The sequence below is a fragment of the Flavobacterium sp. EDS genome, assembly GCF_020991525.1.
Classification (GTDB): domain Bacteria; phylum Bacteroidota; class Bacteroidia; order Flavobacteriales; family Flavobacteriaceae; genus Flavobacterium.
Genome location: NZ_JAJMOZ010000002.1, coordinates 403,700 through 461,370, shown reverse-complemented (window position 1 = coordinate 461,370; position 57,671 = coordinate 403,700). Strand labels below are relative to the sequence as shown.

Sequence of the window (57,671 nt, the reverse complement as noted above, 5' to 3'; positions counted from 1 at the left end):
ACATTAGAATTATTTAATAAAACAAAAAAGGAATTCATGATACTGCATTTAAACCATCAACAGTAAGATAACATCATGAATCTGCAGACTAGGAGTATATAAAAACAGGCGAAGCAGAAAACATCTATGTTCTTTTTTTACCAAATCCTTTCACAATATCTAATGTAAGCAGTACACTTAAAAACATAAAAGACTCTAGAAGACAAACAACAAAACCACTCCACATTAAAATCAATTTATTTTCATACAGATAAAATTCATCAAAACACTTTAACAGTATTAAAATGTTATTATATTTACCACTCAAAGTGCTTTATTATTTTTTTAATGAAATTTTCTTTTGCGATTATTATTTGGCTTTTTAGTTTATTCCTTACTAACAACAAAAGTTATACTTAAACCAAGAAAGAAAACAACCCAATAATAAAACTACAAAGAAACGAATAGAAACCCCTCCTCTTTCTATTATTAAGAAATACATCTATTGAGAAAACATGATCTTCTACCTTTAAAATTACACAAGAAGAAATCATCGAAATACAAATAAACAAGAGAGAATAATCAACAAACCTGAAAACCTTCTCAAATAACGATACATCATCTGTATCGTAAAACTATTTTAGAACAATCAATTAACATTCAATCCTCTCTAATAAGTTATTATTTCGAACAATATGCAAATAGGAAAACAAAAAAAAGAAACAAACAAATTGAAATCGTCTTTTAAAAATATTATCTATTTTAAAAATAGTACGCTGTCAAACGACAATTAATCAAGGTTTAACAAATGTTAACAAAATAGATTTTCAAAAACCATAAATAATCGTATTTTTACGGTTCAAAATTCAGAAAATAAATGGGCAAAATCATTGCGATTGCTAATCAAAAAGGAGGCGTTGGAAAGACTACAACATCTGTAAATCTTGCAGCCTCATTAGGTGTTTTAGAAAAAAAAGTATTACTAATAGATGCTGACCCTCAAGCCAATGCTACATCGGGACTTGGTATTGACGTAGAAGTTGTTGAGATTGGAACCTATCAAATACTGGAACACAGTCACACGCCAAAAGAAGCTATTGTTCAATGTACAGCTCCAAATGTAGATGTGATTCCAGCTCACATTGACCTTGTTGCTATCGAAATCGAATTGGTCGATAAAGAAAACAGAGAATACATGCTAAAAAAAGCATTAGAAAGTGTTAAAGATGAGTACGATTATATCATTATTGATTGCGCACCTTCATTAGGACTTTTAACTCTTAATGCTTTAACAGCGGCTGACTCTGTAGTTATTCCAATTCAATGCGAATATTTTGCACTTGAAGGTTTAGGAAAATTACTAAACACTATTAAAAGCATCCAAAAAATTCACAACCCTGACTTGGATATTGAAGGATTGTTACTAACCATGTACGATTCGAGATTACGATTATCAAATCAAGTTGTTGAAGAGGTTCAAAAGCACTTTAACGATATGGTTTTTGATACCGTTATCCAACGAAATGTAAAATTAAGTGAAGCTCCTAGTTTTGGCGAAAGCATTATAAACTATGACGCTACAAGTAAAGGAGCGGTTAACTATATCAACTTGGCTCAAGAAATTATAAAGAAAAACAGTAAATAGTTTTTATGACAAAAGCGATTAAAAAACAAGCCTTAGGAAGAGGATTGTCTGCATTATTAAAAGATCCGGAAAACGATATAAAATCCGTAGATGATAAAAATGCTGATAAGGTTGTTGGAAATATCATAGAGCTTGAAATTAGTGCTATCGAAATAAATCCGTTTCAACCACGAAGCAATTTTAATGAAGAATCGTTACGCGAGCTAGCCACTTCTATCAAAGAACTTGGTGTGATTCAACCTATAACTGTTCGAAAATTAGACTTTAACAAATACCAATTAATTTCTGGAGAACGTCGTTTACGTGCTTCAACATTAGTTGGCTTAAATACTGTACCTGCATACATCCGAATTGCAAATGACAACGAATCATTAGTGATGGCATTGGTTGAAAACATTCAACGTCATGACTTAGATCCGATAGAAATTGCACTTTCTTACCAACGCTTAATTGATGAAATACAGTTAACTCAAGAACAAATGAGTGACCGTGTTGGTAAAAAACGTTCTACAATTGCAAACTACTTACGTCTTTTAAAACTTGATCCGATTATCCAAACTGGTATTCGTGATGGTTTTATTAGTATGGGACATGGTCGTGCAATTATAAACATTGAAGATTTAGATGTTCAAACTGACATTTATCAAAAAATAGTTAGCCGTAATTTATCTGTACGCGAAACAGAAGCATTGGTAAAAAATTATCACGAAAGTTTAAAACCAAAACCTGCAGGAAAACCAAACAATTCTTCATTTGATATTGAAGAAGATCAAAAAAGTACATTTACAAATTATTTTGGCGCAAAAGTTGACATCAAAGTAGCAGGAAACGGAAAAGGAAAAATTACAATTCCATTCCACTCAGAACAAGACTTTGCTAGAATCATTAAATTAATAAATAGCAGTGAATAGAATAATTTTCATAGGTCTATTATTTTTCTTATTAGGAACCACAACTGTTTTTGCTCAGTCAAAAAAAGAAGATGCTACCTTGGTAGCAAAAGACACTCTTAAATCGAATGACATAGATCCACTTACTCCTGCAAAGGCGGCGTTTTACTCTGCTATTTTGCCAGGTTTAGGACAAGCATACAATAAAAAATATTGGAAAATCCCCCTTGTCTATGGAGCCATCGGAACAAGTTTATATTTCTATCTTGATAACAACAAAAAATACCATCAATATAGAGATGCTTACAAACGAAGATTGGAAGGCTACAATGATGACGACTATAAATATTTAGACGACAGCAGACTTATTGCAGGTCAAAAATTCTATCAACGTAATCGAGATCTATCTGCCCTAGTAACTTTGGGCTTTTATGTTTTAAATATAATAGATGCAAATGTTGACGCAGCATTGATTCAATTTAATGTTAACGAAAGACTATCATTACGCCCAGAAATTTACCCCGACGATGTAACATTAAGACCAAACGTTGGACTAACTTTTAATTACCACTTTTAAAATACTGCACATATAAACAGCATTTTTAAAACATAACACACAATCACAAATGAAAATTGCGCTTTTAGGATACGGAAAAATGGGGCAAGTAATCGAAAGAATTGCTTTAGAAAGAGGTCACGAAATTGTCTTGAAAAAAGATGAATTCAATACTTACGAAGGACTTGAAAATGCCAATGTAGCCATCGATTTTAGCGTTCCAACAGCTGCAGTTCCAAACATCTCCAATTGTTTTAACAACAATGTTCCTGTAGTTTCCGGAACAACGGGTTGGTTAGAACATTATGATGAAATGGTTGCTCTTTGCAATGAAAAAAAAGGAGGATTCATTTCTAGTTCAAATTTTAGCTTAGGCGTAAATATCTTCTTTGAACTTAATGAGCATTTAGCCAGAATCATGTCTAAATTTGACAGCTACAAAGTAGAAATGGAAGAAATCCATCATACTCAAAAATTAGACGCTCCAAGTGGGACCGCTATTTCATTAGCCAAAGGCGTAATCGAAAATAGCCCTTATACCAACTGGACTCTAGACGAGGCAAAACCTACAGAAATTCATATCGAAGCCAAAAGAATTGGCACTGTTCCTGGTACGCATACCGTAACATACAATTCAGGTATTGACAGTATAGAAATTAAACATACAGCACATAATCGAGAAGGCTTTGCTCTTGGAGCAGTAATGGCTGCAGAATGGCTTGCAGGAAAACAAGGTATCTTTACAATGAAAGATGTCTTGGAATTTTAAATAAAATAACATTAGAAATATAAAAATTCGTTTAGCGAAAACCTATATTTTAAACTTTAAAACAAATTAGTATGACACTATATTTATGGTTTGTATTCTTCTTAGCAGTGCAAGTTATTCACTTTATAGGGACTTGGAAATTATATGAAGCTGCAGGAAGAAAAAGTTGGGAAGCAGCGATTCCTATATATAATGCTATCATACTAATGAAAATCATTGGTCGACCAACTTGGTGGACAATATTGCTTTTTATCCCAATCATTAACTTGATCATGTTTCCTGTTATATGGATTGAAACTTTAAGATCTTTTGGAAAGAAATCTACTTTAGACACCGTTTTAGGTCTTGTAACTTTTGGTTTTTACATCTATTACGTGAATTACACTCAAAAATTAGTTCATAATCCAAATAGAAGTCTAGTTCCAGAAAGCAAAGCTGCCGATACAGTTAGCTCACTCCTTTTTGCTATAATTGTCGCTACTTTAGTTCATACTTATATTGTACAACCATATACAATCCCAACTTCTTCATTAGAAAAATCATTACTTATTGGTGACTTTTTATTTGTAAGCAAGTTAAACTATGGCCCTAGAGTTCCTATGACTACCGTTGCTTTGCCAATGGTTCATGACTCTATACCAATGACTAAACAAAAATCATATCTAAAATGGCCACAATTACCTTATTTTAGACTTCCTGCTTTTGAGCAAATAAAAAGGTCCGATATTGTTGTTTTTAACTGGCCAATGGATACCGTTTATAAGTTTTTTGATACTTCTGGAAGAAGAGCAGATAAACCAATTGATAAAAAATCAAATTATGTAAAAAGATGTGTTGGTATTCCTGGCGATAGCTTAGCAATAAAAGATGGAATCGTCTACATTAACGGAAAAGTATTGGTTTTACCAGAAAGAGCTAAACCACAATACTCTTATGCAGTAGCCCTAGACGGAAAAACCCCTATCGATTTTGAATCTTTAATAAGAGAATTAGATATCACTGACGGCGCAGGCTTTAAAGATGATGTAAAAAGAGACACGCTTTATTTTAGAGCTTTAACTGAAGCTAGCGCAGAAAGATTAAGAAACATTCCTGGAATTACTAATGTAAAAAGAGAAATTTCAAAAGGCGTTGACCCTGGAATTTTTCCACAATTAGACAATTGGAATGCAGATAATTTTGGTCCGATATACATTCCTCAAAAAGGAAAAACGGTTGCATTGACAACCAAATCATTGCCTTTTTACAAAGCAATTATAAAAGAATATGAAGGAAACAATTTAGAAGTAAAAGGTTCTGAAATATTTATTAATGGTAAAATTGCAACAACATATACTTTTAAGCAAGATTATTACTGGATGATGGGAGACAACCGTCATAACTCAGAAGATAGCCGTTATTGGGGTTACGTTCCAGAAAATCACATTGTAGGAAAACCAGTTTTTATTTGGATGAGTTGGGATACTAATGGAAAAGGAATAAACAAAGTTCGTTGGGACAGAGTTTTCACTACTGTAAACGGTGAAGGACAACCACAGTCGTACTTTAAATATTTCTTATTTGCCCTAGCCGCTTTTTTCATTGGAGAATATTTCTGGAAAAAAAGAAAAGAGAAAAAAAACCTATAACATCTAGGTCTTAAAAAATAATCTTGACTTAAAAAAAAATCAACATGACACTTTATACATGGTTTGTATACTTCTTAATTATCCAAGTAATTCATTTTTTAGGAACATGGAAATTATATGAGGCCGCTGGAAGAAAAAGCTGGGAAGCTGCAATTCCTGTATACAACTCTATTGTATTGATGAAAATTATAGGGCGACCTACTTGGTGGACGTTGTTACTTTTTATTCCGATTATCAACCTGATTATGTTTCCTATAGTTTGGATTGAAACGCTACGAACTTTTGGTAAAAAAACAACCTTAGATACTATTTTAGGCCTTGTTACTTTCGGGTTTTATATCTATTATGTAAACTATACACAAAAACTAGATTACAATGCTAATAGAAATCTAAAAGTCGAAAATAAAACTGCAGACACATTTAGCTCACTCCTTTTTGCTATAATAGTTGCAACTTTAGTTCATACGTATATTATTCAACCATTTACTATACCAAGTTCATCATTAGAAAAATCATTACTTGTTGGAGACTTTCTATTTGTAAGTAAAATAAATTACGGAGCAAGAGTACCAATGACAACAGTAGCACTACCAATGGTACACGATACGATTCCTTTCTTCAAAAAGAAATCCTATCTATTCAGCGATGATATCACGAAAAAGGAAACTTCACTTTTAAACAAGTTTCAATTACCTTACTTAAGACTCCCTGGTTTTCAAGAAATAAAACGCAATGATATTGTTGTATTTAATCAACCAGCAGATACTCTTTTGGACATGAATAATTTTTCACCTGATAGAAATTATTACAAACCGATTGACAAAAAAACTAACTTGGTGAAAAGATGCGTTGGAGTTCCTGGAGATACTCTGGAAATAAGGAATGGTCTTGTTTTTATTAATGGAAAGGAAATGAAATCGACAGAAAGAGTCAAGCTACAATTCTCTTACAATGTCAAATTTAAAGTTAAATTCTCGTCATACGAAGAGGTAGCTAATCTTTTAAGACAATATGATATTACTGATGATCTAGGTTACGATTCTAAAATGGATACTTATTACGTACAAGCGACTCCAGAAGCCGTTGCCATAGCAAAAAATAATCCATATATAGAAAGTCTTGAATTAAGAAAAGAAAACAAAGGCGAAAGGGATTCTAAGATATTCCCACACAATAAAAACTATAATTGGAATAATGATTTTTTTGGTCCAATTTATATTCCTCAAAAAGGAAAAACAATCGAAATCAATTTAAATATTTTACCTCTTTACAAACGTCTAATTACAGAATACGAAGGTAATAATCTAGTCGTTAAAGGAAATCAAATTTTAATTAATGGCAAACCTACAACCACTTATACATTTAAGCAAAATTACTATTGGATGATGGGTGATAATAGAGACAACTCTATCGATGCCAGATATTGGGGTTTTGTGCCCTTTGATCATGTTATAGGGAAACCAGTGTTTATATGGATGAGCTGGGATACTCATGGTAAAGGACTTAATAAAGTTCGTTGGGATAGAGTTTTTACTACTGTAGATGGCGAAGGACAACCACAATCTTACTTTAAACATTTCTTATTCCTTTTGGCAGCCTACTTTGTTGGTGAGTACTTCTGGAGAAAAAGAAAAGAGAAAAAAGCATAATCCATTTATTCGTTGAACTGGTTAATTGTTTACCTGTATTTCTAGACAATTAAATGATTAACCAATCAAACAAAAAAACACATGAATTCACTATTACTTCCAACCTATTTCCCTTCAATTAGTCATTGTGCTGTTATGGCACAATCTGAAAGCATTACATTTGAAATAGAAGATAATTTCCAAAAACAAACCAATAGAAACCGCACTTATATCTATAGTCCAAACGGAATACAGCTACTAAACATACCTGTAAAACATTCTAAAAATGCACATCAAAAGACCAAAGAGATTCAAATAGAAAATGAATTTGATTGGCAAAAACAGCATTTTAAATCATTGGAAGCCGCTTATAGAAGTTCGCCGTTTTTTGAATTTTTTGAAGATGACATCCGTCCTATTTTCGAAAAAAAACATCAATTTTTAATAGATTTAAATTTTGAGACTTTGGATATTATTTCTAAATGCTTACGCATGAAATTAGAGTACACTAAGACCTCAGAATACTTTCACGATACAGATAGTGCTGTTTTAGATTTTAGAGCCTTAGCAAACGGAAAAAAAGACAATAACACCTTCGAAACCTATACTCAGGTCTTTGATGATAAACACGGTTTTATAAACAATCTGAGTGTATTAGACCTAATCTTTAACGAAGGAAAGTATGCAATGGAATATTTAAAGAATCAGAAAATATAGTTTTCTGTATTATTCCATAGAAAGTGTTGCCAAAACTGGAAAATGATCTGAGTTTTCAAAATCTGAAAAACTTTCAAATTTCTTTACTTTCATTTTATTATCGGCAAAAATGTAATCGATTCTCGCAGGATAATAACGAAACTTATATGTAGCTCCAAATCCTTCTCCAGCTTCTTCAAAACTATCTTTTAGTTTACCCTTAATATTACGATATACGTAAGAAAAAGGACTATTATTCATATCCCCACATATAATAAGAGGATAGGCACATTCTTTTTTATTCTCTCTAAATATTTCTGCCTGTTCTTGTTGTTGCTTAAATGCCTTACTAATTCTAGAAAGAATAAGCTGTGATTTTTCTTGATTCATCACATCAATGTTATCAGAAATCTCATTAACATCTGGTGAAATTTTTATTGACTGCAAATGCATATTATAAACCCTAATAATATCCTTACCACGTTTTATATCAGCATAGATTACATTGTTATTCGAATTAGGAAAAACAATATTACCTTGATATAATATAGGAAACTTAGAAAAAATAGCTTGACCAGTTTTAATCTTATTTCCTTCCATAAAGATATACCTATGTGGATATGCTTTTAGATCAATATGTGCAGAATTTGAAAATTCCTGAATGCATAAAATATCTGGATTTTTCTCATCTATAAAAGCTTTTATATCCAAAGAAACATCTTCTCTATCAATCCATTTAAAAACATTAAACAGTCGTACATTATAGCTCATGACTGTAAAATCCTTTTCGCTCTCAACATATTCTTTGGCAGAAAATTTATAGAATTTATTTATAAAAGTAATCCCCATTAAAAGAACCAATCCTGATAGAATCATTCGTTTTTTAAACTGGATAGCCCAATAAAAAAAGAACAATGCATTAAAAACAAAGAACAACGGCATAAACAAAGTCAATACTGACAAAAGAGGAAAAATCTTGGGAGCTAAAAAAGGTAAAATATATGCGCTAAATGTCAATACAGTAAGTACTATATTCAAAAAGAACATTATTTTATTAAACCATGAAAGATTTTTCATTCCCTTTTTAATTAGTAATTTTTATTTCCCTGCCTTAAATAAAAATTCTTTTTCTTCTTTTGTTAAACAATCATAACCTGACTGACTAATTTTATCTAAGATCTCATCAATTTGTTGTTGCGTTTTATCTTTAGTAATAATCTTAGAAGTAGTTCTTTGAGTAGGTACGTTATTATAATTTTTATGTACTTTCTTAAAAGGTGTTGATGGTGATTTCTTAAACAGATTAGTAAAAAAATCTAAAACACGAGTTACAATCTTACTAGGATCATACCCACTTTGCAATAATTTAATAAAAGCGAATCCAAATATTGCTCCTGCAAGATGAGAAATATGTCCTCCCATATTACCTAATCGAAACTGCATTAGATCTAATACCAATATAACAAGAGTGATATGCCACAATTTTACATTACCAATAAGTAACAAACGCACAGTCATTAATGGCTGATAAGTTGTTGTAGCAACTAAAATTGCCATAATAGCACCCGAAGCTCCAACTACAGAAGAACTAAGGTCTAGAAAATAAAAGCTAAGCGCAAATACAACACCTGCAAAGATTGCACTTAAGACATACAATCCCAAATATTGTTTTTCAGTAAAAAAAGTCAAGAACAAAGAACTTGCAAAATTCAATACCAACATATTAAACAACAAATGCAAAAATCCATCATGAAAAAAAGCATACGTAAGAAATGTCCAAGGCTTGAATAAAAAATCTGATGGATCAGATGATAGCGCCAACCAACTCGGAAAAGCAAATTGCCCTATTGAAAACTGGTAAAAAAACACCAATGAAATAAGAAAACAGGCAATATTCCAATAGATTACTCGCTGAGCGATGCCTCCTAATTTGTATTGTAACTTTAAATCATCTAAAATATTCATATGTGTTTTGTGTTTAAAATTTAAGTAATAAAGCTAAAAAATTAATTCCAACGATTATTATTAAACTGTGTCTTTTTCCAATACCACATCATTAAATATCCTACAAGTGCACCTCCAACGTGTGCAAAATGAGCTATTCCTGTACCTCCGCTTCCGAACAATGAATTTCCTTGAAAACCTAAAAACAAATCTACTGCGATAATTCCCGGAACAAAATATTTAGCTTTAATAGGCACTGGAATAAACATAAGTGCTAACTCTGCATTAGGAAACATAAACGCAAAAGCAACCAAAAGTCCATAAATTGCACCCGAAGCCCCAACCATTGGAGTTTGGTTAATTATAGAGGCATCGAATAAACTTTTAAAATTAACTTCATTTAATAAATTAATTTTCCCAGCTTTCTCTAAAATTGGTCTGATTCCGTCCATAAATAAATCACCACGATAACTTGTCCCATCTGTGAAATTCACGTTTAATATTTGATGTATTGCATTATCTGACAGCCCTAAAGTAGATGCCGCTTCCAAAGTATTCTGTATTTGAAGATAATTAAATCCTAATTGCAACAAAGCAGCTCCTAATCCACATGAAATATAAAAGAATAAAAATTTTTTACCACCCCAAAAATGCTCTAACGCAGATCCGAAAGAAACTAATGCAAACATGTTAAATGCAATATGCATAAATCCTCCGTGCATAAACATGTGCGTAATTGGTTGCCAAATTTTAAACTGATAATTCTCAGGAAAATACAGCGAAAAATATTCATAAGAAACCGGCACTAATTGTGAACCAAGGAAAAAGATAATATTAATTATCAATAATTGTTTTACTAATGGAGTCATATTCATCATAAGGCAAACTTTTTATCTATATCTTCCACACGCATGGTGATGAAAGTTGGTTTTTGAAATGGAGAAATATTTGGATCTTTGCAAGCAAAGAGTCCGTTTACTAAATTATCTTGTTCTTTTTCGGTTAAGTATGAACCCGTTTTTACTGCCATACTTTTTGCCATCGATTTGGCAATGGTATCATTTTGAGAAAAGCTACTTTCAGGAATACCCTCTTGCAAATCACTCAACAATTGTTCTATAACCAATGACACTTCACTCTCAGTACTATTAACAGGTATTCCTGAAATAACAATATGATCTTCAGAAGAAGATTCAAAAACAAAACCGGTATTTACAAGTGATAATTGCAATTCCTTGATAATTTCTAAATCTGTAGATGAATAAAACAAATTGAGAGGAAATAACAATTGCTGACTAGAAGCTTGATTAACAGTCATATTATGCAAAAACTGTTCGTATAAAATACGCTGATGAGCCCGTTGTTGGTCTACAATCACCATTCCTGATTTTATAGGCGAAACAATATATTTTTTATGAATTTGATAAGTCTTATGAACTGTTTGCTCAATTTCATTATCATTAAACAAAGATGAAGTTACTTCTTCATTTTCAAAAGACATCATCCCAACTTCCTCGGCATCTTGCTCTAAACCAACATATAAACTTTCCCAACTAGCAGTTGGTTCTGGCTTTTTATAGCTAGAATACGAATTAGAACCAGAACTACCTGAACTAGATCCGCTACTAAAGCTAGACCCAGCATTCGAATAATGTTTATTTGTTTTGTCATCTGTAAAAGGATTATAAGTACCATCAACTTGAATTGTTGGCGTTTCTCCTTCTAAATCTTTATAATGATAAGGTGTATCTAAATTAGCATCACGATCAAAATCCAAAACTGGAGCTACATTAAATTGCCCTAAACTGTGTTTAATTGACGCTCTTAAAATAGCATATAAAGCCTGTTCATCATCAAACTTAATTTCAGTTTTTGTTGGATGGATATTAATATCAATAGTATTAGGAGGCACTGACAAATATAAAAAATAACTGGGCTGGGCACCATCTTTTAAAATCCCATCATAAGCAGCCATAACTGCATGATGTAGATAACTACTTTTAATAAATCGATCATTCACAAAGAAAAACTGCTCTCCCCTACTTTTTTTAGCAAATTCTGGCTTACTTACAAACCCTTTTATGGCTACGATTTCAGTTTCTTCATTTACAGGAACTAATTTTTCATTTGTCTTACCTGCAAAAATACCTACAACACGCTGTCTAAAACTTGAAGGAGGTAAATTAAACATTTCACTCCCGTTGTGGTAAAAAGTAAAATGAATATTAGCATGTGCCAAAGCTACACGCTGAAACTCATCCATAACATGACGAAATTCAACCGTATCCGACTTTAAAAAGTTTCTTCGGGCAGGAATATTGAAAAACAAATTTTTAACCGCAAATGAAGTTCCTACTGGCAAAACAGCTACTTCTTGCGAAACAAATTTACTCCCTTCAATAACAATATGTGTTCCTAGCTCTTCCTGATCTTGTTTCGTTTTCATTTCCATATGAGCAATCGCCGCAATAGAAGCCAACGCTTCTCCACGGAATCCTTTGGTATGTAATGAAAATAAATCTTCAGCCTGGCGTATTTTAGAAGTTGCATGTCGTTCAAAACACAAACGCGCATCGGTAACACTCATCCCAGAACCATTATCAATGACTTGTACCAATGACTTTCCTGCATCTTTGATGATTAATTTAATATCTGTTGCTTTAGCATCGACTGCGTTTTCTAAAAGCTCTTTCACCACCGAAGCAGGTCTTTGAACCACTTCTCCAGCAGCAATTTGATTGGCAACATGATCAGGTAGTAATTGTATAATACTCGACATTAAGAAAAAATAGATTAAAGGTTAAGGTTTAAAGTTTCAAAACCAAGAAGCACAAATTTAATGAATTTTAGCTGGTTTTTTTGGCTTAAAGACTCATAAAAAAAACAAAAACTACAATCTCCTAAAAAACAGAAACATTGTACTTATCACTTAAAGCAATTACAGACAAATCAAAAGATTTTGGCAATATCATCTAGCGTATAAACTTTATATTCAATCCTCATTCTTTTAGCATTTTCTTCGACTGTAGTAGTAAAACCAGCTTTCTTTCTTCGCTCATTGACCTTTTCTGGATTTTGTATTGGAGAAATATAAGTAAAGAACTCTTCTTTTCCTGTTTGCTTATTCGCTATTAATTTTCCTTGTGCTTGCGTTCCATAAATTTGTTCTTTACCTTGTTGTGTCAAATAACGATCTTGCATCATAGCAAAACGCGTAAACGGAATTTCGCCTTTAGTAGCAGCCTCTTCAATTAACGGTAAATAATTTGAAATTTTCTTACTATGCTGAATAACATACCAAGCAGACTCATTTGTTGGTTCTCCAACCAAACTTTTCCCAGGATAACCATACCTTGAGATTATCTTTTCTACTTTAATAATATTAATAGAATCTTGAACATTAATCATTGACCATACCCTACTTCTAAAAGAACCATCATCAGTATAACCTGTTTCCTTTAAAATTTCACTTTTTCGAGCATCAGTGGTTTCAGAATCAAGATATTCCCTGAAAAATTGATCCGATTTATAAATACTATCTAACTCGGCTTTTAGATTTTGATTAATTGTATTCTGAGATTGAACTTGTCCAAAAAGAGAAATAAAAAGAATAGCAAGCAAATATTTTTTCATAGAAATAGCAAATTAAAAACTCAACTAAATATATTAAATTTCCAGCTACCCTTAAAGCAACAACTATCACAAAAAAAGCATAAAAAAACCTATACTGTTTTTATACAGTATAGGCCTCAATATTCTTACAAATGTTTTTTTTTTATTTTTCTAGTTCCAATGGCTTGTCTTCTATTTGAAGTGCCCCAGCTGACAACAACTGTTGGTCTTGAAACTGATTTAAAGATGCTTGCTGACGGATGTATGCCATTTTTATAGCTGCAATAGCTGCTTCGGTACCTTTGTTACCGTGAATACCACCACTTCTATCAATAGATTGTTGAATATTATTATCTGTTAATACACAAAAAATAACAGGAATATCTGTTTGAACATTCAAATCTTTAATTCCCTGCGTTACACCTTCACATACAAAATCAAAATGCTTTGTTTGTCCCTGAATTACACATCCAATAACAATAACTGCATCAACATTTTGAGTTTGCAACATTTTTTTTGCTCCATATATCAACTCAAAACTCCCAGGAACATTCCATCGGATAATTTGTTGAGCAGGAACTTGATTTTCAAGGAATGCCTCAAAAGCGCCATTATAAAGACCTTCTGTTATACTGTCATTCCACTCAGAAACAACAATCCCAAATCGAAAATTTTTCGCATTTGGGACTGTGTTTTTATCGTAATCTGATAAATTTTTATTTTCGGTAGCCATCTTTACTATTTAAGATTTTAGAATTTCAATTTAAGACTGCTAAAATACAAATCTTAAATCTAAATTTCTAACTCTATAAATTATTTATTGTGCTAAACCAATCAAAACATCTACAGAAGCAGCTTCTGGAGTTGCCTCATAGCTCTCTTTAATTTCTGTAAAATATTTAAGAGCATCTGATTTCTGACCTAAAGCCAAAGCCGTTTTTCCAGCCTTAAGCAAGAAACGTGGCGTAGTGAAATCATTTTTATTTGATTCAGCAGCTTTTACATAATAATCTAAAGCTTCTTTTGGTTGGTTTTTTTGAGAATAAGCATCACCTATTGCACCTTTTGCCAAAGCACCTAAAATTAAATCTTTAGACTTAAATTTACCTAAATAAGAGATAGCTTCATCATATTTACCTGTATTTAAGTATGCAATACCTGCATAATAATTTGCTAAATTTCCAGCATCTGTTCCTGAGTATTCATCTGCAATTTTCAAAAATCCAAATTTACCTTCTGAACCATTCAATGCTAATTTGTACAATGAATCACTAGCTACACCATTAGTTGCTTTTTCAAAATTTTGTTGAGCAACAAACATTTCATTAGCTGCCTCTTCTTGTTTAGGAGAAGCAATGAATTTTTGGTAAGCCAAATAACCAATAGTTCCTACAGCAATTGCAGCAACTAATCCAATAATAATTTTTTGGTTTCTAGCAACCCAGTCTTCAGTCTTAGAAGCAGTTTCATCTAATTTAGAAAAAACTTCAGCAGTTTTACTGTTTTTCCCATCAAGAATTACTTGTTGTTCTTCATTAACAACTTCATCTTTAACTTCTTTTTCTTTTGGTGCTTTATATCCTCTTTTATTGTAAGTAGCCATTTAAAATTAATTTAGTGAACGGCAAAAATAAAATTTTTATTGAAACTTACATGAAAAAAATCAATTTTAAATTAATTTAAAAAAAATATCCCTCAAAATAGTACTTTTTCTTGTAGTAAAATCAAAATAATTCACACACAAGCCCCAAAAAACGGTTTATATCGATATTTTTCGATAATTTGCACACGCTTAAAAATTGTTACATTAAAACAACAACAAACTTTATTTCAGCAGCTTAAAATGTATTTAAAAAAAATTTCTTTATTCAACTATAAAAATTTCTCTGAAGCCAGTTTCGAATTTGACAAAAAGATAAATTGTTTCGTTGGAAAAAACGGCATTGGAAAAACTAATGTACTCGATGCTATTTACCACCTAGCCTACGGAAAAAGCTATTTTAATCCTTTGGCAGTGCAGAATATCAAGCACGGAGAAGAGTTTTTTGTTATAGATGCTGAGATAGAAAAAAATGAACGAAATGAACAAATCGTCTGCAGTTTAAAAAAAGGACAAAAAAAAATCCTAAAAAGAAACGGCAAAGCCTATGATAAATTTTCTGATCACATCGGCTTCATACCTTTAGTAATAATTTCGCCAGCCGACAGAGATTTAATCGTTGAAGGAAGCGAAACGCGACGTAAATTCATGGATACTGTGATTTCACAATTAGACCCACATTATCTACAACAGCTTATCCAATATCAAAAAGTAATTAGTCAACGTAATGCATTGCTTAAATATTTTGCACTAAATCATGTTTTTGATAACGTTACCTTGTCTATATATAATGAGCAATTGGACAGCTATGGAAAATCTATTTTTGAAAAAAGGAAACAATTCATAGAAGCATTTATTCCAATTTTCAACGCACATCATCATGCAATAACAGGTTCTGAAGAAACAGTTCAATTAGTCTACGAAAGTCACTTGTTCGAAAAAGACTTACTCACTCTGTTACAAGAAAACATAAATAAAGACCGTGCTTTACATTATACAAGTGTCGGAATTCACAAAGACGATTTGTCATTTGAAATCGACAATCACCCAATTAAAAAATTCGGCTCACAAGGGCAGCAAAAATCATTTTTAATTGCTCTAAAATTGGCACAATTTGAATTCTTAAAAAAACAAAGTGGTGTAAAACCAATTTTACTTTTTGACGATGTCTTTGATAAATTAGATGAAAGTCGGGTAGCCAAAATTATCGAAATGGTAAACGATGACACTTTCGGACAACTTTTTATCTCAGACACCCATCCAGATCGAACTGAAGCTATTGTAAAATCTACACATCAGAGCTACAAAATATTTAATTTATGATTTTGCGTAGCTTTCTAAATTAAAAAAAACACTTAAATTAGCCTACATAATAAATTTAAAGACTATGAAATTTCCACAAACACTACTTATCATAATTGCCTTTGTATTTGCATCCTGCAACGGACAATCCTCTAAAAGCATCCAAGTTATTGAACCAACTGCTTTTGCTGAAAAATTAAGCACGAACCAAAATCCTCAAATTTTAGACGTAAGAACTCCTGAGGAATTTGCATCAGAACATATTGAGAGTGCAGTAAATGTAAACTGGAACGACAAAGACTTTGCTACAAAAGCAGCAACCTTTGATAAATCTAAACCAGTTTTTATATATTGCTTAAGTGGCGGAAGAAGTAAAAAAGCATCTCAAAAGCTACAAGAATTAGGCTTTACAAACATATACGAACTTGATGGCGGAATTATGAAATGGAACGCTGAAGGACGTTCTAATTCAAATCCAAATGCTAAAACAGTAGGAATGTCAAGCCAAGACTATGCTGCTTTATTAAACACAGACAAAAAGGTCTTGATTGATTTTTATGCTGAATGGTGTGGTCCTTGCAAGCAAATGACTCCATACCTTACTAAAATGCAAAAAGAACTAGCCGATAAAGTAGTTATCATTCGTATAGACGTTGACCAAAATAAAACTTTGGTAAAAGACATGAAAATCGACCAGCTTCCTACTCTACTATTATACGAGAATAAAGAAGTAAAATGGAAAAACACAGGATTTATCAGTGAAGATGAATTAAAAAAACAACTATAATAAAACTAAAAATATGCTTACTAAAGAAAGTTTACAATTTTTAGATGATTTAAAAGTCAATAATAACAGAGATTGGTTTTTGGAAAACAAAAAACGTTATGAAATCTTCAAAAAAGATTACCATCAACTAGTTTCCGATTTTTTGGACGCAATGAAACCTATGGACGCTTCATTGGAGCTATTAGAAGTAAAAAATTGCACATTCAGAATTAACCGAGATATTCGTTTCTCTAAAGATAAATCACCATACAAAGCACACCTAGGTGTTTGGCTCTCGACTGGAGTAAAAGGACAAAATCGTGCTGGATACTATGTTCACATCGAAAAAGGCGCTAGTTTTATAGCTGGTGGCTTATACTCCCCAGAAGCCGAAGACTTAAAAAAAGTACGCAAAGAAATCGCTTTCTTTCATGATGACTTAGAAGCAATTATTGCCGATAAGAAATTCAGCAAAGAATTCGAAAACTTAGATGTAACCGAAACCAATTCGCTAAAAAACCCACCGCGCGGATACGAAAAAGAGCATCCTGCAATTGACTTTTTAAAATTAAAAAGTTTTACTGCTACTCAAAAATACGATATCAAAGAAGTAACTCAAAAAGATTTTGTTACCAAAATGAGTCAAAAACTTATTGCATTAAAACCATTAAATGAATTCATCAATCGCGCTTTAACAACTGACGAATTTTAAAAAATAAGATCCATTTTTTGCCACAGATTAAAAAACCTTCTTAACTGTGGCAGAAAAAAGACAAATCACTGAATGAAAAAAAGAAAAATACTTTTTCTTGGCGAATCCTATCGAGCCGATGCCATTACATGGATGAGAGGCTTAAAAGAATTCGGTAATTTTGAAATTTGTACTTGGGAACTTAAAACCTCGAATAACACCAAATCCAACCGTCTCAAACGAATACTAGAATACATTTTTGCTCCATTCGCAATTAAAAAAATAATCCGATTAGAAAAACCAGACATGGTTATTGCCGAAAGAACGACCAGTTATGGTTTTCTTGCTGCAATATCAGGCGTCAATACTATTGTAATTGCACAACAAGGCCGAACCGATTTATGGCCTGAAGATTCAATATTACTACCCCTTAAAAAAATCATTCAGAAACACGCATGTAAAAAAGCACATTTAATACACGCTTGGGGTCCTGTAATGACAATCTCGATGAAAGCCATTGGTGTTGATATGAATAAGGTTTTAGTTATACCAAAAGGAATTGATTTATCTCTTTTTGAAGCTTCAGTCAACAATTCTACTAAAATAGAAGCAATTATCACTCGCTCCTTACAACCTGAATACAGACATGATTGCATTTTAAAAGCATTTGCCATTTTAGATAAAAAAGGCATTGATTTCAACTTAACAATTGTTGGCAACGGAAGCAGATTAGAACATCTAAAAAAACTAGCTACAAAATTAAACATTCAAAATAAAGTAATTTTTACTGGTCGAATTGCAAATACAGTACTACCTCAATTATTAAAACAAGCCAATTTTTATATTAGCATGCCTAGCACTGAAGGCGTTTCGGCCTCATTATTTGAAGCAATGGCCTGCAATTGCTACCCAGTTGTTTCAGATATTCCCGGAAACCAAAGCTGGATACAACATCGTGACAACGGACAATTGATACCAATTGATGATTACAACAAACTTGCTGATGCGCTTATCTGGTCATTTAAAAATCCTGATTTAAGAAACAAAGCAATAACACAAAATCAGAAATTTGTAGAAGAGAATGCAAACTACAAAATCAACATGAGAATTATTGCAGATAAATATCATGAATTACTGGATTTACGAAGCTAAATAAAACTAAGCGTAAAGAATGCAAAGTTTCACGCTAATTGGTTTATTTCGAAATAACTTTCCAAACTCTACGCTCTCTGTGGTAAAATCTCACAATTACATCAACCTCATTCTTTTTAATCTTTTAAGACTGAAGAAACTACTATATTTATTACAAAAATCGAGTCAGATAAATTATAATCCTTACTTTTGAACTCTCGATTAATTCTACAAAAAAGTTTCGCATTTATGGAAATTCTATCTCAATTTTCTTTAAAAAATCATAATACATTTGGCATTGAAGCTAAAGCAAAACAGTTTATTGCTGTACATTCAATTGATGAATTGAAAAAAGTATTGGAAGAAAACAAAAATCAGCCAAAATTTATTTTAGGAGGCGGAAGCAATATGCTTTTAACCAAAGATATCGATGCATTGGTAATTCATATTGATTTAAAAGGAAAAAAGATAGTTGATGAAAATGATGATTTTGTTTGGGTCGAAAGTCAGGCTGGAGAGACTTGGCACAATTTTGTTCTCTGGACAATCGAACAAGATTTTGGAGGACTAGAAAACATGTCGCTTATTCCTGGTAACGTAGGAACCACTCCTGTTCAAAACATTGGCGCTTACGGAACTGAAATAAAAGATACTTTTGTTTCTTGCCAAGCTATGAATATCGAAACTCAGGAAATAAGAACTTTTACTCATGCCGAATGTAATTTTGGATATCGCGAGAGTATTTTTAAACATGAAGTAAAAGACCAATATATCATTACATCTGTAACTTACAAACTAACAAAGCGCAATCATAAAATTAATACCTCTTATGGGGACATAACTGCCGAGTTAGCAAAAAACAACATTACAAACCCGAGTTTAAAAGATGTCAGCAATGCTGTAATTGCGATAAGACAAAGTAAATTACCAGACCCAAAAGAATTAGGAAATAGCGGTAGCTTCTTTAAGAACCCGATATTATTAAAATCAGATTTCGAAAAGATCCATCAAAAATTTCCAGAAATGAAATACTATGATATTTCAGAAACTGAAGTAAAAGTTCCTGCAGGCTGGCTTATCGAACAAGCTGGATTTAAAGGAAAACGTTTTGGAGACGCTGGGATTCATAAAAATCAAGCTTTAGTACTCGTTAATTACGGAAATGCAACTGGGCAAGAAATTCTAGCTATTTCGAAAGACATCCAAAAAACAGTATTTGAAAAATTTGGAATACACATAGAAGCAGAAGTTAATGTGATTTAAATTAAAAAAATATAAGATGCACACACCAAGTATTTTCAAAAACGAAGACCCTGAAGCAATTAGATCTTTCCTAAAAGAAAATAGTTTCGGAATACTAATCAATCAGACAAACGGAAAATTGTGGGCAACACATATTCCGATAGAGATAGAAACAAGAGAAAATGGAAAGGAAGTATTATGTGGTCATATTTCTAAATTAAACCCACAAGGCGAAGGATTTGTTCAAAATGATCAAGTTTTAGCTGTTTTTTCAGGAGCACATAGCTATATCTCCTCGTCATGGTATGACCATGAAAATGTACCAACTTGGAACTATAGCGCTGTACATATATACGGTCGAATAAAAATTTTAGACCACGAAGCAGCAATTGAATCGTTAAAAAAATTAGTAGACAAATATGAAGTTGGTTCTGAAAAACCGATTCGCATAGAAGATTTATCTGAAAAAACAATGCGCCAAGCACATGGAATAATTGCTTTTGAAATTGAAATAGATGAAATTCAGGCAACTAAAAAAATATCTCAAAATCGAGACGATGTCAACTACAAAAACATAATCACAGCCTTAGAAAAAACAGAAAACCCTCAGTCTATTGCGGTTGCAAAAGAAATGTCAAAATGCCGAAAGTAATTACACTTTAAGGGTTGAAAATCGAGAATTGATAATTACATTTGCACTCGCAAGATTCAAAATCAAAAGACATTAAAATCAGATGCTTACAATTATTTTATACTTTTTTATTGCTATCGTTGTAATACAGCTTTCTTATTATTTGGGTGTATTTAGTAAATTTTCATTTGCTAAAACACAGAATATCACTACAAAGAGAATTCCTATTTCAGTTATTGTCTGCGCAAAAAACGAAGCAGAGAATGCCGTTAAATACATTCCGTTATTAATTGAACAAGATTACCCAGATTTCGAAATTGTACTAATAGATGATGCTTCAAGCGATGAAACATTAGAAATTTTTGAACTTTTCGAAAGTCAATACCCAAATCTTATCCGCTTAGTTAAAGTAAAAAACAACGAAGCTTTTTGGGGAAATAAAAAATACGCCTTAACATTAGGAATAAAAGCTGCTAAAAAAGAATATTTATTATTTACTGATGCCGATTGTTATCCTACTTCTAAAAATTGGATTACCGCTATGAGCTCTCAATTTACAATGAACAAGACCATAGTCTTAGGATATGGCGCTTATGACAAAATTGAGAAATCATTCTTAAATAAGATTATTCGTTTTGAAACTTTACTAACGGCAATCCAGTATTTTTCATGGGCAAAAGTAGGACGTCCATACATGGGAGTTGGTCGTAATTTAGCCTATAAAAAAGAAGAGTTTTTTAATGTAAATGGTTTTATCAGTCATATCCAAGTTCGCTCAGGAGATGATGACTTATTTATTAATCAAGCTGCTAATGGTAACAATACAACCATTGCTTACTCTCCAGAGAGCTTCACATATTCAAAACCAAAAGAAAAATATAAAGATTGGTTTATTCAAAAAAGAAGACATGTAGCTACTGCCGATTATTATAAAACTTTTGACAAAATACAATTGGGAATTTTTTATTTCTCTCAATTGCTATTCTTTGTATTAGCTATTATTTTATTGTCTTTCCAATTTCAATGGATTATTGTTTTAAGCTTATTTTTAGCGCGTTACATCGCAGTATGGCTAGTTGTAGGGTTTTCTGCTGGAAAATTAAAAGAAAATGATTTGAAGATTTGGTTTCCTATTGTAGAAATTGTACTTATATTCACTCAAATTAATATCTTTATAACTAATATTTTTTCAAAACCAGTACATTGGAAATAAATTCTAAAATAGAGAAAGCAAAAAATGGAGACCAAATCGCCTTCACTTTTTTGTTGGACCATTATTGGAATGAAGTGTATAGCTTCATGCTAAAACGTACCGAAAACGAAACCATTGCCGAAGATATTACTATCGAAACCTTCTCTAAAGCTTTTGATAAAATAAAAACTTATAATCCCGAATTTCAATTCAATACTTGGCTCATTGCAATTGCAAAGAATGTCCATATTGATTTATTACGTAAAAAGAAAGCCAATCTTTTTATAGAAATTACCGATCAAGAAAACCAACAAGCTTATAATATTGCCGACACTACTCCGTCGGTAGAGGATGAATTAATTACTGAACAAAATTTATCCCGATTATTACATTGCATCAAAGAATTAAAACCACATTACCAGGAAGTAATTCAGCTACGCTATTTTCAAGAAATGAGTTATCAAGAAATTGCACTCAAAATCAACGAACCTTTAAGCAATGTAAAAATAAAATTACTTCGTGCTAAAAAATTATTAGCAGAAGTAATTAAAAACAAAAGATAATTTACTATCTTTAATCAAAGGATAAAATATCCACACACTTATTCTTAAATAAACAAAAATCCCGCACACTAAAGTTCTTATTATTAACGTTAATTAGGTAAACTATTTTTGCTTATGATCTAAACTGCTACTTAACCTTTAAAACCATGAATTATGTCAACATCAAGCATCTACGAAAACAAATGGATTGACCTTGTATTCGAAAACAGAAACAAAGAGTATGGCGCGTATCAGTTACGACATGAGAGTTCTAGAAACTCCATTAAGGCTCTTTTCATGGGATTATTACTCATTACGGCTATTGCATCTACTGCAATGTTAATTAGTAAGCTGAATCACACTGACGTCTCTCCAGTTTTACCCGAGACTCCAGCAATAGAGCTAAAGCTAACTAACATTCCGTATGTGGTGACTGAGAAATCAGCAACAATGCCTGCAGTAAAATCGCAACCTACAGAAACCGTTATTGAAAAAAGCCAACTTGTTAACCCTACAATTGTAGAAGCAAGTCAAGCTACTCCTGAAATTGCTAAAAACACAGAGAATGCTGTGGTAGTAACACCAACTGAAGGAGGTACTGGAATATCAACTAATGTTTTAACAACTGGAGGAAACGGTAGTGGAACTGAAACTGTAAAAACGCCTGGTAATGGCAACGAACTTGTAACAACTGGCTCTCTAGACAAGCTACCAGAATTTCCGGGAGGAATAAATAAATTCTACACCTATGTAGGAAATAATTTTAATCGCCCAGAATTAGACAGTGAAAGAACAGTTCGTATATATGTATCTTTTGTAATCGAAAGAGACGGAAGCATGACTGACATTCTCGTAAAAAATGATCCAGGATATGGATTAGGAAAAGAAGCTGTTAGAGTTTTAAAATCTTTAAGAACAAAGTGGAGCCCAGGAATGGTAGACTCTAAACCTGTTCGTACCGCATATAATCTGCCAATTACAATAAAGGCAGAATAAGTTTAAAAAAGCAGAACTTAGGTTCTGCTTTTTTATGTTTTAATGTTTCAAAAAAAATAATTCTTACTCAATAATCCACAGCAAGTCTTTTATAAAAAAATGTATCTTTACTGAGTAAAATCACTTTTGAATCATCAAAGCAAACAATAAATTATGGGAATATTTTCAGCAATACTAGGTAATGCAGGATCAGTAAGTCAGGAAGATTTAGCTAAAAATTACGGTTTACTTTTAACCGACAATGAAGAAATCGAATTGGGTTTTAAACTTATCCGTGATACTTTTATTTTTACTACTAAACGATTAATTCTGGTTGACAAACAAGGATTAACTGGTAGCAAAACCGAATACAAGTCAATTTCATACAAAAGCATCACACGCTTTAGTGTAGAAACAGCAGGAACTTTTGACCTTGATGCCGAACTAAAAATATGGGTTTCTAGCGAATTAAATCCAAGTATCATAAAACAATTTAACAAATCAGTTAATGTTTATGAGGTTCAAAAAATATTAGCACACCACGTTTTAAAATAAAAAAAAGCAGAACCTAGGTTCTGCTTTTTTATGCTCTAAAAATAAATCTAATTATTTTTTAGTCGTTTTCTTAACTGGCTTTTTAGTAGTTGTTTTCTTTGCAACTGGTATTGTATTCACTATTTTTTGCTGCACATACGGCTTGTACAACCCGTCTTTTTCAGCTCTTTTTTTAGCATCTTCAGCTCTTTGTTTAGGATCTGGATGAGAACTCATCATTTTATCCAAGAAAGATCCTTCGGCACCTTCACTCATCTTTGCAAGAATCCTAAATGCAGATTCTTCAGCATTAACATTATAACCATTCTTTTTCAAGAAGTCGTATGAAAACAAATCTGCTTCTGACTCTTGTGTTCTACTATGTTTACTATCAATCATAGCACTTCCAATTTTCCCTAATTGGGTCTCAGTAAGCGCTGCAATTTTTCCTGATTGTGAAGACACAGCATCGATTAAAGCCTCTTTTTTATAAGCTGCTTTCATTCCATCTCTTGAATCATGATTCGCTACGTGACCAATCTCATGCCCAATAACCGCAAGCAATTCATTATCATCCATAATATCCATTAAACCTGAATACACACGAACACTACCATCTGCAGTTGCAAAAGCATTTACTTCCTTAAGCATATAAACCTTATAATTTAAAGTATATCCATTACCCGCGGTATGTTTTCCAAACAATCTATTTAACCGTATTGCATACCCATCCGTAGCAGGTGCGATTTGATTTTTGGCATCCATTTCTGCAACTGCTGCTTTTGATAACGCTGCAGCATCGGCATCACTAAATGTAAATCCTGCAACTCCTTTTTGAACAGCTCCTAGGGCTTTTTCCCCTAAATTTATTTGTGCATTAGCTTTTGTAAATCCAAAAGTTGCAAGTAATACAATCAATGCTATTGATTTTCTTTTCATCCTTTTAATGTTAAATTAACCATAACAAATATAATACAACTTTAAAATACTCATCTAATAAGAAACCAATTAATTTTAGAAGAAAAAAACATATAATTTCATAAGTAACAAGATTGTTTATTCCAGTTATCCTAAAAAAACTCGATTGATCTTAATTTCCTGATTCCTCCTAAAAACAAAATAAAACATGGTTTTTGCTATCATTTTACAAATTAAAGCATAAACAAATCTACAAATAAACAACATTCCGTATCTTTGTACTTTGAATATTGAATATGGAAAGCGTTATAGATAATAATTTACCTGTCGGAAAACCAAAATGGCTGAAGGTAAAACTCCCGATTGGACAAAAATATACCGAACTACGTGGTTTGGTAGACAAATATAGTTTAAATACAATTTGCACTTCTGGTAGTTGCCCTAATATGGGTGAATGCTGGGGAGAAGGAACTGCAACTTTTATGATTTTAGGTAACGTTTGTACACGTTCTTGTGGTTTTTGTGGTGTAAAAACCGGAAGACCTGAGACTGTAGATTGGGACGAACCAGAAAAAGTAGCACGCTCTATTAAAATCATGAACATCAAACACGCAGTTATTACAAGTGTAGATAGAGATGATTTAAAAGATGGTGGTTCGATTATTTGGATTGAAACTGTTAAGGCGATACGCCGTATGAATCCGAATACGACTTTAGAGACATTAATTCCTGATTTTCAAGGAATAGAAAGAAATCTTGATCGAATTGTAGAAGCTAACCCTGAAGTTGTTTCACATAACGTAGAAACTGTTCGTCGATTAACTCGTGAAGTACGCATACAAGCCAAATACGACCGTAGCCTAGAAGTATTACGCTACTTAAAAGAAAAAGGAATCAATAGAACCAAGTCAGGAATTATGCTTGGCCTTGGGGAAACCGAAGAAGAAGTATTTCAGACCATGACTGATTTGCGTAATGCAAACGTAGATGTGGTAACAATTGGACAATATTTACAACCAAGTAAAAAGCATTTACCAGTAAAAGAATTTATCACTCCAGATCAATTTGCTAAATACGAAAAATTTGGACTAGAATTAGGATTTCGCCATGTAGAAAGTGGCCCATTAGTTCGTTCTTCTTATAAAGCTCAAAAACATATTCTTTAATTTCTAAATGTTGAATATTTCCTTTTAAATGAATAAAAAAACACGAATTGCTATTAACGGTTTCGGAAGAATTGGTCGAAACTTATTTCGATTACTTTTTAATCATCCCGAAATTGAAGTTGTTGCTATAAACGATATTGCTGATACTAAAACTATGGCGCACCTAATCAAATACGACAGTATTCATGGTGTATTACCCTATGTAGTGAGCAGTGACGAAAATGGAATAATCGTTGATGGAAGGCATTTTTTATTTTTCCACGAAAAGAACATCTCAAACTTAAGCTGGAAAGAATACGACATCGATTATGTCATAGAATCAACTGGAAAATATAAAACGCATGAAGAAATTAATGCGCATATTATTGCCGGAGCTAAAAAAGTAATTCTATCTGCTCCTTCTGAAGTAGACACTATTAAAACGGTAGTTTTAGGTGTAAACGAAGAAATATTAGATGGAACTGAAACAATAATATCAAATGCGAGTTGCACAACAAATAATGCAGCTCCTATGATAAAGATAATCGATGATCTTTGTGGTATCGAGCAAGCCTACATTACTACGATACATTCGTACACAACAGATCAGAGTCTGCACGATCAACCCCATAAAGATTTGCGCAGAGCTAGAGGTGCGAGCCAATCAATTGTTCCTACAACAACGGGCGCAGCTAAAGCATTAACAAAGATTTTCCCTAAATTGCAAAATAAAATTGGCGGTTGCGGTATTCGTGTTCCTGTTCCTGATGGATCATTAACCGATATTACATTTAATGTAAATCGTGCCGTTTCTATTGAAGAAATTAACGAAGCATTTAAGAATGCTGCTAAAACTAGTTTAAAAGGAATTTTAGATTATACCGAAGATCCTATTGTATCTGTTGATATTATCGGAAACCAAAATTCCTGTTTATTTGATGCGCAACTCACTTCTGTAATCGACAAAATGGTTAAAGTTGTAGGCTGGTATGACAATGAAATTGGCTATTCGTCAAGATTAATCGATTTAATATTGCTGACAAAAAAAAAATAAACAAATTATAAAAAGTATTACAACACATGAAATATCTTTTTATTATAATCAGTTTTTTCAGTTCACTTTTGTATTCTCAATTAATGAAGAATACGGATAGTGCAGTATACTATAACCAACTGGCTAATTCTAATCTCAAAGACAACAAATACAGTCAGGCGATTGCTCTTACCGAAAAATCTATTCTATTTTGTGAAACAAATCACAAAATAGAAAACCAAGCCAACCAGACCTTTAAGCTAGGCAAGATTTATTATAACCAGAAAAAATATAATGAAGCTTTAACTAACTTTAACAAAAGCCTTACTTTACTTAAAGACACCTCAACAGTAACCAAAGCACTTGCCCTTCATTATATCGGCATAACAAATACCGAAAAAGGCAACCATAATCTTGCTCAAGATTATTTTAAAAGGTCAGAATCTATTTTTAAACAACTAAACATTGTTGATTCGAGTCAAACACTAAATCTTCAAAAAGGGATTGCCTTAAAAGCCAACAAAGAATACGACTTGGCTATAGCAACATTTAAAAAAATAATCGAAGAACCGGATAGTAAGTCCATGTTAAGAACTAAAACTGATGCTTACTATCAACTTGGACTTATTCAAAAAGATCTAAAACAAAATAAAGCTGCCATATATTATCTGGATAAAGCACTAGAACTCACCTCAAAAAGCAATGACCTTAACCAAAAATCAATAATTTTATTAGCGTTAAGTCAGTTTTACAAAACACATCAAGACTACGATAGAGCTTACTCTTATTTAAATGAGCACTACCAAATTAAAAACTACATCTATAAATTAAAAAATTCAAAAGTTGACTTTGATGATTTTAAAAAATTCAAGGATAAAGAGATCATAAACACTGCAATTAAAAAAGAAAAAAAAGATCTTGAAGATAAAAAGGCATACAAATATTCAAAACTAATAAGTATTCTTGCTATTGCTTTAATTTCTATTTTATCACTTTTGAGTTTGTCTCTTTATAAAAACAATATTATTCGAAATCAGAATAACATCATTTTAAGAGAAAAAAACAATGAACTAATTATTGCAAAGAACAAAGCCGAAAAAGCATCAAAAGCAAGATCTGAATTTTTATCGACCGTTAGTCACGAACTACGAACGCCTCTTAATGCAATTAATGGAATTACTCATTTATTAATAGAAGATAATCCGAAAAAATCACAAAAAAAATACCTCGAATCATTAAAATTTTCAGGCAATTATTTAACTACATTCATCAATGAAATACTTGAAATAAACAAAATCGACTCTAACAAACTCGAGACAGAATCAATAAGTTTCAATCTAAAAGAATTACTAATAAACATACAAAGTTCATTAAAGGAATTAGCTACTGCTAATAAAAATTTTTTTAATCTAGACATTGACGAGAGTATTCCTGACAATCTAATTGGCGATCCAACTAAATTGTCTCAGATCATAATGAACCTAATTAATAACGCCTTAAAATTCACTGAAAACGGACGTGTAAATGTTATTGTAAAACTACATTCATTAAAAGACGAAGAAGCAACTGTTTATTTTGAAATAGTTGATACTGGAATAGGTATTCCTGAAGACAAACTACAAACAGTTTTTGAAAGTTTTTCACAAGGCTCAATAGAAGTCAATCGAAAATATGGAGGAACTGGCTTAGGACTTACAATTGTAAAAAAATTAACCAAAATGCTAGGTGGGGAAATCAACCTTAAAAGTGAAGTTGGCAAAGGCTCTACATTTACGTTTAAATTAAAATTCCAAATAGATAAAGAACCATTAGCAATTAAAGAAGAAACCAAATTGTATAACGACTACGAACTAAAAGGTAAAAATATTCTATTAATTGAAGATAATAGAATTAACCAAATGATTACTCGAAAAATGCTTGAAAATAAAGGCATTTCTTGTGAGGTAATCGACAATGGAGAGGAAGCTATAGAATTATTGAAAATCAAACGATTTGATATGATTTTAATGGATGTTCATTTACCAGGAATAAATGGAACTACTGCCACTAAGCACATACGCGAATTTGACAAAATAACACCAATCATTGCCTTAACAGCTATTTCACTCGATGAGAACAGGGAAATGTTATTGTCTTTCGGAATGAATGACGTAATAACAAAACCCTTTGTTCCTGATGAATTTTATACTATTATTGCTAGATGCTTTACTGCAAATATCAATTAATATTCTAAAATCAAGTTTTTTATCAAAGCCCTTACTTTAGGTTCCGCCATTTTTGCTGCCTCAAGAACTTCATCGTGTGAGATTGTATCTATGCTTTCTTCGTTCCCCATATCAGTAATTACTGAGATACCAAAAGTTTCTACATCCATATGGCGAGCAACGATAACTTCTGGTACGGTAGACATTCCTACACAGTCTGCCCCAAGAATCTTTACCATCTTATATTCAGCCAAAGTTTCAAAAGTTGGCCCTTGTAAACCAAAATATATTCCATCATGAATTTCTATATTCAATCTTGATGCAATTTCTTTGGCTTTAATAATCATTTTTCTAGAATAAGGCTCACTCATATTTACAAATCGAGGCCCAAAACGTTCATCATTTTTACCACGCAAAGGATGCTCTGGCGTAAAATTGATGTGATCTTTAATAATAACAATCGAACCTACTTTGTAAGCTGCATTTACTCCACCCGAAGCATTAGAAACCATTAATTTATTAACTCCTAAAAACTTCATTACACGAACAGGAAAAGTAACTTCTTCCATTGAGTATCCTTCATAAAAATGAAAACGACCTTGCATTGCAACCACTTTTTTATCTCCAATAGTTCCAAAAACCAAGGCTCCCTTGTGTCCTTGAACTGTTGATACTGGAAAATTAGGAATCTCATTATATGGTAATGTAAATTCTATTTCGATATCATTTGTAAAACCACCTAAACCTGAACCTAAAATCACACCATATTCTGGAGTAAATTGTGTTTTCGACTTTATATAACTAACTGTTTCTTGAACTTTTTCCCACATAATTTAAAATTGTTGTATCAAAATTATTTTGATAATTAATAAAAGTGCTTTTTATTGGCAAATAATACAATTGCGGCGCAATATTAGTGTCTTTTAAGCGAACATAATCCTTTTCGGTTGTAATAATTTTATGCGCTTTTGCTTTATTTGCAATCGTTGCAATATCTGTCTCTGTAAAATGATGATGATCAGGGAATGTAAGACATTCATCATTATCAGATTTTAAAAACTTAAAAAATGGTGTTGGCTTTGCAATTCCTGCCAAAAGTAACTTTTGACTGTTTTTAATATCTTCAACGGCTATTTTTTCTTTTTGAGAATAAATACAATCATCATAATCAATATAAGTAAAATAAAGTTGTTGTGAAGCTTTTAACTTTAATTTTCTACGGATATTTTCTTGTTCTGATTCCTCAAGATTAGCAGGACATTTGGTAACAATAACAATATTAGCTCGTTTAGCTCCGCTCCTGCTCTCTCTCAAATTACCTGTCGGTAACATCCAATCATCTGCATACAAATCGCCATATGAAGTTAGCAAAATATAAAATCCTGCTTTTACTTTTCGATGTTGAAACGCATCATCAAGCAAAATAATTTCTGGCTTTTTTGATTGTGAAAGTAATTGCTGAATTCCATTTGTTCGATTTGCATCTACAGCAACCTGAATATTCTTAAACTTTTGAAAAAACTGAAAAGGTTCATCTCCTAAAATAACAGCATTAGAATTCTCATCGGCAAGAACAAAACCTTCAGATTGTCGCTTATAACCACGACTGAGAGTTGCAACCTTATATTTATCTGATAATAATCGAATTAAATATTCAATTTGAGGTGTTTTCCCTGTTCCTCCTACGCTTAGATTTCCAACTGCAATAATTGGTATATCAAATGAAGTTGATTTTAAAACTCCTTTGTCAAAAAGAAAATTCCGAATAGAAGTAATGATTCCGTATAAAACAGCAAATGGAAAAAGTATTTTTCGAAGTAAATTCATAATACGAAAGTAATTTTTTTATTTCAAAGTTGATTTGTTTATTCGTTAATTTGTTGTTCAGAAATTGGATTGGGTTATTTCATAATTACAAAATTGTAACAATCTGATCATCTAAAAAATCTAAAAATGAAAATACAAGAAATACTTTCTGTACTTGAAGAAATGGCTCCTTTGGGATATGCCGAAGATTTTGACAATGTTGGTTTGTTAGTAGGAAATGCTTCTACAGAAGCTACAGGAGTTTTGGTTTGTCATGATGCTCTCGAAAATGTAATAGACGAAGCAATTAACAAAAACTGCAATCTTGTAGTTTGCTTTCATCCTATTTTATTTTCTGGCATCAAAAAGATAACTGGTAAAAACTATGTAGAACGTGCTATTCTTAAAGCAATTAAAAATGACGTTGCTATTTATGCTGTACATACGGCATTGGATAATCATTCACAAGGTGTAAACAAAATATTCTGTGATGCTTTAGGTTTGACAAATACGAAAGTCCTGATTCCGAAACAGCAATACATTCAGAAATTAATAACCTATACTGTTCCTGATAATTCTGAAAAAGTTCGCAATGCTTTGTTTGAAGCTGGGGCTGGTAAAATTGGCAATTACGATAATTGTAGTTTTAATACGGAAGGTTTTTTCACTTTTAAAGGAAACGAAAATAGCAATCCTGTTATTGGCGAAAAGGAAAAATTACACACTGGAAACGAAATAAAAATTGAAGTTGTTTTTGAAAAACATTTACAATCAAAGGTTTTAAAAGCTCTTTTCAACACTCATATTTATGAAGAAGTAGCTTATGAAATTTACGATTTGCAAAACGCTCATCAAAACATAGGTTTGGGTATGATTGGAGAATTTGAAACTCCGATGAGTGAAACTGACTTTTTGCCTTTTGTAAAAGAAAAAATGATAGCTGATGGCATTAGACATTCTGCTTATATTGGAAAGAAAATTCATAAAGTTGCTGTCCTTGGTGGATCTGGGAGCTTCGCTATAAAAAATGCAATTCAGGCTGGAGCTGATGCTTTTTTGACAGCTGATTTAAAATACCATCAGTTTTACGAAGCCGAAAATCGATTACTATTAGCCGATATTGGACATTTTGAAAGCGAACGCTATACAAAAAATTATATTGTTGATTATCTTCGGAAAAAAATCCTTAATTTTGCAATCATTTTATCAGAAGAAAATACAAATCCAGTTAAGTACTTATAGAATATGGCGAATACGAAAGAATTAAGTGTTGAGGACAAGTTAAGAGCAATTTACGATTTACAGCTAATTGACTCTAGAATTGACGAAATCAGAAACGTAAGAGGAGAACTTCCATTAGAGGTGGAAGATCTAGAAGATGAAGTTGCAGGTTTAGGCACACGTTCAGAAAAATTGAAAAGCGAACTAGAAATAGTTGAAGAGCAAATCAAGACTAGAAAAAATGCTATTGATGATCATAAAGAATCTATCAAAAAGTATACAAAACAACAAGAATCTGTTCGCAACAATAGAGAATTTAACTCTTTGACTAAAGAAGTTGAGTTTCAAGAATTAGAAATTCAATTGGCTGAAAAGCAAATCAAAGAAATGAAAGTTTCTATTGAGCATAAAAAAGAAGTTATCTCTGGTTTAAAAGAAAAACTTGAGTCTAAAAGCTCACATCTAAAGCATAAAAAATCTGAATTAGATGCGATTATGGCTGAAACTCAAAAAGAAGAAATCTTCTTATCTGAAAAATCAGCTGAGTACGAAGGTTTAATCGAAGAGCGTTTATTAGCTGCATACAAACGTATCAGAACTAGTGTTCGTAACGGTTTAGCAGTAGTATCTATTGAAAGAGGTGCATCTGCAGGATCTTTCTTTACTATTCCACCACAAACTCAAGTTGAGATTGCATCTAGAAAAAAAATCATCACTGATGAGCATTCTGGAAGAATCTTAGTTGACAGTACATTAGCAGAGGAAGAAAGAGAAAAAATGGAACAATTATTTTCTAAATTCTAAATAATCTAAAGCCTCGAAGTTCGAGGCTTTTTTTATATCAAAAATTACAACTTTGAGATTTAAAGAAGGAATTCGTTTCATAACACTAAAATCCGTTGGGAAGTATATCAACTTTTTAAGTTATGTTCGTCCCAAAAAAGCTGCACAAATTTCGTATGCTCTATTTAGTCAACCTAGAGAAGGCAGATTAAGAAAAGACAGCTTACCACAAATATTACAAAACACTAAAACAGAAACGTTCCATCATAACGAGCATCATTTTCAAACTTACACTTGGGAAGGAAATGAAACTAAAATTTTACTCGTTCATGGCTGGGAAAGTAATGCTGCACGTTGGCAAAAAACACTACCTCACTTACAAAAATCCGGAAGTACTATTATTGCTATCGATGCTCCTGCTCACGGGCAAAGTAGCGGTAAAGAATTCAACGTACCTCTTTATGCTGAATTCATTAACAAAGCAGTACAAAAATACCAACCTACAATTATAATTGGTCATTCTATAGGAGGAGCAGCTTGTGTCTATCATCAGCACTTATTTCCTGAAAGCAGTATTCAGAAAATGGTTATTCTAGGAGCTCCATCCGATTTACAAACCCTGATCAATAATTATATCGCTATGTTAAGTTTAAACAAAAAAATGATTCCTCTATTAGAAAATCGTTTCATCACTCGTTTCAACTTTAAGCTAGATGATTTCTCTGGAAAAAAATTCGCATCAAATTTTACTATAAAAGGACTGATCGCACATGATACTGCTGATAATGTTGTCGCTTTTGAAGAAGGAGAGAAAATAGCCAGCACATGGAAAAATAGCCAATTTATAGCTACAAATGGCTTAGGTCACGGCATGCATGACGATGAGTTGTATCAGAAAGTTGTTGATTTTTTGTTTCCTGAAGATTAGAGAAAAGGTTCTAAAAAAAAGCATGTTGCTTTTTTTTAAAAATTGACTAAAAATCTAAGAAGTCTAAACAACTATTTTAAATTGTTTGTATAATTCTTTTTCTCCTTTTCCTGTAATAATTATTGCTCTGGAATTCTCAGTTTTTCTTAACCAATCATTAGCTATCATTTTATTTAATAACGACGTGACCAGGGATCCTGCCATGTGATTTTTTCTTTCACTCCAATCAAGACAAGTCTTCAAGAATAACCGTCTTTGTTTCCTGACTTCATCTACATTTATTCCGAAGTCCGAAAACCATTTTATTCCTTCTTCACTAATTTCAAAATCGTTGTTAGTCTCGATAATTATATTCTGCTCTAATAAACTATTTGTTAAAGCCACACCTATTTTCCCCGCTAAATGGTCATAACAAGTTCTGCAATATTTTATTGGCGGAAGTTTTTCGGTATTCTTTTTTTGAGGAATTTTTTGTGGAGGAATAAGATTTGCCATTGCTTCGATAGCATAAGCAATTTCTTTACTTGAAAATCTATAATATTTATGACGCCCCTGTTTTTCTACACAAAGTAAATCGGCATCTAATAACTTCCCCAGATGCATGCTTATATTTTGTGGCGATGTATTCCCTACAATTGCCAATTCCGTAGCTGTAAATGCTTTTCCATCAAGCAATGCCCACATAATCGATGCTCGTGTTGGGTCACCTATTAATGTTGCGATTTTTACAAATTGTTCTTCCATTTTATGCAATCATAGTTAAATACAGACTGAAGTATAAATACGTAAAGTTAAATAACTTTGTTAAAAATCATAACCTATGTCACCCACTTTATTCTCTCAATCAGATATCAAAGATCCTTATTATGTATATAAAACAATGCTTGAAAAGCATTCTATATTTTGGGATGATGCAAACCAAATTTGGATGATTTATTCTCATGAATATTGCACCAAAATTCTAAATAGTCCCAAAGTAAATATCCCTGCTATTAATCCTAATAACGAACAAGAACTTAATGAATATACTCTAAAAATCATCAATCATTTATCCCGATTATCAAACGGAATTCAGCATGTAATAGCAAAAGAAACTGCAATGCTTTTATTTGCTAACATGAAATCAATTGACATTAATCAAATCATAGCCGAATTACTAGATAGCAGATTAACCGAAAACAAAATAGATTGGGTTGACTCTGTTTGCAAAAAACTTCCTGTTTTGGTTATTTTAAAAAGCTTTGGTTTTGATCAAGATGATTGTAAATTCATTTCTAAAAAAATAGAACATCTTGTAAAAATAATGCACCCTAATAAATCTGCTAAACAAATTCAGGCTATTAATGAAATCTCCGAAAGCAGTTATTCAATAATAAAAAAACAGCTGTCGAATCTCAGTTTTTATCAGCCTTTACTAGATAAAATATCTGAATCACATCAGATTACTTTAGAAGAAACGACAACAATATCTGTGAGCAATTTGATCGGATTATTGATTCAAAGTTATGATGCTGGCAGGGGAATTTTGAGTAATTCTTTATTACAAATCATTAATAACCCAAATCTAATTTCTAAGAACAATATTGACAAAACCCTGATACAAAAATTGGTTATCGAAACTCTACGATTTGATCCACCAATCCATAATACAAGAAGAGTTGCAATTACAGATATTATATTAGATAAAACAGTAATTAAAAAAAATGAAATTCTATTATTGGTACTCGCTTCGGCAAATCGTGATCCTAAAAAATTCGATGATGCACTGAGCTTTAATATCGAGAGAATCAATAACAATGATAATCTTACCTTTGGGATTGGCAGCCATATGTGCCTTGCTAAATACTTTTCGATTCATCTTACAACCGAGACTTTATTTTATTTATTAAATAATTATAAAACAATTACATCTCTAGAAAATAACATTCAGTACGAACCTTTGATAAATGCCAGATTACCTAAAAACATCTGGATTTCTATTCAATAATTTAAATAAATATGATAGCAGTAATTTTTGAAGTAATTCCTAACGAAGAAAAAAAACAAGAATATCTTGACATCGCTGTAAGCTTACGGCCAGAGCTAGATAAAATCTCTGGTTTTATATCTATAGAGCGATTTCAGAGTCTTAATGATCCGGGAAAGATTTTGTCTTTGTCATTTTGGAAAGATGAAGAAAGCATCCAACAATGGAGAAATCTCGAAATGCATCGTAATGCTCAATCTAAAGGGAGACAAGAAATTTTTAAAGATTACCATTTAAGGATTGCCGATGTAAAAAGGGATTACGGAATGTTCAACAGAAAAGAAACACCAAAAGATAGCCCTTTTTAGAGGTTCTGAGGTTCGGAGGTTCGGAGGTTCGGAGGTTCGGAGGTTCTGAACTAAAAAAGCATGCTACTTTTTTAGTTATTATTAAAATTCAATAATATAAGAAATCTAAATCCCAATGATCTAAGAAATCTAAGAAGTCTAAAAGGTCTAAATCCCAAGATGTCTATTTTTTGATTACTTTTGCATTATGGAAGAAAATCTAAAACGCCTCAACAAATTCATTGGAGAAACTGGGTATTGTTCTCGTCGTGAAGCTGACAAACTAATCGAAGAAGGACGCGTAACCATAAACGGAGTTGTGCCCGAAATGGGAACAAAAGTTTCACCTAATGATGAAATACGCATAGACGGAAAGTTAATCGTAGAAAAGCACGAAAAACCCGTTTATTTAGCTTTTAATAAACCTGCCGGAATAGAATGCACCACTAATTTAGAAGTTCGTAATAACATTGTAGATTATATTAACTATCCTAAGCGTATTTTTCCAATTGGAAGATTAGACAAAGCCAGTGAAGGATTAATTTTTATGACTAATGATGGCGATATAGTAAACAAAATTTTACGCGCAAGAAATAACCACGAAAAAGAATATACTGTAACGGTAAACAAGCCTATAACTGATCGTTTTATTGAGCGAATGGGAAATGGAGTTCCTATTCTGGACACGGTAACTAAAAAATGTAAAGTTGAACAAATAAGCAAATACATTTTTAAGATTATCTTGACTCAAGGTTTAAACCGTCAGATTCGTAGAATGGCTGAATATCTAGGATATGAAGTTACGGCCTTAAAACGTATTCGTATTATTAATATCTCTCTTGATGTTCCCCTAGGTCGCTACCGTGATTTAACCGATGCCGAAATTAAAGAGTTAAATGAGCTTATTGAACCTTCTAGTAAAACAGAAGAAGCCAGTTTACCTAAAATTGAAGCTCCAAGAAAGAGAACTGAGTTTATAAAAAGAGATGATCCTCGATTTAAGAGAAAAGGAGATTATTAATCTAATCTTCTATAAAATATATTTCAAGAAAAATCCTCAACATGAGGATTTTTTTTTGACTACATTATTATTCTATCAATAAGTATTAGGAACAATTTGGTGATTTATTCCAATTACCACTTCCATACCAATCATTTACAAGATTACCTAACAAATCTACATTGGGTTGCTCTTGGAATGCATAAACCATAACTCCTCCGTAACTATTATTCTTCAACCATTCAACAGCCGTAGTTAGTGGTTCTGGTGATTTCCCTGATTCGAAACCACAAACTAATGTATTTTTAGCCATTCCCAATTCATAATAAACAGGAAGTCTATTTTCTGGCGTTTCCCAATAAGACATCTCCCAACCATAAGAAAGGTTATCTACCAAAGTCCTGTTTTGGTAAACAGGAGTAAAATATTGACTATCTTCAAATAAAGCCTTCGAAATAATGATATCGGGCATAAGTCTTTTCATCATTGTAGTAACCATAACTAATGAAGATGGATTCTGGTTAGGATTTTTACTGTATTCATCATCAATATCAATTCCGTCTAATCCCAATCTGTCTACTACCTCTTTTAACTGTTCTGCAAAATTTGCTGCTGTTGCAGCATCTGGAAACTCAGACCATCCTGAATCATCCCAATTATTCAAAAAAGTTAGCAATACCGTTATCCCTTTATTTTGTAGCTCTTGAACTACTGCTGACGTAAGTCCAGCATACTCAGGGTTACCAACTGCATATGGATATCCATCAGGCACTTTGGTATTGGGAGCCAATTCTATCATTTTTGAAGGAAAAGGCTTCAGATTTATATTAGCCGCAAAAATGCAAACTACATCAACTGCAGCACTCCCATCTGCCATTGTATAACAACCAGCTGTTTGAATTTCACTTAAAGTTACATAAGCGACAGACATACCTGTTTTTTGATATGAATCACATTGCGGTGCACTTCCATACCAAGGCTCTCCACTAAAAAATACTGCATCTCCAGGATTAAAAATCCCTTTATCCCCCAAATTTTCAAGAATCATTCCTTCTCTACAAAAGAAGAAGAAGGTAATTTTTGGATTTTTAATTGCAATACGTTTCGCTTCTTCTAGAGTACAATTCGGAACTTTTTTAATTAAAGTATTCCAGTCTGCACCTTTAAACATTGCCGAATTAGCTTTTTTTATCCAGGCCATTTCTATTTTTTTTTAAAATTTATTGTTTTCTAAAATCTATTAATCCAAAGTACATTTGTCCTTTTTAAATAAATTTCAGCATATAAAAATTATGTGATTTTATTCCTATAAAAAAACTAGAAATACATAAAGAGCATTTCTAGTTTTAGAATTAAGAATAAACTAATTAAAAATTAAAAAGTATATTTAATTTCTATTACGCTCATCTGCCCTTGTACGATTGTTGACCATTGTCCTGTGAATTCTGCGCCATATGAAGCTGCAATTACAGAGCCTACTTTTTGAGCCTCATCATTACTCCATAATGGTCCAGCCAAAACATTAGTTTTAAATTCGTTATTTCCTCCACTTTTTACGTTTAATTCTAATTCAACTACACTCATTTGATTTTCTACAACGGTACTCCATTGTCCTGTCCATTTACCTTGATGTGCAGCTGCTACTAAAGGGGCTTTTTCATTTGCATCTTGTTGATTCCAAATAGGACCTGCTGGGATATTAACTTTAAATGTTGCCATGATAAATATTATTTAAAAATTTATTATTTCTGACTTTTAAGGCTTTTTCAGATATGCCTCGTTTTTTTGAGTGGTTTCTGAACTCCACTTTCATTTATATTTAAATAATCAACAAACAACTTTTTATAGGTTAAAAATAACGGTAGGTTATTATTTATTGATCACTTAAATAAAAAATTAAAACATGCTAGCCTATCTTTAATTTTCTATAGTAAAGCTACATAAGAACATTATCCCTCAACACAAAAATGTTACAAAGCAAAGAATCAATGTTATAAGAAAATGAAAAGATAGTATAACGTTAGAGACAGAAAAAAAAGGCAAAAAAAATCCTTCCTATTTAATGAAGGATTTTTCAAATGGTGTCAAGATATAAAAAGTGCAGATTTATCTCAATATCCGAAACTTTCGAACAAGGTCTTTGTATTTATCACTTAATGTAATCTTATGATTCCCTTTTAGAACAACCAGATTATCATTAACTATTATTTCTTCTATTTTACTTGAATTCACAATATAATTACGGTGAGTTTGACTAAACTTAGCTGGATTTAAAAACTGGCTAATTTTAGTTAACGACATTAAAACTACAAACTTTTCGGTATCGGTAATTATATTGCAATAGCGATCTTCTACTTCTACATAAATAATATCTTCGATTCGTACTTTTTTCAAAGCTTTATTTTTCTTTATAAAAAGATATTCTTCGCTTATAACTGTATTTTGATCTTCGTTAAGAAAAACATTTGTTTGTCCATAAAATTTCTCAACAGCCATTTCTAGTGCATACAAAATTTCTAATTCATTAAATGGTTTCAACAAAAAACTAAAAGGTTTAGTCAGTTTGGCTCTTTCAAAAATCTGACGATCTTTTGAGCTTGTCAAAAACACAAATGGTTTTATTCCATTAGGCACTATTGTGATTGTCTCTGCAAAAGTTACCCCCTCAGGCTTTCCGTCTAAAAAAACATCTATAATTACTATATCAATTGTGTTTTTATAAAACAAATCTAGGGCTTCAGCATAGGTTCTTGCTACTCCTACAATAGCATAGTTATTAGCAATAAGCACTTTAGAAAGAGCATCACTTTCTGCAGGAGTATCTTCGATAATAAGAACATTTATATTATCCATTATTATTAGCCTTTGGTAATATTATAATTATTTTAGTTCCAATATTTTCTTCACTTTCAATTTCAAACTTTCCTCCATTTTTAAAAATCATTGTTCTACACAATTGCATTCCTAATCCCGTTCCTATCCCGTCATCGTTTTTCTTTCTAGAAAGTAAAACTGTTTCTTTTAAAAGTATTTCCTTCGTTTCAGTGCTCATTCCGACTCCTGTATCTTCTATCACTAAATAACAAAAATCTTCATCTGAAGGTCTTGAATAAATCGAAATTTTCCCATTCTCTTTTGAAAATTTAATAGCATTATCAAGTACATTTCGAATAATTATCTTTAGCGAATCCAAATCTGCATATACAAAATCTGAAGTAGCAACCTTGTTTTCAAAATGAATATTTTTATTAAGCATTAAAGGCTTATAATTATATTCTACATGTTGTATGATAGTATACAATTGCAACGGTTCCTGATAAAAATAAGCTTGTTTTGTTTGTAGTAAAGCCCAATTAAGCAGGTTGTCTAACAAATTATAAGCACCATTGGCAATCATACTGTTGTTATGGAGCAACACATCAAGTTCTGCAAAATTCTTACTTTCAAGATTCTCAATTAATTTAGTATTACTAATTTTCAAAGCGCTCACTGACGCCCTAAGATCATGACTTACTATCGAAAACAATCTATCTTTTGCCGCATTTAATTCATCTAATTCATTTTTTTGAGCTAGTATAATTTTATTGTTTCTTATTTTTTGCCTGTAAAAATACCCCCCCGTAACAAACAAGATTAATAATAATATAGAAGATATTAGCAAACCATTTCTTTCGGCTATTTTCACCTTATTCTTCGCCTCAAGTACATTAACCTCTTTTTGTTTTTCTTTTAATGCAAATTTCTTTTCCAAGTCAGCAATCGCCCATACTTTATTCTGATCATTTAAAGAATCTTTCCAAGCTTCATACTCTTTTCGATATGCCAAGGCCAATGGAAAGTTTTTTCTATTTTCTTCAACCACAGCCATATTTAAAGTTGCAGTTTGCTTTAATTCTAATGATTTAACTTTTTTAGATAAATGATATCCTTTCTCAAAATAAGGAATTGCCTGTTTGTCTTTGTATTGGTCATAATACAGAGTAGCTATATCCATATAAGATCCTATCAATAATAAAGTGTCTTTTTCAGCTTCTTGCAGATTGGCACCTTTAAAGAGATACTCTTCTGCTTTATCAAATTTATTGAGGTGTAAATAACATAATCCTATGTTATGTAAAACAGTACTATTTTTAATATCATAGACAAATTCATTAGGTAGCTTTTCTATTTCTTGAAAATATTGCAAGGCATTTTTTAATTCATTTTGCTCTAATGCAATTTCACCTAATTTCATTTTTACTTTATAAAAGAACGGAAAATTATTAGAAATTTTTCTTAGTTCTTCTTTAGATTCCTTAAAGAGTTTTTTTTCTTTAAAACTAATTCCTCTAAAATAATGGCAGAAATCTTTTAGTTCTTTATTTTTAACATTACTAATTTCTTTCATAGAATAGACCAAAGTTGAATCCCAATTACTTTGTCTAAAAAACATCTGAGCTTTATTAAAATTTGTTCTTTCTTTAAATTTTTGGGCTTTTGCTTCAATTGCAATGGACATTAAATTACCAACACGTTGTTGTTCTTGAGAAAAAAGAAAGAAGGAAAGAAAAAATAATATTGAAGTGGTTAACAATCTAATTTTAGTCATTACACTCTTGTACTTTATATATTTTTTACGAATTAAAACAAAAGCGTTATAGATTTTTAGTCTATAGCACTTTTATCTTGTATACATAAGGAAACAGGCTATCCAGCCTGAACTGTTGTTACAGTCCCTCTTGACCCTATTGGATCAACATCCCAAAGGAAAGTTACGATTGTTTTTATTTGTGAAAAATCATCAAACGGTATTGGGTCTGCATAAAAGGTAACTTCGTAAACATTAAATTCCTTAGCTACTGTCTCTACCATATCGTAGCATACAAAAAATTGCAACTGAGGAATCCCTTCGATATTTACATAGCAATTCTGATAAATACTTAAACACAAATCAGTTTGCTCATCTTCAGCTATAAAAACTACAGCTTGCACAACAAGCTTTTCTTTATTGTTTTCAAAACTTGCTTGAACAATTGGAGGTAATAGTGCTTTCGATCTATTTTCTGGGAACGAAACTGAACCAATTGGTCTTGCATCAATACTTTCAATACATACCCCAGGAGGATATTTTATTAAAACTTCCGAATTTAAATTTGTTGTACTCATAATTTTAAGGTTGTTAGTTTATAGGTTTGGGGCCTAATAATAGTTAATAAATTATTTTAAAAATACCGAATAACCTATATCAACATTACTAATGCATAAATAGTGTTAATCCTATATCAAATATAACAAAGAATTTCCTAATAAGTTTTAAACTTTTAAAAATAATAACCTGACAACTAGGTTTTTACACATTTGAATACTTTGTATAAAAAAACCTTAAACAAATGTTTAAGGTTTTTACTCAATTTTACTATATATGTTTAGTTTTTAGCACTTCGCATTTTTCTTGCCTGCAATGTGTTTTTAAGTAACATTGCAATGGTCATTGGTCCTACTCCTCCTGGAACTGGTGTTATAAATGATGATTTCTTACTTACTTCATTAAAATCAACATCACCTGTAATTACATATCCTTTTGGATGTGTAGCGTCTTCAACTCTTGTAATTCCAACGTCGATAACTACAACTCCATCTTTTACCATATGTGCTTTTAAGTAATTCGGAACTCCTAAAGCTGTAATAATAATATCGGCATTTTTAGTAAACTCTTCTATATTCTTAGTTCTACTATGCGTAAGCGTTACTGTTGAATCTCCTGGATTTCCTTTACGGCTCATCAAAATACTCATTGGTCGTCCTACAATATGACTACGTCCAATAACTACTGTATGTTTTCCTGCAGTTTCTACTTTATAACGTTCTAACAACTGCATGATTCCAAATGGTGTAGCTGGAATAAAAGTTTCCATCTCTAAAGCCATTTTACCAAAGTTTGTAGGATGAAAACCATCTACATCTTTATCTGGATCTACAGCCATTAAAATCTTTTGTTCGTCGATATGTTTTGGTAAAGGCAATTGTACGATGTATCCGTCTAGATTATCATCTTCGTTTAATTCTTTAATTTTAGCCAACAGCTCCTCTTCAGTAATCGTTTCTGGTAAACTTACCAAAGTTGAATCGAAACCTATTTGTTGACATGATCTTACTTTACTACCTACATAAGTTAAACTAGCTCCATCGTTACCAACGATTACAGCAGCTAAATGAGGCACTTTACCTCCTGCATCTTTAATCGCTTGCACTTCTATTGCAATTTCGTTTTTAATATCTTCAGCTGTTTTTTTCCCGTCTAGTAGTTGCATTGTTTTTTTTAAGTTTCAAGTTTAGTATTTTAGGTTTCAAAAATAGAAACCTAATATTTATATTAGTAAAAAAGTTTCAAATTTCAGTCTCAAAAAATTGAAACCTGAAACTTGAAACTATCTTTTTTATCTCGGCATTCCTCCTGGCATTCCTTTCATGCCTCCCATCATTTTCATTAAATTCTTTCCGCCTGGGCCTTGCATCATTTTCATCATTTTGCTCATTTGGTCGAACTGCTTCATCAGTTGATTTACTTGCTCGATTTTGGTTCCGGAACCTTTTGCGATTCTAGCTTTCCTTTTCACATCGATTACTGCTGGCTTACTTCTTTCTAATGGCGTCATCGAGTGTATGATTGCTTCAATATGCTTGAAAGCATCATCTTCAATTTCTACATCCTTCATGGCTTTTGAGGCTCCTGGTATCATTCCTACCAAGTCTTTCATATTACCCATTTTCTTTACTTGCTGAATTTGCGATAAGAAATCATCAAAACCAAATTCGTTCTTAGCGATTTTCTTTTGAATTTTTCTTGCTTCTTCTTCATCAAATTGTTCTTGTGCTCTTTCTACTAACGACACAACATCACCCATACCAAGTATACGCTCTGCCATACGAATAGGATAGAACACATCGATTGCGTCCATCTTCTCTCCTGTACCTACAAACTTAATTGGTTTGTTTACTACTGATTTAATTGAAATAGCAGCTCCTCCACGTGTATCTCCATCTAATTTGGTAAGGATAACTCCGTCGAAGTTTAATATATCATTAAATGCTTTTGCAGTATTTACAGCATCCTGACCTGTCATGGCATCCACAACAAATAAAGTTTCTTGCGGCTGGATTGCTTTGTGAACACGTGCAATCTCGTCCATCATTTCCTGATCTACGGCTAAACGTCCTGCTGTATCGACAATAACAACATTAAATCCGTTAGCTTTAGCATGTTTAATCGCATTCTGTGCAATCTCTACAGGATTTTTATTTTCTGGTTCTGAGTAAACCTCAACTCCTATTTGATCTCCTACAACATGCAATTGGTTTATCGCCGCTGGACGATATATATCACACGCTACTAAAAGCGGTTTTTTATTCTTTTTTGTTTTTAAATAATTAGCAAGTTTTCCTGAGAAAGTAGTTTTCCCTGAACCTTGCAATCCTGACATTAAGATAACGCTTGGTGTTCCTGACAAGTTTATTCCTGCTACATCACCCCCCATTAACTCAGTAAGTTCGTCTTTTACCAACTTAACTAATAATTGTCCTGGTTGTAACGTAGTTAAAACGTCTTGACCTATTGCTTTTTCTTTTACTTTGGTAGTAAAATCTTTAGCAATTTTAAAGTTAACATCGGCATCAAGTAAGGCACGACGAACTTCTTTTAAAGTTTCGGCAACGTTTACTTCTGTAATTTTACCGTGTCCTTTTAATATATGGAAGGCTTTATCTAACTTATCACTTAAATTATCAAACATACTATTTTCTTTATTTGAAGTGCAAAGATAATCTAATTAGACATTTCAGGCAATTTTTATTTAACTGCAAAGTACGTTTTGATTTTACCGCAAAGTTCGCAAAGTATTACGCAAAGCTCGCAATGCATTTTCTTCGCAAAGTTTCTTGTTTCTCGCGGATTTAGCAGATTATTTTTTAAAGTACAAAAGAAAAAAGCGCAAAAGAAAAAACCTTTGCGCCTTTGTAACTTTTTGTCTATGAACCTTTAAATTAAAATTGAAAATAGATAAATGGTTGTGAACCTGCAACTGCTGTTGCATAAACGATCCAATACACAAATCCTAAAACTATTGCTTTTCCTATTAATGGAGTATTATCGAACACAAACTTCATTTTGGCTATAATAGTTTCAGGTAAAAAGTGCCATACATAACCAAATAACATCAATAAAAATACGTTTTTATATCCTATTATTATTGTTTGCCAATGCTCTGGTTCAAATGTTAACTGACCAATATTATTAATTACTTGTATTGCCGTATCAAAATCTTTTGCACGGAAGAATATCCAACAGAAAACTACAAAGTGAAATGTAAGTAGTATCGAGAAGAATTTCCAAATAGAACTGAATCCGTTGCTTTCTTTCTTAGAAGGAAAAAGCTCTACAACTATTTTATGAACCGCCAAAGCTAATCCGTGTAATGCTCCCCAGATTATAAACTGGGCTCCTGCGCCGTGCCACAATCCTCCTAAAAGCATTGTAGTAAATAAATTAAAATTAGTTACCATCGTCTGTTTTAATTTGCTTGAAAGCAAAAATGACAAACAAAAAACAGCTATTCCTCCTACTGCTATTACCAGCGGAATAATACTCTCTGCTGAATTTGTAATTCCCCAAAGTAATAATCCGAAGAAGAATAAACTAGGAAATAAAAATCCTGCAAATGTTCCTTCTCTGTTTCCTCCAATAGATATATATAAAAAGTCTTTTAACCAAGTTGATAACGAAATATGCCATCTTCTCCAGAAATCAGTAATCGACACCGATTTATATGGTGTTCTAAAGTTAGCTGGTAATTTAAACCCAAGTAATAATGCAATTCCGATTGCCATATCTGAATATCCTGAGAAATCACAATAAATTTGGATTGCATATCCATAAGACGCCATTAAATTCTCAAATGAGGTGTAACTCATAGGCGTATCAAAAACACGGTCTACAAAGTTGACTGAGATATAATTCGAGATCACTGTTTTCTTAATTAAACCTCCGATAATTAAAAACAAGGCATTATTTACATCCTCTTTGGTAAGGTTTAATTTTTGATATATCTGTGGCAAGAAATCTTTGGCTCTTACAATTGGTCCAGCAACTAATTGCGGGAAGAAAGAAACAAAGAATAAATACTCAATATAATTTTTCGTTGGTTTAATCTCTTCACGATAAATCTCAATGATATAACTCATCGATTGAAATGTATAAAATGAAATTCCCACTGGAAGAAAAATATCATGTAGCTCAAAATTACCATGAAACATATCGTTATATGTAACAATCATAAAGTTCATGTACTTAAAATACCCTAGCAATCCTAAGTTTAGGATTACACTTATTATCAGGTATATTTTCTTTCGAGACTTTACAGTTTCATTGTAAATTATTTGACTCAATCCGTAATCTACAACTGAGGAGACTAATAATAGTAAAAAATATATTCCGCTAGATTTATAATAAAAGAAAAGCGAGAATAGAATAACATACGTTAATCTTAAATAAAATGTTTTGCGTAAAAAAGCATACACAAAATAAAAAACCAAAAACAATCCTAAGAATAAACCGGTATTGAATAATAATTTTTCTTCTGGATTATATATAAACCAACCCTTAACTTGTTCTAATGTAAGCGCACCAAAATTTTGAACGAACCAATCATTAATGCTATCAACTGTTATCAACTTATTTTTTTAATTTAAAATTATTGTATTCGTTTAATAATGCTTTCGAGAACAAGTTTCCTTGTTTTTCATATCCTTTTTTGGAATAATGTACCCAATCTGGACCTATTAATCCTTCGGCTTTTAGCTTTCCGATTCCTTGCATACCTCCAAACTCATTATACAGATCCCAAACTGCTAATCCATCTGTCTGAGCTGTTTCATATATGTGTTTTGTATAATCGGCAACAAATGTATTGGGTTTTCTTCCTTTTAATAATGATGGCGGTGGCGTCATAACTAGTACAGGAACATGAATATTTTGCGCTTTTAGATTGCTTATAAACTCTCTTAATTGTTTTATGTAACTCGAAGCTTCTAATCTATCATAACTTTCGTTTGTTCCTAATGACAAAACTATCATATCAGGATGCAACGATTTTAGTTGCTCAAAGAAAACTGGATATTTATTATAATCAGAGAACTTTGCACCATTTACTCCAATACCGCTATAAATTAATCCTGACGAATTTTTCTCGAGAATCAATCCGTTAAGCTCATATTTCTTAGCATCTTTATTTGGAATAAGATAAATTTTATCTAACGCTTGCTCTGTATTATAGTAATGTGAGAATGAATCTGATTCTATATCTAAAGGAACGTATTGTGATTGTGAGATTGTTTTAGGGCGTGTTTCATTTGTTACAATCTTTAATGTCCTCCCCGCTCTAATAGCATTCGATTTTAAATGATTGGCTCTTTTTATCTCCGCAATCGAAACGTTGTATTTATCCGCAATAAGCGAGATTGCCTCTCCTTTTTTGATTTTATGCGTAATTACTTTTCGCTCCGAGGATTGAATCATATTTGTTTGAATGCGAGTTGCCAAATCAAACATATGCTGGTTTTTAGGTGTAATGATCTTGATTGTATTAAACTTATACACTGGATCTTTTACATTAACTTCGATTACAAACCCATCTGTGTTTCTCCAAAGTGCTATTCCGCTTAAGCCCATTGGACAATCTTTTACTGGAAGAATATTTCGATAGCTTTCCCAAACTTTATTCGAACGGAAACGTTCGTTATAAGAACCATTTGTTTTTGCTAATGAATATGGAAAAATAAAACCTCTTCCTGCATTTCCTAATTCTTTTTGGAGATCTTTTCGAATTTCATTTGTCATCAGATCACTCTGAATGTGTGAATCTCCTATATGAACAATATTTATTTTATGGTTACTATGATTTTCATTGTCTTTTAATCTCTTAAAAAAGTTATCTAATACTTTCGCATTATAAATTTGATTTCCTACCAAAGGCTCTACAGTTGTTGTATCTATATTGCTAATCATTTTTTTGGTCATTAAAATTGGCTCTGCCTTTTGTGCTTTATTATTAGACGCAAAAAGAAGACAACAAAAGAAAATAATAAGTTTATTCATCTACACTATCGTTTATTACAGACATAGAGTCTGTATTTGTTTTCCTGACTGTTTTTCCTTTTTTTATGCCCGCTTCTCTTTTTTCACGTAAAACTTTATATTGTTCGTATCCTTTATTTAATTGATCATAAAGTAATCCTCCAATTGCTTTGGCTCCTCGTTGATTAAAATGCGTATAATCTTTATTCGCTTTTGCTGGTGCTTCATCTACCCATTTTACCATTGAACCGTCTCCACCCATCAAAGTATATAAATTCACAAATCCTGATTCTGTCTCTAAAGCATAACGTTTTTGAGCTTTCATTAAAGGAACAACTGCTGAATCAGTTTTCATTTGCATATCATATTTTGTCGATTTATCTGCAGTCGAAATGATTAAAATAGAAACTCCTGGAAAAGATGCTTTTATTTTATTAACCGCTTTAGTCATCCCTTTTCCGTACCAAGAATAATTTTTTGTACCATAATTCAAAACGTTAGTTCCATAATGAAGTATGATCAAGTCATATTTTAAATTGGCATTAAAACTTTGCATTACATTGGCGTCAAAAATAGAAATTGGCATTCCCGAATTCCCTCTTTGCGAGAAGTTGTCTACATGGACTCCACTTCCATTATCAAAATTAAAGCCATAAATTGGAATTGAATCTGCATGAATAAAATTAGCTTTAAATCCTTTAATGCTTTTTGAAGTCACTTTTATAGTGTTGACCAAATTATTTGGAGCAAGAATTTTGGATATAGTATCTTTACCTATTATGAAATTTACTTTCCCTGATTTTGATGATTTTCCGTAATACAAAGTTGGATTATCCAAACTAGTAGCAAATTTACTTAAACCTGCTTCGTATGAAACCCAAGTTGAATTTGACTTGTCATTTGCAAAAAAGACGTGTCCATTTACTCCAAAAGGACTTATCGGTTTCTTTACATTAAGATATGATTGTGCCTTCCAGTTTTTAGAAGATAATGATTTCACCGAAGCTCGTGATGCAGATGACTCTGAACTGATAGAAACAAACCCAACTCCTGTACCTCCAAATCGCTCTTGGTAATTATTTCTAACATCTTGCACGATTAAATCACCATCTGTCATTGAATCACCATAATAGGCAATTCTTACTTTTGCTTCCGGATGCTTTTCTAATTGGTATAATTTATCGTAAAAAGAAATCAGGTATTGATATCCCTTATAATCATCGAAAGTTTCCGATGGAAATTCTATACCCTCATTAGAATTAAAAGTAATATTCTCCTGTCCTTGCTGGTCAGCATCAGTACTATCTCCTTTTTTAGATACTCCTTCTTTTTCAAATGATTCTAAAAGCATACTATCCACAAGTACATTTTTGGAGTCAACTTTACTTTCAGGGAAAATTTTATCTGGTAATATTTGTTTAAAACCAATGAAAGCTACAAATGCTAATGCAATAATTGCAAAAGACTGAAAAAAATAAGATTTTGTATTCACTTGTAATTATAAATTTTGAAGACTAAAATCAATAAGAATCCTACTACTCAAATTTCCTATTAATTTAATTAAAACATTTGCAAAGATAGAATAAACAATAATCTATCTTTCTTTTTTTTTGATTAAATGAAAAATAAAAAAGAGGCTAGATAAATCTAACCTCTTTCCAAAAAAAAATAAAAAAAACCAAGTAATCTTCTAATTGAATTTAAACATAGTCTTGTACAAAGATTGATTCCTAAAATTTATAACCAAGCTAGATTTACAAACAATAATCCGAGTATTTAAAGAGCTCGTTAGTATTATATTATTCCAGAAAAGAAGGAATGTTTTTCTTCACAATCTTAAAATAAACTTTTTTAGAGATTACAATTATTGATATATAATCTTCCCTGACTTTACTTCTTGATTATCTGACATGATTTTATAGTAATACAACCCTTTTTTATAATGAGTTGGAATATTCCATTTTACAACTTGATTTGGAGTAACTGTCCCTTTAAACACTGTCGTTTTATTACCCAGTTCTTCAGAATAAACAACTACCTCTATTGCTCTGTCTTCAGAAAAACCAGTAGCAAAATTAACTGCATCTGATGTTGGGTTAGGATACATTACTAACGAATCAGACAAGGCAGCCGCAGCCTCTTTATTTATGACACTATTTTTAACAAGAAAAGTTGTCCATGGTAGAATTGTGATAATATTACTCCTTGAGGTCTTGTTTCCAGAGATAACAGTTCTCCAATATTTATTAGTTAAACCACCATTACCTTTACCACCTATATAATAATTTTGTTCATGCCCTACCCCATGCACTCCATCTATCCCCTCACCTTCAAATTCATCATATTTCTCATAGTAATATTCAAATTTTCCTGTACCACCACTAGGTATTGTTCCGACAATATTGTTTCCTGATAATGTAATAATATTATTGATAATCTCTTGAGCAGGTGAAACAAGCACATAATTGCTAACAGAATATTGACCTCCTGAGTACACAGCTCTTTCAATATATACATTATTTAATTCTACAAAATTGTAAGTAGCTGGATTAATACTAAAATTTTTTGTATTCTGATCAATAATTCCAGGAATTTCTCCTTCTAGAGCATAAATCAACCATCTATATTTATATTCTCCTATACCTCCAGTAGGAATACTCCCTTGTATCTCTGAGCCAGATATACTAATTGTATTATTTTCTATCTTTGGCGCTGGGATAACTGTTATTGTGACTTCATTACTTCTACCTATCTTTGAACCTGTTATATTCTCCCTAAAATATTTTGTCGTTACAAAAGGAGTCCCTGGAGAATAGTAATAATAAGTTTCACCAGGAATAAGTATTGCTTTCCCATTTTCGATTTTATACCATTGATGTGTATATCCTCCTCCTCCTTTACCAGTCAATAACGGAGCCAAACTACCCTCATTTATTGTAACATTGGTATTAGGCCAAAATCCCATATAAATCAATCCAGGTGGAATTACTGGAGGGGTTGTCGTTGATTCTTTTTTATAGTTTACCGTAATCCGAATCATACTTTTTTCATCTTGAAAACAACTACCATTTGTAGAAAACTTGTAAACAACCTGAGTATCAGTAGCTACACTTTTCTTAAACTTATACCTTAAAGTAGTATTCTGCCCTGGTGTTAAGACACTGCCATTTGTATAACTCTGTGACAAAACACCATCATTATTACCACAAGACAGCATTGTATTAAGAAACATCGGTGTAGGACTACTTCCATAACAATTAACCAATATATCAACAGTACCTTCTACTCCTGAATTAAGATCGATTGTTTTTGTCAGTGCGCTGTAAGTTATTGTATTTTGAGAAAAAACAATTTCTCCAAAAAACATTAAACTCATTAAAAGGAGTAATTTTATTTTCATAAAAATTCTTTTGAAGTTACATTGTAAAATAGAATCTTGGCAAATAATTACCAAGATTCCTTCTTCTTAGATTATTTTAAAAGTACATATTGGAATGTAGGATAACCTCTTTCTCCACCAGCATTTAGACCTCCTGTAAATTTCACTTTATAAACATTTCCTGCAGGATCTTTAACCACAAAGAAACGATCTGTTCTTACTACAAGCGCAGAAATTGGATTTCCATTTGCATCAGTTCCTCCTCCAGTAGTACTTCTCCAGTTTGAACCAATATTTCTTTGATCTTCTGTAAATTTAGTGTTATCAACATTTGCTAATGTAAATGCATCATATGTAAAAGCTGTTGTAAGTACCTGATAAGCTGTTGCACCACCTTTAAGATTGCCTAATACAAAATCTGCAAAATTATAAGGAACTAAACCTGCTCCCATCGAAGTTGTATTAGTAAAACTTGTGAAACTAATATCCCATTGTGCTTTTTGAGGTTCTACACTAACAGTTTTTTTATCCAAAAGACTTAAAAATGTAAAGTTATAGGCCGCATTTTTTGTAACAATGATTTCTTCGTGAGTTGTAGCTGCAATATCAGCATACTGGACCTTATAATCATTACCGCTTCTTAAAATTCTAATTTTTTTCCATCCTCTAGAACTTCCTGTACCAGAACCTTCTTTACCTGGTGTAGGTTTTTCAGAAGCAGGGTTACTCCCCATATTAATTAAATATACTTTGTTATCAACATCTATTGCAGAGATTGCCGCAATTGCTGTTTTAGCAATGTCTCCTGTAGGATTATCAACTTGAGCAAGGCTCCCATTTCCATTAACAATCATTGTAGCATCTTCCTCTTGAACTTCATCAATATTAGTACTAGCTGTTTGCTTAGCAGACATTTTCACAGTATGGTTTATTACAACTCTAAAATCTGTTCCAGAATAAAAACCTAAATCCCAAGAAGTTCTTAGAACACTTGTCATTTTTCCGCTACTTAAATCAACAAAAACTTGATTTGGCATTGTTGGACCACCAACTTCAGGGGCTAATGAACTTCCTAAAGATGCAGTTTCATTAAAGTTTACCTGAATAGTTTTGTTTTCTGCAATTGTAGTATTAATAGTAGCACTTAGAATAGTAAATACGACATTTTTTACCTGACCTTCAACAGCATCTTTTATTTTATTAAAAGTAAAAGATACAGAAGACACATTTTTTTCAAAAGGAATCACAACCGTTTTTCCTATAGCAGCTGGTAAAGTCGTAAAATCGGCACCAATAGCAACTGCAGTTTCAACAAATGATACGGTTACAGATCCTGCAGTAGCTGTAGGAGTAGCAAATTTTATCTCTATTGGAGTTGTAGCTGAAGTTAAATTTACTGAAGTTGTAGCAAAAGCGACTGTATTGACAGCAACTGCTTCATCATTGTCGCTATTACAGGCTATAAAAGCCAGTAATACGAAAGAAAGAATTAAAATAAAGTTCTTTTTCATGGTATATATTAATTAAAATTTAGGTTATACGTAAGTTTTAAGAAGTAAGATCGGCCATATCCTAACATCATGTCAGTACTGGTACCTCCATGCGCTCCTCCAGATACAACACCACCGCCAGACTGAACAGACTGAAGATTAGTTACATTAAATAAGTTTCTGGCTCCAACAGTAACTTCAAATTGATTTTTAAAGAATGATTTTCTAATAGAAGCATCCATCCAACTATAAGACTCCAGTTTTTCTAAAAAGAAACTGGCTTTTCCATCAATCCCTTTCCCTGCAACATACTGTTGCTGCTGTCCATTATATTTATAAAAAACAGCTAACAAAGTATTCCATTTAGGAATATTATAAGAAATACTTGAATTTAATCTTAGCGAATAAAAAAACTTATCATCCGATACTAAATTTTCCGCAGCTAGATCAAGTTTTCTAGAAATCCCAACCACTGCAGCTCCCACCATTACATTCCAATTTTTATAGGTGTAGTGTTCGATTGTTGAGATGTTCCACATTTTGTATTTGTTGATATTAACATATTTGTAATTCCAAGTCGGTTTAACCTCAGTTACTACCATATCAATTCGATCATCAACATCTAAATAAGTAACAGCTAAATTATTTGAAATTTGTGCACCAGAATCAAACGTACACGCTCTTTTAAAACTTACTTCATAAGAAGTACTATTTTCTGGAATCAAATCTGGGTTTCCCTGCATATTATGATTAGAATCAACAAAATATGTATACAGTTCATCAAAGTTAGGAGTACGGTATGATTTACCTAAAGAAGCTCTTGCTTCCAGGCCTTTATCAAAAAGATATCGCAGGCCTAATGAACTTGCATATTGATTTTGGAAAGCTGACTGAAATGAAAATCTAAGTCCTGGACGAATTGAAAATTTATCACTTACACCTATTTCGGCTACCGAATAAATATCATAATTCTCAAGTCTTTTTCTAATGTCTACAGCCTGTTGATTATCATCTCTAAAAGCTCCAACTGATGAATCATAAAATCCATTTTCATTTGTAATTTCATAGCCCAGCTGAAAATCAACTTTTTTATTATCAAAGAAATTACTCAATGTTCCTGTAGAATAAAATACTTCTTTTGATTGGTAATTATTTCTCTCGTTATTAAATTCGTTGTGCGTTTCAATTTGATACTCGAAATTTTCTAAATCACGTTCTTGTTTTTGTTGAGAAACAGAAACATTATATTTTAATTTTGAAAAGAGATTACCACTTGCATTTAGATGATGATAAAAACGATTTGTTATATATCTTTTATCCTTTGCAAAATAAGTGTCTAAAAAAGGATAATTATCTTGTATATTTAAGATTGGATTATAATAATGTACATCTTCACCATAATAATCAAATTTGTAGAAAATTCTAAAACTATCTTTTTGATACCCAAGAATAGCATTTCCTACCAATTGTTCTTTCGGCAGCTGTGTATAACCTCTAAGATCGTCATTTTTGTCATGATCTTTTCCTTGTTTATTATCATAAAAACCAGCCATTGCATTACGATTTGCTCCTATGTTAACAAACCAATTTTTATTAAAATTATGACCAATTTTAGCTGATTGTATATGACGCCCTTTATCAAAAAAAGCAAACTCATTTCCAACTGTTTCTTCTTGAACAGTAGCACTTATCTGCCACTTATATCCACCACCTTTTTTAGTAATAATATTTAAGATCCCTGTTACTGCATTTGCTCCATGAGTTACTCCCATCGAGCCTTCAATTATTTCAATACGTTCAACATCATCAAGATTCACCTGTGTTAAATCAACATTTGTCCCCATCCCGGTATCACTTACTAATGGTATATTATCAACCAAAATTTTAAAATACTGAGAATCTAATCCAAACATAGAAACCTTTGACCGTCCATCATCACCATTCGATGTCACACTAATATTCAGATACTGATTTAAAACATCTGCAAGATTATTTGCAGCCAACTGCTTTATATTCTCTTTTGTAATCACACGCACATTAAAAACTGACTTTTTTATAGATTGTGGTTCAAATTGCCCCGTAACAACAACTTCCGATAATTCGTTGGAACGAATACTATCTTTTTGTTTTTGCTGAGCAAAAAGCGTTTTACAAAATACTAGAGCAACAAATAGGATGATTTTGATTTTCATTATTTTTAATTAGTCTTAATAACTTCGGCAAATATATAATTATTTTAATTCATTCTAAATAAAATTTATATATTTGCTAAAAATTTTAAATCAAAAAAAACTAGTTATGATTACAAAAACCCTCTGTTTATCAGCCGTTATGGTGTTATCAGTAAATTTTGGATTTAGTCAGGAATCGAAAAAACAACAAGACATTAAATCAATAAAGTCAATGTGCGGTTGTTATGAAGTGAAATTTAATTTTGCTGAAACGTTCCAGTATCCTAAAGATTCTCTTACTTACAAACCTTCAGAAACAAAACACGAATCTGCTTTAGAATGGGTAGAGTTATTAGAAGATACTCCTAACAAAATAGTGATGCAACACTTATTAATAGTAAGTGACGATATGATTATCAAACACTGGAGACAAGACTGGTTATATGAAAACACTGACTTGTATTTATTTGACAAAGGAACTTCTTGGAAATATAAAAAATTAGATACAAAAGCAGTAAAAGGGCAATGGTCTCAAAAAGTATATCAAGTAGATGATAGCCCAAGATATGAAGGTTCTTCTTCATGGGTACATGTAGACGGACAAGATTACTGGGTAAATACTACCGATGCGCCGCTACCTCGTAGAGAACAAACAAAACGTAATGATTATAATGTTCTAAAAAGAAGAAACATTCATGAAATCACAGCTACTGGATGGAATCATGAGCAAGACAATGACAAATTGATTCGCGGTGATAGCGGAAAAGATGTTTTGTTAGCACAAGAAAAAGGAATGGATGTGTACACTAAAGTTGCAGACATTAAATGTATCGCTGGGCAAAAATGGTGGAAGGAAAACAATGCACTTTGGAAAAACGTTCGTGATAAATGGCAAACTCTTTTTGACAGACATCAAGACTTAAACCTAGAAGCTAAGGTAGACAGAAAAGCACTTTATTCTCTTTTGTTTGATTTAAAACCAACTGCTACAAAAGCAGAAACAGATGCAATCATCAACAAGTTTGTAAAAAAATAAAATATTTGTGTTAGTTATAAAAAGAGCCGTTAGTTTTAAACTAACGGCTCTTTTATTTTTACATTCTTTCAGGAACTTCTATTCCTAATAAACTGAAACTTGATTTTATAATTTCTCCAACTTTCTGAGAGAACTGTACTCGGAAAATCTTTTTAGTTAAATCTTCTTCTCCTAAAATATGTACTGATTGATAAAAGGAATTATACTCTCTTACCAAATCATATGTATAATTAGCGATTAAAGCTGGGCTATGATTTTGCGCGGCATTTTGAATTACTTCTGGGAAAAGCTCGATTTGTTTTACCAATTCCTTTTCTTTTTCGTGAAGCTCTTCGATTCCTGTTAATGTTACACCAAAATCAAAATCGGCTTTACGAATAATCGACTGAATTCTGGCATAAGTATATTGAATAAACGGACCTGTATTTCCAGCAAAATCAACAGACTCTTCTGGGTTAAACAAAATACGTTTCTTTGGATCTACTTTTAAAATGTAATATTTTAAAGCACCAAGTCCGATTGTATTATATAGCTTAGCTTTTTCATCGTCAGAAAAACTATCAAGCTTACCTAAACCTTCTGAAATTTCTTGAGCTGTATCGGCCATTTCCTGCATTAGATCATCGGCATCTACTACAGTTCCCTCACGGCTTTTCATTTTTCCCGAAGGCAAATCGACCATTCCGTATGATAAATGATATAAGCTTGAAGCCCAATCAAAACCTAGTTTTTGAAGAATTAAGAACAATACCTTAAAATGATAATCTTGTTCGTTTCCTACTGTATAAACCATTCCTCCAACATCTGGATGATCTTTTACACGCTGAATTGCCGTTCCAATATCTTGTGTCATATAAACTGCCGTTCCATCTGAACGAAGTACAATTTTACGATCTAATCCTTCATCTGTTAAGTCAATCCAAACTGAACCATCAGGATCTTTTTCAAAAATCCCTTTATCCAAGCCTATCTGAACAACATCTTTTCCTAATAAATAAGTATTGCTTTCGTAGTAATAACTATCAAAATTTACTCCAAGATTTTTATATGTAATAGCAAAACCATCATAAACCCATTGATTCATTTTGGCCCAAAGTTCTTTTACAGCTTCGTCACCAGCTTCCCATTTTAAAAGCATTTCTTGTGCTTCTAAAATTATCGGTGCTTGTTTCTTAGCTTCCTCT

At 32.0% G+C, this 57,671-nt stretch carries 52 protein-coding genes (1 of these 52 cut by a window edge); 27 read left to right on the top strand and 25 right to left on the bottom strand.

Features of this window, described 5'->3' with window-relative positions; all coding sequences use genetic code 11:
* Positions 1-856 precede the first annotated feature (856 nt).
* The 7 genes from LPB87_RS05240 to LPB87_RS05210 all read left to right on the top strand — a co-directional run bounded on the left by LPB87_RS05240 (position 857) and on the right by LPB87_RS05210 (position 7,812).
* On the top strand, positions 857-1,624 hold the full coding sequence (locus tag LPB87_RS05240; RefSeq protein WP_230605175.1) for an AAA family ATPase: 768 nt from the start codon (positions 857-859) through the stop codon (positions 1,622-1,624).
* A gap of 5 nt (positions 1,625-1,629) precedes the next feature.
* Positions 1,630-2,535 carry a ParB/RepB/Spo0J family partition protein gene (locus tag LPB87_RS05235; RefSeq protein WP_129539648.1) on the top strand — a complete coding sequence of 302 codons (906 nt, stop codon included), beginning with the start codon at positions 1,630-1,632 and terminating at the stop codon, positions 2,533-2,535.
* Positions 2,528-3,091: a DUF5683 domain-containing protein gene (locus tag LPB87_RS05230; RefSeq protein WP_230605174.1), complete on the top strand. Its 564-nt coding sequence runs from the start codon at positions 2,528-2,530 to the stop codon at positions 3,089-3,091. Before LPB87_RS05235 ends, LPB87_RS05230 begins: the two co-directional genes overlap by 8 nt.
* 49 nt (positions 3,092-3,140) lie before the next feature.
* Positions 3,141-3,839 (top strand): 4-hydroxy-tetrahydrodipicolinate reductase, encoded by a 699-nt coding sequence (dapB, locus tag LPB87_RS05225; RefSeq protein WP_230605173.1) that lies wholly within the window; start codon positions 3,141-3,143, stop codon positions 3,837-3,839.
* Positions 3,840-3,910: 71 nt separating this feature from the next.
* The gene (gene lepB / locus LPB87_RS05220; protein ID WP_230605172.1) at positions 3,911-5,467 is read left to right on the top strand and encodes a signal peptidase I; all 1,557 of its coding nucleotides are present in this window, start codon (positions 3,911-3,913) and stop codon (positions 5,465-5,467) included.
* 44 nt (positions 5,468-5,511) lie between these two features.
* Complete coding sequence (gene lepB, locus LPB87_RS05215; RefSeq protein WP_230605171.1) at positions 5,512-7,116, top strand: signal peptidase I; 1,605 nt, start codon at positions 5,512-5,514, stop codon at positions 7,114-7,116.
* A gap of 81 nt (positions 7,117-7,197) precedes the next feature.
* Positions 7,198-7,812, top strand: coding sequence for a WbqC family protein (locus tag LPB87_RS05210; protein WP_129539653.1), 615 nt, complete (start codon positions 7,198-7,200; stop codon positions 7,810-7,812).
* Between the two features lie 9 nt (positions 7,813-7,821).
* Here LPB87_RS05210 and LPB87_RS05205 read toward each other — a convergent pair whose 3' ends face one another.
* The 7 genes from LPB87_RS05205 to LPB87_RS05175 form a co-directional block, all read right to left on the bottom strand.
* Positions 7,822-8,868 (bottom strand): endonuclease/exonuclease/phosphatase family protein, encoded by a 1,047-nt coding sequence (locus LPB87_RS05205; protein ID WP_230605170.1) that lies wholly within the window; start codon positions 8,866-8,868, stop codon positions 7,822-7,824.
* 21 nt (positions 8,869-8,889) lie between these two features.
* Positions 8,890-9,756 carry a rhomboid family intramembrane serine protease gene (locus LPB87_RS05200; protein ID WP_129539654.1) on the bottom strand — a complete coding sequence of 289 codons (867 nt, stop codon included), beginning with the start codon at positions 9,754-9,756 and terminating at the stop codon, positions 8,890-8,892.
* Positions 9,757-9,797: 41 nt separating this feature from the next.
* Positions 9,798-10,613: a rhomboid family intramembrane serine protease gene (locus tag LPB87_RS05195; RefSeq protein ID WP_129539655.1), complete on the bottom strand. Its 816-nt coding sequence runs from the start codon at positions 10,611-10,613 to the stop codon at positions 9,798-9,800.
* The gene (mutL, locus tag LPB87_RS05190) at positions 10,610-12,514 is read right to left on the bottom strand and encodes a DNA mismatch repair endonuclease MutL (protein WP_230605169.1); all 1,905 of its coding nucleotides are present in this window, start codon (positions 12,512-12,514) and stop codon (positions 10,610-10,612) included. Before mutL ends, LPB87_RS05195 begins: the two co-directional genes overlap by 4 nt.
* A 170-nt stretch (positions 12,515-12,684) precedes the next feature.
* Positions 12,685-13,368, bottom strand: a complete 684-nt coding sequence (locus LPB87_RS05185; protein ID WP_230605168.1) for a DUF6624 domain-containing protein — start codon at positions 13,366-13,368, stop codon at positions 12,685-12,687.
* A 142-nt stretch (positions 13,369-13,510) separates the two neighbouring features.
* Positions 13,511-14,080, bottom strand: coding sequence for a 6,7-dimethyl-8-ribityllumazine synthase (gene ribH, locus LPB87_RS05180; RefSeq protein ID WP_230605167.1), 570 nt, complete (start codon positions 14,078-14,080; stop codon positions 13,511-13,513).
* Between the two features lie 84 nt (positions 14,081-14,164).
* A complete protein-coding gene (locus LPB87_RS05175; protein WP_129539659.1) occupies positions 14,165-14,950 on the bottom strand; it encodes a tetratricopeptide repeat protein in 786 nt (261 codons plus the stop codon).
* Between the two features lie 240 nt (positions 14,951-15,190).
* Here LPB87_RS05175 and LPB87_RS05170 point away from each other — a divergent pair, with 240 nt between their 5' ends.
* From LPB87_RS05170 to LPB87_RS05125, 10 genes are all read left to right on the top strand, one after another.
* Entirely contained in the window at positions 15,191-16,270 is a 1,080-nt protein-coding gene (locus tag LPB87_RS05170; protein WP_230605166.1) for a DNA replication/repair protein RecF, read from the top strand.
* 64 nt (positions 16,271-16,334) lie between these two features.
* Complete coding sequence (locus LPB87_RS05165; RefSeq protein WP_230605165.1) at positions 16,335-17,036, top strand: thioredoxin domain-containing protein; 702 nt, start codon at positions 16,335-16,337, stop codon at positions 17,034-17,036.
* A 13-nt stretch (positions 17,037-17,049) separates the two neighbouring features.
* Positions 17,050-17,727, top strand: coding sequence for a DUF2461 domain-containing protein (locus LPB87_RS05160; protein WP_129539661.1), 678 nt, complete (start codon positions 17,050-17,052; stop codon positions 17,725-17,727).
* 72 nt (positions 17,728-17,799) lie between these two features.
* The gene (locus LPB87_RS05155) at positions 17,800-18,858 is read left to right on the top strand and encodes a glycosyltransferase (protein WP_230605164.1); all 1,059 of its coding nucleotides are present in this window, start codon (positions 17,800-17,802) and stop codon (positions 18,856-18,858) included.
* Between the two features lie 228 nt (positions 18,859-19,086).
* A complete protein-coding gene (gene murB, locus LPB87_RS05150) occupies positions 19,087-20,100 on the top strand; it encodes a UDP-N-acetylmuramate dehydrogenase (protein WP_129539663.1) in 1,014 nt (337 codons plus the stop codon).
* A 16-nt stretch (positions 20,101-20,116) separates the two neighbouring features.
* Positions 20,117-20,731, top strand: coding sequence for an FMN-binding negative transcriptional regulator (locus tag LPB87_RS05145; protein WP_230605163.1), 615 nt, complete (start codon positions 20,117-20,119; stop codon positions 20,729-20,731).
* 82 nt (positions 20,732-20,813) lie between these two features.
* Complete coding sequence (locus tag LPB87_RS05140) at positions 20,814-21,923, top strand: glycosyltransferase (protein ID WP_129539665.1); 1,110 nt, start codon at positions 20,814-20,816, stop codon at positions 21,921-21,923.
* A complete protein-coding gene (locus LPB87_RS05135) occupies positions 21,914-22,465 on the top strand; it encodes a sigma-70 family RNA polymerase sigma factor (protein ID WP_129539666.1) in 552 nt (183 codons plus the stop codon). The genes LPB87_RS05140 and LPB87_RS05135 overlap by 10 nt, the downstream gene beginning before the upstream one ends.
* Before the next feature lie 153 nt (positions 22,466-22,618).
* On the top strand, positions 22,619-23,440 hold the full coding sequence (locus LPB87_RS05130) for an energy transducer TonB (protein ID WP_129539667.1): 822 nt from the start codon (positions 22,619-22,621) through the stop codon (positions 23,438-23,440).
* Positions 23,441-23,593: 153 nt separating this feature from the next.
* Entirely contained in the window at positions 23,594-23,974 is a 381-nt protein-coding gene (locus LPB87_RS05125) for a PH domain-containing protein (protein ID WP_129539668.1), read from the top strand.
* A gap of 51 nt (positions 23,975-24,025) precedes the next feature.
* On the opposite strand, the gene LPB87_RS05120 is transcribed toward LPB87_RS05125, so the two are convergent.
* Entirely contained in the window at positions 24,026-24,892 is an 867-nt protein-coding gene (locus LPB87_RS05120) for a M48 family metalloprotease (RefSeq protein ID WP_129539669.1), read from the bottom strand.
* A gap of 275 nt (positions 24,893-25,167) precedes the next feature.
* Between LPB87_RS05120 and lipA the strand changes: the two genes are divergently transcribed.
* From lipA to LPB87_RS05105, 3 genes are read left to right on the top strand one after another with little or no spacing between them, the layout of a single operon-like run.
* Positions 25,168-26,037, top strand: a complete 870-nt coding sequence (gene lipA / locus LPB87_RS05115; RefSeq protein WP_230605162.1) for a lipoyl synthase — start codon at positions 25,168-25,170, stop codon at positions 26,035-26,037.
* Positions 26,038-26,065: 28 nt separating this feature from the next.
* Positions 26,066-27,070: a type I glyceraldehyde-3-phosphate dehydrogenase gene (gap, locus tag LPB87_RS05110; protein ID WP_230605161.1), complete on the top strand. Its 1,005-nt coding sequence runs from the start codon at positions 26,066-26,068 to the stop codon at positions 27,068-27,070.
* Positions 27,071-27,096: 26 nt separating this feature from the next.
* Positions 27,097-29,274 carry an ATP-binding protein gene (locus LPB87_RS05105; RefSeq protein ID WP_230605160.1) on the top strand — a complete coding sequence of 726 codons (2,178 nt, stop codon included), beginning with the start codon at positions 27,097-27,099 and terminating at the stop codon, positions 29,272-29,274.
* On the opposite strand, the gene LPB87_RS05100 is transcribed toward LPB87_RS05105, so the two are convergent.
* Both LPB87_RS05100 and lpxK read right to left on the bottom strand, forming a co-directional pair.
* Positions 29,271-30,083, bottom strand: coding sequence for a purine-nucleoside phosphorylase (locus LPB87_RS05100; RefSeq protein WP_230605159.1), 813 nt, complete (start codon positions 30,081-30,083; stop codon positions 29,271-29,273). The two genes, LPB87_RS05105 and LPB87_RS05100, sit on opposite strands and share 4 nt — an antisense overlap.
* Positions 30,055-31,080 carry a tetraacyldisaccharide 4'-kinase gene (gene lpxK / locus LPB87_RS05095; protein WP_129539674.1) on the bottom strand — a complete coding sequence of 342 codons (1,026 nt, stop codon included), beginning with the start codon at positions 31,078-31,080 and terminating at the stop codon, positions 30,055-30,057. Before lpxK ends, LPB87_RS05100 begins: the two co-directional genes overlap by 29 nt.
* Before the next feature lie 126 nt (positions 31,081-31,206).
* Between lpxK and LPB87_RS05090 the strand changes: the two genes are divergently transcribed.
* Genes LPB87_RS05090 through LPB87_RS05080 form a run of 3 tightly spaced genes read left to right on the top strand, consistent with a single transcriptional unit; the run spans position 31,207 to position 33,991 of the window.
* Entirely contained in the window at positions 31,207-32,301 is a 1,095-nt protein-coding gene (locus LPB87_RS05090) for a Nif3-like dinuclear metal center hexameric protein (protein WP_129539675.1), read from the top strand.
* Positions 32,302-32,304: 3 nt separating this feature from the next.
* The gene (locus LPB87_RS05085; RefSeq protein WP_129539676.1) at positions 32,305-33,084 is read left to right on the top strand and encodes a C4-type zinc ribbon domain-containing protein; all 780 of its coding nucleotides are present in this window, start codon (positions 32,305-32,307) and stop codon (positions 33,082-33,084) included.
* A 52-nt stretch (positions 33,085-33,136) separates the two neighbouring features.
* Positions 33,137-33,991: an alpha/beta hydrolase gene (locus LPB87_RS05080; RefSeq protein WP_230605158.1), complete on the top strand. Its 855-nt coding sequence runs from the start codon at positions 33,137-33,139 to the stop codon at positions 33,989-33,991.
* Positions 33,992-34,054: 63 nt separating this feature from the next.
* Here the strand turns inward: LPB87_RS05080 and LPB87_RS05075 are convergent, their stop codons facing one another.
* On the bottom strand, positions 34,055-34,735 hold the full coding sequence (locus LPB87_RS05075) for a winged helix-turn-helix domain-containing protein (RefSeq protein WP_230605157.1): 681 nt from the start codon (positions 34,733-34,735) through the stop codon (positions 34,055-34,057).
* Positions 34,736-34,811: 76 nt separating this feature from the next.
* Here LPB87_RS05075 and LPB87_RS05070 point away from each other — a divergent pair, with 76 nt between their 5' ends.
* From LPB87_RS05070 to rluF, 3 genes are all read left to right on the top strand, one after another.
* Complete coding sequence (locus tag LPB87_RS05070; RefSeq protein ID WP_230605156.1) at positions 34,812-35,978, top strand: cytochrome P450; 1,167 nt, start codon at positions 34,812-34,814, stop codon at positions 35,976-35,978.
* An 11-nt stretch (positions 35,979-35,989) separates the two neighbouring features.
* A complete protein-coding gene (locus LPB87_RS05065) occupies positions 35,990-36,325 on the top strand; it encodes an antibiotic biosynthesis monooxygenase (RefSeq protein WP_230605155.1) in 336 nt (111 codons plus the stop codon).
* A 187-nt stretch (positions 36,326-36,512) separates the two neighbouring features.
* Entirely contained in the window at positions 36,513-37,325 is an 813-nt protein-coding gene (gene rluF / locus LPB87_RS05060; protein ID WP_230605154.1) for a 23S rRNA pseudouridine(2604) synthase RluF, read from the top strand.
* 85 nt (positions 37,326-37,410) lie between these two features.
* Here rluF and LPB87_RS05055 read toward each other — a convergent pair whose 3' ends face one another.
* From LPB87_RS05055 to LPB87_RS04995, 13 genes are all read right to left on the bottom strand, one after another.
* Entirely contained in the window at positions 37,411-38,505 is a 1,095-nt protein-coding gene (locus tag LPB87_RS05055) for a glycosyl hydrolase family 18 protein (protein WP_230605153.1), read from the bottom strand.
* 173 nt (positions 38,506-38,678) lie between these two features.
* On the bottom strand, positions 38,679-39,023 hold the full coding sequence (locus tag LPB87_RS05050) for a mannan-binding lectin (protein ID WP_129539683.1): 345 nt from the start codon (positions 39,021-39,023) through the stop codon (positions 38,679-38,681).
* A 387-nt stretch (positions 39,024-39,410) separates the two neighbouring features.
* A complete protein-coding gene (locus LPB87_RS05045) occupies positions 39,411-40,157 on the bottom strand; it encodes a response regulator transcription factor (RefSeq protein WP_230605152.1) in 747 nt (248 codons plus the stop codon).
* A complete protein-coding gene (locus LPB87_RS05040) occupies positions 40,150-41,892 on the bottom strand; it encodes an ATP-binding protein (protein ID WP_230605151.1) in 1,743 nt (580 codons plus the stop codon). Before LPB87_RS05040 ends, LPB87_RS05045 begins: the two co-directional genes overlap by 8 nt.
* 98 nt (positions 41,893-41,990) lie before the next feature.
* Complete coding sequence (locus LPB87_RS05035; RefSeq protein WP_129539686.1) at positions 41,991-42,449, bottom strand: hypothetical protein; 459 nt, start codon at positions 42,447-42,449, stop codon at positions 41,991-41,993.
* 260 nt (positions 42,450-42,709) lie between these two features.
* Positions 42,710-43,594, bottom strand: a complete 885-nt coding sequence (locus LPB87_RS05030; protein ID WP_230605150.1) for a tetrahydrofolate dehydrogenase/cyclohydrolase catalytic domain-containing protein — start codon at positions 43,592-43,594, stop codon at positions 42,710-42,712.
* A gap of 126 nt (positions 43,595-43,720) precedes the next feature.
* The gene (ffh, locus tag LPB87_RS05025; RefSeq protein WP_039112390.1) at positions 43,721-45,073 is read right to left on the bottom strand and encodes a signal recognition particle protein; all 1,353 of its coding nucleotides are present in this window, start codon (positions 45,071-45,073) and stop codon (positions 43,721-43,723) included.
* Between the two features lie 250 nt (positions 45,074-45,323).
* The gene (locus tag LPB87_RS05020) at positions 45,324-47,009 is read right to left on the bottom strand and encodes an MBOAT family O-acyltransferase (RefSeq protein ID WP_230605149.1); all 1,686 of its coding nucleotides are present in this window, start codon (positions 47,007-47,009) and stop codon (positions 45,324-45,326) included.
* A 1-nt stretch (position 47,010) separates the two neighbouring features.
* Positions 47,011-48,432, bottom strand: a complete 1,422-nt coding sequence (locus LPB87_RS05015; protein ID WP_129539689.1) for a GDSL-type esterase/lipase family protein — start codon at positions 48,430-48,432, stop codon at positions 47,011-47,013.
* A complete protein-coding gene (locus LPB87_RS05010; protein ID WP_129539690.1) occupies positions 48,425-49,903 on the bottom strand; it encodes an SGNH/GDSL hydrolase family protein in 1,479 nt (492 codons plus the stop codon). Before LPB87_RS05010 ends, LPB87_RS05015 begins: the two co-directional genes overlap by 8 nt.
* 372 nt (positions 49,904-50,275) lie before the next feature.
* Positions 50,276-51,811 carry a hypothetical protein gene (locus LPB87_RS05005; RefSeq protein ID WP_230605148.1) on the bottom strand — a complete coding sequence of 512 codons (1,536 nt, stop codon included), beginning with the start codon at positions 51,809-51,811 and terminating at the stop codon, positions 50,276-50,278.
* A gap of 71 nt (positions 51,812-51,882) precedes the next feature.
* On the bottom strand, positions 51,883-53,301 hold the full coding sequence (locus LPB87_RS05000) for an HmuY family protein (protein ID WP_230605147.1): 1,419 nt from the start codon (positions 53,299-53,301) through the stop codon (positions 51,883-51,885).
* Between the two features lie 8 nt (positions 53,302-53,309).
* The gene (locus LPB87_RS04995; RefSeq protein ID WP_230605146.1) at positions 53,310-55,472 is read right to left on the bottom strand and encodes a TonB-dependent receptor; all 2,163 of its coding nucleotides are present in this window, start codon (positions 55,470-55,472) and stop codon (positions 53,310-53,312) included.
* A gap of 106 nt (positions 55,473-55,578) precedes the next feature.
* On the opposite strand from LPB87_RS04995, the gene LPB87_RS04990 reads away from it, so the two are divergent.
* Positions 55,579-56,487, top strand: a complete 909-nt coding sequence (locus LPB87_RS04990) for a DUF6607 family protein (RefSeq protein ID WP_230605145.1) — start codon at positions 55,579-55,581, stop codon at positions 56,485-56,487.
* Positions 56,488-56,545: 58 nt separating this feature from the next.
* Here LPB87_RS04990 and argS read toward each other — a convergent pair whose 3' ends face one another.
* Positions 56,546-57,671 carry the 3' portion of an arginine--tRNA ligase gene (gene argS, locus LPB87_RS04985; RefSeq protein ID WP_230605144.1) on the bottom strand. Its footprint extends 656 nt past the window's final position, so only the last 1,126 of its 1,782 coding nucleotides appear in the window; its start codon lies beyond the right edge, outside the window — the gene reads right to left on this strand; the stop codon is at positions 56,546-56,548.

What these genes read in the sequence shown, in the direction of transcription:
- LPB87_RS05170 (WP_230605166.1), top strand. Translation starts at nt 15,191, where the DNA reads ATGTATTTAAAAAAAATTTCTTTATTCAACTATAAAAATTTCTCTGAA.
- ffh (WP_039112390.1), bottom strand. Translation starts at nt 45,073, where the DNA reads ATGTTTGATAATTTAAGTGATAAGTTAGATAAAGCCTTCCATATATTA.
- LPB87_RS05210 (WP_129539653.1), top strand. Translation starts at nt 7,198, where the DNA reads ATGAATTCACTATTACTTCCAACCTATTTCCCTTCAATTAGTCATTGT.
- LPB87_RS05035 (WP_129539686.1), bottom strand. Translation starts at nt 42,449, where the DNA reads ATGAGTACAACAAATTTAAATTCGGAAGTTTTAATAAAATATCCTCCT.
- LPB87_RS05235 (WP_129539648.1), top strand. Translation starts at nt 1,630, where the DNA reads ATGACAAAAGCGATTAAAAAACAAGCCTTAGGAAGAGGATTGTCTGCA.
- LPB87_RS05005 (WP_230605148.1), bottom strand. Translation starts at nt 51,811, where the DNA reads ATGAAAATAAAATTACTCCTTTTAATGAGTTTAATGTTTTTTGGAGAA.
- LPB87_RS05125 (WP_129539668.1), top strand. Translation starts at nt 23,594, where the DNA reads ATGGGAATATTTTCAGCAATACTAGGTAATGCAGGATCAGTAAGTCAG.
- murB (WP_129539663.1), top strand. Translation starts at nt 19,087, where the DNA reads ATGGAAATTCTATCTCAATTTTCTTTAAAAAATCATAATACATTTGGC.
- LPB87_RS05085 (WP_129539676.1), top strand. Translation starts at nt 32,305, where the DNA reads ATGGCGAATACGAAAGAATTAAGTGTTGAGGACAAGTTAAGAGCAATT.
- LPB87_RS05195 (WP_129539655.1), bottom strand. Translation starts at nt 10,613, where the DNA reads ATGATGAATATGACTCCATTAGTAAAACAATTATTGATAATTAATATT.
- mutL (WP_230605169.1), bottom strand. Translation starts at nt 12,514, where the DNA reads ATGTCGAGTATTATACAATTACTACCTGATCATGTTGCCAATCAAATT.
- LPB87_RS05090 (WP_129539675.1), top strand. Translation starts at nt 31,207, where the DNA reads ATGAAAATACAAGAAATACTTTCTGTACTTGAAGAAATGGCTCCTTTG.
- LPB87_RS05000 (WP_230605147.1), bottom strand. Translation starts at nt 53,301, where the DNA reads ATGAAAAAGAACTTTATTTTAATTCTTTCTTTCGTATTACTGGCTTTT.
- LPB87_RS05145 (WP_230605163.1), top strand. Translation starts at nt 20,117, where the DNA reads ATGCACACACCAAGTATTTTCAAAAACGAAGACCCTGAAGCAATTAGA.
- LPB87_RS05100 (WP_230605159.1), bottom strand. Translation starts at nt 30,083, where the DNA reads ATGTGGGAAAAAGTTCAAGAAACAGTTAGTTATATAAAGTCGAAAACA.
- LPB87_RS05155 (WP_230605164.1), top strand. Translation starts at nt 17,800, where the DNA reads ATGAAAAAAAGAAAAATACTTTTTCTTGGCGAATCCTATCGAGCCGAT.
- LPB87_RS05205 (WP_230605170.1), bottom strand. Translation starts at nt 8,868, where the DNA reads ATGAAAAATCTTTCATGGTTTAATAAAATAATGTTCTTTTTGAATATA.
- LPB87_RS05050 (WP_129539683.1), bottom strand. Translation starts at nt 39,023, where the DNA reads ATGGCAACATTTAAAGTTAATATCCCAGCAGGTCCTATTTGGAATCAA.
- LPB87_RS05200 (WP_129539654.1), bottom strand. Translation starts at nt 9,756, where the DNA reads ATGAATATTTTAGATGATTTAAAGTTACAATACAAATTAGGAGGCATC.
- LPB87_RS05160 (WP_129539661.1), top strand. Translation starts at nt 17,050, where the DNA reads ATGCTTACTAAAGAAAGTTTACAATTTTTAGATGATTTAAAAGTCAAT.
- LPB87_RS05075 (WP_230605157.1), bottom strand. Translation starts at nt 34,735, where the DNA reads ATGGAAGAACAATTTGTAAAAATCGCAACATTAATAGGTGACCCAACA.
- LPB87_RS05105 (WP_230605160.1), top strand. Translation starts at nt 27,097, where the DNA reads ATGAAATATCTTTTTATTATAATCAGTTTTTTCAGTTCACTTTTGTAT.
- lipA (WP_230605162.1), top strand. Translation starts at nt 25,168, where the DNA reads ATGGAAAGCGTTATAGATAATAATTTACCTGTCGGAAAACCAAAATGG.
- lpxK (WP_129539674.1), bottom strand. Translation starts at nt 31,080, where the DNA reads ATGAATTTACTTCGAAAAATACTTTTTCCATTTGCTGTTTTATACGGA.
- LPB87_RS05065 (WP_230605155.1), top strand. Translation starts at nt 35,990, where the DNA reads ATGATAGCAGTAATTTTTGAAGTAATTCCTAACGAAGAAAAAAAACAA.
- LPB87_RS05140 (WP_129539665.1), top strand. Translation starts at nt 20,814, where the DNA reads ATGCTTACAATTATTTTATACTTTTTTATTGCTATCGTTGTAATACAG.
- LPB87_RS05030 (WP_230605150.1), bottom strand. Translation starts at nt 43,594, where the DNA reads ATGCAACTACTAGACGGGAAAAAAACAGCTGAAGATATTAAAAACGAA.
- LPB87_RS04995 (WP_230605146.1), bottom strand. Translation starts at nt 55,472, where the DNA reads ATGAAAATCAAAATCATCCTATTTGTTGCTCTAGTATTTTGTAAAACG.
- gap (WP_230605161.1), top strand. Translation starts at nt 26,066, where the DNA reads ATGAATAAAAAAACACGAATTGCTATTAACGGTTTCGGAAGAATTGGT.
- LPB87_RS05045 (WP_230605152.1), bottom strand. Translation starts at nt 40,157, where the DNA reads ATGGATAATATAAATGTTCTTATTATCGAAGATACTCCTGCAGAAAGT.
- LPB87_RS05040 (WP_230605151.1), bottom strand. Translation starts at nt 41,892, where the DNA reads ATGACTAAAATTAGATTGTTAACCACTTCAATATTATTTTTTCTTTCC.
- dapB (WP_230605173.1), top strand. Translation starts at nt 3,141, where the DNA reads ATGAAAATTGCGCTTTTAGGATACGGAAAAATGGGGCAAGTAATCGAA.
- LPB87_RS05070 (WP_230605156.1), top strand. Translation starts at nt 34,812, where the DNA reads ATGTCACCCACTTTATTCTCTCAATCAGATATCAAAGATCCTTATTAT.
- ribH (WP_230605167.1), bottom strand. Translation starts at nt 14,080, where the DNA reads ATGGCTACCGAAAATAAAAATTTATCAGATTACGATAAAAACACAGTC.
- rluF (WP_230605154.1), top strand. Translation starts at nt 36,513, where the DNA reads ATGGAAGAAAATCTAAAACGCCTCAACAAATTCATTGGAGAAACTGGG.
- LPB87_RS05055 (WP_230605153.1), bottom strand. Translation starts at nt 38,505, where the DNA reads ATGGCCTGGATAAAAAAAGCTAATTCGGCAATGTTTAAAGGTGCAGAC.
- LPB87_RS05185 (WP_230605168.1), bottom strand. Translation starts at nt 13,368, where the DNA reads ATGAAAAAATATTTGCTTGCTATTCTTTTTATTTCTCTTTTTGGACAA.
- LPB87_RS04990 (WP_230605145.1), top strand. Translation starts at nt 55,579, where the DNA reads ATGATTACAAAAACCCTCTGTTTATCAGCCGTTATGGTGTTATCAGTA.
- LPB87_RS05120 (WP_129539669.1), bottom strand. Translation starts at nt 24,892, where the DNA reads ATGAAAAGAAAATCAATAGCATTGATTGTATTACTTGCAACTTTTGGA.
- LPB87_RS05015 (WP_129539689.1), bottom strand. Translation starts at nt 48,432, where the DNA reads ATGAATAAACTTATTATTTTCTTTTGTTGTCTTCTTTTTGCGTCTAAT.
- LPB87_RS05130 (WP_129539667.1), top strand. Translation starts at nt 22,619, where the DNA reads ATGTCAACATCAAGCATCTACGAAAACAAATGGATTGACCTTGTATTC.
- LPB87_RS05240 (WP_230605175.1), top strand. Translation starts at nt 857, where the DNA reads ATGGGCAAAATCATTGCGATTGCTAATCAAAAAGGAGGCGTTGGAAAG.
- LPB87_RS05175 (WP_129539659.1), bottom strand. Translation starts at nt 14,950, where the DNA reads ATGGCTACTTACAATAAAAGAGGATATAAAGCACCAAAAGAAAAAGAA.
- lepB (WP_230605172.1), top strand. Translation starts at nt 3,911, where the DNA reads ATGACACTATATTTATGGTTTGTATTCTTCTTAGCAGTGCAAGTTATT.
- lepB (WP_230605171.1), top strand. Translation starts at nt 5,512, where the DNA reads ATGACACTTTATACATGGTTTGTATACTTCTTAATTATCCAAGTAATT.
- LPB87_RS05165 (WP_230605165.1), top strand. Translation starts at nt 16,335, where the DNA reads ATGAAATTTCCACAAACACTACTTATCATAATTGCCTTTGTATTTGCA.